This is a genomic window from Clostridium sp. BSD2780061688st1 H5 (assembly GCF_005845155.1).
Lineage (GTDB): Bacteria > Bacillota > Clostridia > Lachnospirales > Lachnospiraceae > Claveliimonas > Claveliimonas intestinigallinarum.
On record NZ_SPGT01000011.1, the window covers coordinates 1 to 57,671 of the forward strand.

At 56.0% G+C, this 57,671-nt stretch carries 47 protein-coding genes (1 of these 47 running past the window's edge); 10 read left to right on the forward strand and 37 right to left on the reverse strand.

Translation table 11 applies throughout. The features are described 5' to 3' along the window. The first annotated feature begins 283 nt into the window (after positions 1-283). The gene (locus FGQ86_RS08455; RefSeq protein ID WP_033125105.1) at positions 284-796 is read left to right on the forward strand and encodes a ferritin; all 513 of its coding nucleotides are present in this window, start codon (positions 284-286) and stop codon (positions 794-796) included. A gap of 146 nt (positions 797-942) precedes the next feature. On the opposite strand, the gene FGQ86_RS08460 is transcribed toward FGQ86_RS08455, so the two are convergent. From FGQ86_RS08460 to FGQ86_RS08495, 8 genes are all read right to left on the reverse strand, one after another. Then, entirely contained in the window at positions 943-3,597 is a 2,655-nt protein-coding gene (locus FGQ86_RS08460; RefSeq protein WP_033125104.1) for a heavy metal translocating P-type ATPase, read from the reverse strand. Between the two features lie 129 nt (positions 3,598-3,726). Next, complete coding sequence (gene ytvI, locus FGQ86_RS08465; RefSeq protein WP_081957976.1) at positions 3,727-4,923, reverse strand: sporulation integral membrane protein YtvI; 1,197 nt, start codon at positions 4,921-4,923, stop codon at positions 3,727-3,729. Positions 4,924-4,945: 22 nt separating this feature from the next. Then, positions 4,946-5,548, reverse strand: coding sequence for a ribosome biogenesis GTP-binding protein YihA/YsxC (yihA, locus tag FGQ86_RS08470; RefSeq protein ID WP_033125103.1), 603 nt, complete (start codon positions 5,546-5,548; stop codon positions 4,946-4,948). 16 nt (positions 5,549-5,564) lie between these two features. Further along, positions 5,565-7,907: an endopeptidase La gene (gene lon, locus FGQ86_RS08475; RefSeq protein ID WP_033125102.1), complete on the reverse strand. Its 2,343-nt coding sequence runs from the start codon at positions 7,905-7,907 to the stop codon at positions 5,565-5,567. An 85-nt stretch (positions 7,908-7,992) separates the two neighbouring features. Next, positions 7,993-9,252, reverse strand: a complete 1,260-nt coding sequence (gene clpX / locus FGQ86_RS08480; protein WP_033125101.1) for an ATP-dependent Clp protease ATP-binding subunit ClpX — start codon at positions 9,250-9,252, stop codon at positions 7,993-7,995. Between the two features lie 126 nt (positions 9,253-9,378). After that, the gene (clpP, locus tag FGQ86_RS08485; protein WP_033125100.1) at positions 9,379-9,963 is read right to left on the reverse strand and encodes an ATP-dependent Clp endopeptidase proteolytic subunit ClpP; all 585 of its coding nucleotides are present in this window, start codon (positions 9,961-9,963) and stop codon (positions 9,379-9,381) included. Between the two features lie 36 nt (positions 9,964-9,999). Next, positions 10,000-11,286, reverse strand: coding sequence for a trigger factor (tig, locus tag FGQ86_RS08490; RefSeq protein ID WP_033125099.1), 1,287 nt, complete (start codon positions 11,284-11,286; stop codon positions 10,000-10,002). 133 nt (positions 11,287-11,419) lie between these two features. Continuing rightward, positions 11,420-11,971: a DJ-1 family glyoxalase III gene (locus FGQ86_RS08495; RefSeq protein ID WP_033125098.1), complete on the reverse strand. Its 552-nt coding sequence runs from the start codon at positions 11,969-11,971 to the stop codon at positions 11,420-11,422. A gap of 153 nt (positions 11,972-12,124) precedes the next feature. Here FGQ86_RS08495 and FGQ86_RS08500 point away from each other — a divergent pair, with 153 nt between their 5' ends. Together FGQ86_RS08500 and FGQ86_RS08505 are read left to right on the forward strand one after the other, a co-directional pair. Beyond that, complete coding sequence (locus FGQ86_RS08500) at positions 12,125-12,568, forward strand: CYTH domain-containing protein (RefSeq protein WP_033125097.1); 444 nt, start codon at positions 12,125-12,127, stop codon at positions 12,566-12,568. Between the two features lie 118 nt (positions 12,569-12,686). Then, positions 12,687-13,106, forward strand: a complete 420-nt coding sequence (locus FGQ86_RS08505) for a helix-turn-helix transcriptional regulator (protein WP_052083942.1) — start codon at positions 12,687-12,689, stop codon at positions 13,104-13,106. 12 nt (positions 13,107-13,118) lie between these two features. Here the strand turns inward: FGQ86_RS08505 and FGQ86_RS08510 are convergent, their stop codons facing one another. The 11 genes from FGQ86_RS08510 to FGQ86_RS08560 form a co-directional block, all read right to left on the reverse strand. Continuing rightward, positions 13,119-14,333, reverse strand: coding sequence for an aspartate kinase (locus FGQ86_RS08510; protein WP_033125116.1), 1,215 nt, complete (start codon positions 14,331-14,333; stop codon positions 13,119-13,121). A 19-nt stretch (positions 14,334-14,352) separates the two neighbouring features. Further along, positions 14,353-15,567: a cofactor-independent phosphoglycerate mutase gene (locus tag FGQ86_RS08515; RefSeq protein WP_033125096.1), complete on the reverse strand. Its 1,215-nt coding sequence runs from the start codon at positions 15,565-15,567 to the stop codon at positions 14,353-14,355. 13 nt (positions 15,568-15,580) lie between these two features. Next, entirely contained in the window at positions 15,581-16,801 is a 1,221-nt protein-coding gene (locus tag FGQ86_RS08520; RefSeq protein ID WP_033125095.1) for a homoserine dehydrogenase, read from the reverse strand. 12 nt (positions 16,802-16,813) lie between these two features. Then, positions 16,814-17,918, reverse strand: a protein-coding gene (prfB, locus tag FGQ86_RS08525) for a peptide chain release factor 2 (protein WP_138303505.1) whose coding sequence is annotated in 2 segments (ribosomal slippage) — positions 16,814-17,842 and positions 17,844-17,918 — 1,104 coding nt in all. Because the reading frame shifts where the segments join, the coding sequence is not laid out codon by codon here. A 40-nt stretch (positions 17,919-17,958) separates the two neighbouring features. Beyond that, positions 17,959-20,535 carry a preprotein translocase subunit SecA gene (secA, locus tag FGQ86_RS08530; RefSeq protein ID WP_033125093.1) on the reverse strand — a complete coding sequence of 859 codons (2,577 nt, stop codon included), beginning with the start codon at positions 20,533-20,535 and terminating at the stop codon, positions 17,959-17,961. Positions 20,536-20,652: 117 nt separating this feature from the next. Next, the gene (hisA, locus tag FGQ86_RS08535) at positions 20,653-21,441 is read right to left on the reverse strand and encodes a phosphoribosylformimino-5-aminoimidazole carboxamide ribotide isomerase (protein ID WP_033125092.1); all 789 of its coding nucleotides are present in this window, start codon (positions 21,439-21,441) and stop codon (positions 20,653-20,655) included. A gap of 99 nt (positions 21,442-21,540) precedes the next feature. Next, positions 21,541-21,783 (reverse strand): hypothetical protein, encoded by a 243-nt coding sequence (locus tag FGQ86_RS08540; protein WP_052083940.1) that lies wholly within the window; start codon positions 21,781-21,783, stop codon positions 21,541-21,543. An 89-nt stretch (positions 21,784-21,872) separates the two neighbouring features. Next, positions 21,873-23,825: a fructose-bisphosphatase class III gene (locus FGQ86_RS08545; protein ID WP_033125091.1), complete on the reverse strand. Its 1,953-nt coding sequence runs from the start codon at positions 23,823-23,825 to the stop codon at positions 21,873-21,875. Between the two features lie 37 nt (positions 23,826-23,862). Further along, a complete protein-coding gene (dapB, locus tag FGQ86_RS08550; protein ID WP_138303507.1) occupies positions 23,863-24,621 on the reverse strand; it encodes a 4-hydroxy-tetrahydrodipicolinate reductase in 759 nt (252 codons plus the stop codon). A 125-nt stretch (positions 24,622-24,746) separates the two neighbouring features. Then, positions 24,747-25,637 (reverse strand): 4-hydroxy-tetrahydrodipicolinate synthase, encoded by an 891-nt coding sequence (dapA, locus tag FGQ86_RS08555; protein WP_033125089.1) that lies wholly within the window; start codon positions 25,635-25,637, stop codon positions 24,747-24,749. A 74-nt stretch (positions 25,638-25,711) separates the two neighbouring features. Next, positions 25,712-26,341 carry a single-stranded DNA-binding protein gene (locus FGQ86_RS08560; RefSeq protein WP_033125088.1) on the reverse strand — a complete coding sequence of 210 codons (630 nt, stop codon included), beginning with the start codon at positions 26,339-26,341 and terminating at the stop codon, positions 25,712-25,714. A gap of 176 nt (positions 26,342-26,517) precedes the next feature. Here FGQ86_RS08560 and typA point away from each other — a divergent pair, with 176 nt between their 5' ends. The 4 genes from typA (at position 26,518) to raiA (ending at position 30,542) form a co-directional block, all read left to right on the forward strand. Beyond that, a complete protein-coding gene (gene typA / locus FGQ86_RS08565) occupies positions 26,518-28,344 on the forward strand; it encodes a translational GTPase TypA (protein ID WP_138303510.1) in 1,827 nt (608 codons plus the stop codon). 24 nt (positions 28,345-28,368) lie between these two features. After that, entirely contained in the window at positions 28,369-29,268 is a 900-nt protein-coding gene (locus tag FGQ86_RS08570) for a phosphatase PAP2 family protein (protein ID WP_138303512.1), read from the forward strand. A gap of 18 nt (positions 29,269-29,286) precedes the next feature. Continuing rightward, positions 29,287-29,901 (forward strand): hypothetical protein, encoded by a 615-nt coding sequence (locus FGQ86_RS08575; protein WP_033125085.1) that lies wholly within the window; start codon positions 29,287-29,289, stop codon positions 29,899-29,901. Between the two features lie 104 nt (positions 29,902-30,005). Beyond that, entirely contained in the window at positions 30,006-30,542 is a 537-nt protein-coding gene (gene raiA, locus FGQ86_RS08580; protein ID WP_033125084.1) for a ribosome-associated translation inhibitor RaiA, read from the forward strand. A 37-nt stretch (positions 30,543-30,579) separates the two neighbouring features. On the opposite strand, the gene FGQ86_RS08585 is transcribed toward raiA, so the two are convergent. Beyond that, positions 30,580-31,227 (reverse strand): YigZ family protein, encoded by a 648-nt coding sequence (locus FGQ86_RS08585; protein ID WP_330635922.1) that lies wholly within the window; start codon positions 31,225-31,227, stop codon positions 30,580-30,582. Between the two features lie 150 nt (positions 31,228-31,377). Between FGQ86_RS08585 and FGQ86_RS08590 the strand changes: the two genes are divergently transcribed. Beyond that, the gene (locus FGQ86_RS08590; RefSeq protein ID WP_033125082.1) at positions 31,378-33,957 is read left to right on the forward strand and encodes a PBP1A family penicillin-binding protein; all 2,580 of its coding nucleotides are present in this window, start codon (positions 31,378-31,380) and stop codon (positions 33,955-33,957) included. Between the two features lie 108 nt (positions 33,958-34,065). On the opposite strand, the gene FGQ86_RS08595 is transcribed toward FGQ86_RS08590, so the two are convergent. The 4 genes from FGQ86_RS08595 to ftsH all read right to left on the reverse strand — a co-directional run bounded on the left by FGQ86_RS08595 (position 34,066) and on the right by ftsH (position 39,928). Continuing rightward, entirely contained in the window at positions 34,066-34,995 is a 930-nt protein-coding gene (locus tag FGQ86_RS08595; RefSeq protein ID WP_033125081.1) for an ROK family glucokinase, read from the reverse strand. Positions 34,996-35,020: 25 nt separating this feature from the next. Continuing rightward, the gene (gene hprK / locus FGQ86_RS08600; RefSeq protein ID WP_033125080.1) at positions 35,021-35,944 is read right to left on the reverse strand and encodes an HPr(Ser) kinase/phosphatase; all 924 of its coding nucleotides are present in this window, start codon (positions 35,942-35,944) and stop codon (positions 35,021-35,023) included. Between the two features lie 47 nt (positions 35,945-35,991). After that, on the reverse strand, positions 35,992-37,842 hold the full coding sequence (uvrC, locus tag FGQ86_RS08605) for an excinuclease ABC subunit UvrC (protein ID WP_138303515.1): 1,851 nt from the start codon (positions 37,840-37,842) through the stop codon (positions 35,992-35,994). A 103-nt stretch (positions 37,843-37,945) separates the two neighbouring features. Next, positions 37,946-39,928 (reverse strand): ATP-dependent zinc metalloprotease FtsH, encoded by a 1,983-nt coding sequence (gene ftsH, locus FGQ86_RS08610; protein WP_033125079.1) that lies wholly within the window; start codon positions 39,926-39,928, stop codon positions 37,946-37,948. 173 nt (positions 39,929-40,101) lie between these two features. Here ftsH and FGQ86_RS08615 point away from each other — a divergent pair, with 173 nt between their 5' ends. Next, complete coding sequence (locus FGQ86_RS08615; protein ID WP_033125078.1) at positions 40,102-41,595, forward strand: DUF1846 domain-containing protein; 1,494 nt, start codon at positions 40,102-40,104, stop codon at positions 41,593-41,595. Between the two features lie 56 nt (positions 41,596-41,651). After that, a complete protein-coding gene (locus tag FGQ86_RS08620; RefSeq protein WP_033125077.1) occupies positions 41,652-43,268 on the forward strand; it encodes a CTP synthase in 1,617 nt (538 codons plus the stop codon). A 167-nt stretch (positions 43,269-43,435) separates the two neighbouring features. On the opposite strand, the gene hemW is transcribed toward FGQ86_RS08620, so the two are convergent. From hemW to FGQ86_RS08685, 13 genes are all read right to left on the reverse strand, one after another. Then, positions 43,436-44,572 (reverse strand): radical SAM family heme chaperone HemW, encoded by a 1,137-nt coding sequence (gene hemW, locus FGQ86_RS08625; protein ID WP_033125076.1) that lies wholly within the window; start codon positions 44,570-44,572, stop codon positions 43,436-43,438. Between the two features lie 12 nt (positions 44,573-44,584). Continuing rightward, positions 44,585-46,417, reverse strand: coding sequence for a translation elongation factor 4 (lepA, locus tag FGQ86_RS08630; protein WP_033125075.1), 1,833 nt, complete (start codon positions 46,415-46,417; stop codon positions 44,585-44,587). Between the two features lie 67 nt (positions 46,418-46,484). Further along, the gene (gene holA, locus FGQ86_RS08635; RefSeq protein ID WP_138303518.1) at positions 46,485-47,468 is read right to left on the reverse strand and encodes a DNA polymerase III subunit delta; all 984 of its coding nucleotides are present in this window, start codon (positions 47,466-47,468) and stop codon (positions 46,485-46,487) included. Between the two features lie 64 nt (positions 47,469-47,532). Then, positions 47,533-49,827, reverse strand: a complete 2,295-nt coding sequence (locus tag FGQ86_RS08640) for a DNA internalization-related competence protein ComEC/Rec2 (protein ID WP_138303521.1) — start codon at positions 49,825-49,827, stop codon at positions 47,533-47,535. Between the two features lie 2 nt (positions 49,828-49,829). After that, positions 49,830-50,783 (reverse strand): GerMN domain-containing protein, encoded by a 954-nt coding sequence (locus tag FGQ86_RS08645; protein ID WP_052083932.1) that lies wholly within the window; start codon positions 50,781-50,783, stop codon positions 49,830-49,832. A 37-nt stretch (positions 50,784-50,820) separates the two neighbouring features. Next, the gene (locus FGQ86_RS08650; RefSeq protein WP_347562497.1) at positions 50,821-52,221 is read right to left on the reverse strand and encodes an ATP-binding protein; all 1,401 of its coding nucleotides are present in this window, start codon (positions 52,219-52,221) and stop codon (positions 50,821-50,823) included. 22 nt (positions 52,222-52,243) lie between these two features. Continuing rightward, positions 52,244-52,933 carry a response regulator transcription factor gene (locus FGQ86_RS08655; RefSeq protein WP_138303523.1) on the reverse strand — a complete coding sequence of 230 codons (690 nt, stop codon included), beginning with the start codon at positions 52,931-52,933 and terminating at the stop codon, positions 52,244-52,246. 36 nt (positions 52,934-52,969) lie between these two features. After that, a complete protein-coding gene (locus FGQ86_RS08660; RefSeq protein WP_138303525.1) occupies positions 52,970-53,626 on the reverse strand; it encodes a helix-hairpin-helix domain-containing protein in 657 nt (218 codons plus the stop codon). A gap of 67 nt (positions 53,627-53,693) precedes the next feature. Further along, positions 53,694-54,125: a DMT family transporter gene (locus tag FGQ86_RS08665; protein WP_033125071.1), complete on the reverse strand. Its 432-nt coding sequence runs from the start codon at positions 54,123-54,125 to the stop codon at positions 53,694-53,696. Positions 54,126-54,234: 109 nt separating this feature from the next. Further along, positions 54,235-55,413 carry an aspartate aminotransferase family protein gene (locus tag FGQ86_RS08670; RefSeq protein WP_033125070.1) on the reverse strand — a complete coding sequence of 393 codons (1,179 nt, stop codon included), beginning with the start codon at positions 55,411-55,413 and terminating at the stop codon, positions 54,235-54,237. After that, a complete protein-coding gene (gene argB, locus FGQ86_RS08675; RefSeq protein ID WP_138303527.1) occupies positions 55,403-56,302 on the reverse strand; it encodes an acetylglutamate kinase in 900 nt (299 codons plus the stop codon). The genes FGQ86_RS08670 and argB overlap by 11 nt, the downstream gene beginning before the upstream one ends. A gap of 5 nt (positions 56,303-56,307) precedes the next feature. After that, a complete protein-coding gene (gene argJ, locus FGQ86_RS08680; RefSeq protein WP_033125068.1) occupies positions 56,308-57,531 on the reverse strand; it encodes a bifunctional glutamate N-acetyltransferase/amino-acid acetyltransferase ArgJ in 1,224 nt (407 codons plus the stop codon). 34 nt (positions 57,532-57,565) lie between these two features. Next, positions 57,566-57,671, reverse strand: the 3' end of a protein-coding gene (locus FGQ86_RS08685; RefSeq protein WP_033125067.1) for a GNAT family N-acetyltransferase. It continues 344 nt past the right edge of the window; 106 of the gene's 450 nt are visible here — the last part of the coding sequence; its start codon lies off the right edge, out of view; its stop codon occupies positions 57,566-57,568.

The window sequence follows — 57,671 nt, forward strand, 5'->3', positions numbered from 1 at the left end:
CCTATTTGTTGTACCCTTTTTTATCTGTTTTCATTGAAATCTTTTTTTATCACCTCTTGACATATCACCAAATTGCTATACCCTCTGTCTTATATTTTATCCTGTACTTTTTGTTCTGTCTGCTATCCATGTCATCATACCATATTTCTCCATTTTTTTCACTCTGTATCAGAGCCATGTATATCCGGTCTTGAGTTTTCCGCCTGACAGAGCTATACTTATAGGCGGAAAATACAGCAGCCTCCCCTACGGGAGATGCGGACACAAAAGGAGATGCTTTTATATGTTAAATGAAAAAGTAGCAAAGCTGTTAAATGAACAGGTAAACAAGGAATTCTACTCCGCCTACCTGTACCTGAGTTTTTCTAATTTCTATAAAGATCTGGGACTGGACGGATTTGCCAACTGGTATAATGTGCAGGCTCAGGAGGAGAGAGACCACGCCATGCTCTTCATCCAGTATATGCAGAACAATGACGTACCCGTCACTCTGGAAGCCATCGACAAGCCGGAGGCCGAGCTGAAGGAGAAAATGGACGCTCTCAAGGCGGGATATGCCCATGAGCAGTATGTGACCGGCCTCATCCACAACATCTATGAGGCTGCCTACGAGGTGAAAGACTTCCGCACTATGCAGTTCCTGGACTGGTTCGTCAAGGAGCAGGGTGAGGAGGAGACAAATGCAAGCGACCTGATCAAAAAGATGGAGCTCTTCGGGGACGATGCCAAGAGTCTCTATATGCTGGATCAGGAGCTGGGCGGACGGACCTATGCGGCTCCCTCACTGGTACTGTAGTAAGCCCTGCGTCAGGAACCGCAGCCTGTGCGGCACCTGCATACATGCAAGACAAGTCCATATAGGATGACAGACGGCGCAGCCTTTCCTCCCGGAAGGGTCTGCGCCGTCTGATTGTCTATCGTATGCTGGCTTATATGCTTCCTCTACTGTGCTGTGCAGCTCACCGGCTCATATCCGGCTTCCTTCACCGCGTCCATCAGCACCTGGTCAGCCACGTCCTCTGTCATGGAGACAGTGGCTGTCTTTTTCTCCAGATCCACCTGGGCGCTGTCCACGCCTGCCACTCCCGCCAGAGCCTTCTCCACGTGCATCTTGCAGTGCTCACACATCATACCTTCTACTACCAGTGTCTTTTTCATCGTTACCATTCCTTTCTCGTCACTTTGCTCATTTTTACTGTCCAAACCGGAGTCCTCCGGAATGTTCGCTGTCATATGGTCTGTCTTCTCTCCGTCTTCTGCCCTTGCCTTCGGTCCGTCTGTCCGGCCTGTCCGGGCCGGCTTGAAGAACCGCAGCCGCAGTGCGTTGGTCACTACGCACACGGAGGAGAGGCTCATGGCCGCGGAGCCGATCATGGGGCTTAAGCGCAGTCCGAAGGCCGGGAACAGAGCTCCCGCCGCCACAGGGATGCCGAGGATATTGTAGAAGAACGCCCAGAACAGGTTCATATGGATATTCCTTATGACCGCTCTGCTCAGCTTGATGGCTGTCACCACGTCCTGGAGGGAGTCCTTCATCAGCACCACATCCGCCGACTCGATGGCAATGTCCGTACCCGCTCCGATGGCGATGCCGATATCCGCCCTTGTGAGAGCCGGGGCGTCGTTGATGCCGTCCCCCACCATAGCTACCTTATGTCCCTTCTCCTGCCAGGAGCGGACGCAGGCCTCCTTCTCTGTGGGGAGCACGTCGGACACGGCCTCGGCGATGTCCAGCTCCTTCCGGATAGCCTCCGCCGTCACCTTGTTGTCCCCTGTCAGCATGACCACCGTAAGGCCCATCTCTTTGAACCTCCGGATGGCCTCCCGGCTGGTCTCCCGGACTGTGTCGGCCACTGCGATGATGCCGGCCGCCTGCCCGTCACGTGCAAAGAGAAGGGGCGTCTTGCCCTGGGAGGCGTACCGCTCCATCCGCTCCTGCACGGAAGCCTCTTCTTCCGGGGATGCCACTGCCTTCTCCTCTTTCATGAAGGCCAGGTTGCCGGCCAGCCATGCCTTTCCGGAGATAAGGGCTGACACGCCCCGCCCTGTCCGGGCCTGGAAATCCTCTGCCTTTGTCTGGGATACGCCGTCTCCTCTCGCCTTCTCCACCACTGCCTGGGCCAGGGGATGCTCGCTCCCCGCCTCCAGGGCAGCTGCCTGGGCCAGGAATTCCTCCCGGCTCATGGATGGATCCAGGACTTCTATGTCCGTCACCTCCGGGTGTCCGGACGTGATGGTGCCGGTCTTATCCAGGATAACCGTGTCGATGGAGTGGAGATTTTCCAGGCTCTCCGCCGACTTGATAAGGATGCCGTACTCCGCCGCCTTTCCGGTTCCCACCATGATAGCCACCGGAGTGGCAAGGCCAAGGGCACAGGGACAGGAAATGACGAGCACCGCGATGGCGTTTGAGAGGGCAAACTCAAAGTCCTGCCCCGCCGCGATCCACACAATGGCTGTCAGGATGGCAATGCAGATGACCACCGGCACGAAGACGCCGCTGACCTTATCCGCCAGCCTGGCGATGGGCGCCTTTGAGTTGCCAGCCTCGTCCACAAGGCGGATGATCTGGGAGAGAGTAGTGTCCTCTCCCACCTTGGACGCACGGAACCGAAAGGTCCCGTTTTTGTTGATCGTGGCCGAGATGACTGTATCCCCGGGCAGCTTCTCCACCGGGATGCTCTCCCCGGTGATGGCCGCCTGGTCCACGTACCCGGCGCCCTCTGTCACGACACCGTCCACAGGGATGCTGCCGCCGGGCTTAATGACCACGATGTCTCCGGCTGCCACCTGCTCCGCAGGCACAGTCACCTCCTGGCCATTCTTTATAATAATCGCTGTCTTGGGCGCTAAGTCCACCAGCTTCCCGAGGGCGTCGGAGGTCTTTGACTTGGATCTTGCCTCCAGGTATTTTCCCACTGTCACAAGGGTCAGGATCGTAGCGGAGGACTCAAAATACAGGGCGTGGGCGTACTCGTGGACCAGAGCCATATCCTGGTGTCCAAAGCCCCAGGCCATGCGGTACATGGCAAAGAGGCCGTATATCAGGGAAGCCCCTGAGCCGATGGCCACAAGGGAGTCCATGTTGGGAGCCCGCTTTATGAGCGCCTTCAGCCCCACCTTGTAGAATTTCCGGTTCAGCACAAGGATAGGCACAGTCAGGATGAGCTGTGTCAGGGCCGAGATCATGGCGTTCTCCATGCCGGTCAGGATGCCGGGCACGGGAAGTCCTATCATGGGGCCCATGGCCACGTACATCAGAGGAACCAGCAGGATGACGGAGGATATCAGCCGCACCTTCATGCTGCGGCGCTCCTCCTGGGCTCTGCTCTGGCGTGTCTCCCATTCGCTGCGGAAGCCTCCGCCCTTCTCGTCAGGGACAGCATCCGCAGGGGAGGCTCCGTAGCCAATCCCCTCGACAGCATGGACGATAGCCCCGCTGTCCAGCTTCGTCTCATCATAGTCCACTGTCATTTGATTCGCCAGGAGGCTCACGTTCACGTCCTCCACGCCCTCTAATTTCTGCACGCACCGGGTCACATTTGCCTGGCAGGCTGCACAGGTCATGCCGGTTACGTTATATTTTTCTTTTTTCATTACCAGGGTCACCTACTTTCTTCAAATGCTGCCTTTATACCCCCTATTGGTATTTTCAGTGTTATTATATACCCCGGTACGGTGTATTGCAATACCTTTTTCAGCTTTTTTCGAAAAGCATTCTCATTTTTATTTTCCTTCCACATTCTCGGATCCCTCGTTCGTCCCGCTGTCTGCCGGCTCCTGGCACCTCAGGCTCAGGATCCCGTCTGCCAGGATCTTCACATCGTCCAGGATATAGTCAAAGGCTCCCGCCTTGTAAAGATTGACCACAAGAAGGCCGATGGGCACCGCCAGGATCATCCACAGGATGCCGCCGGCCCGATATCCAGCGTATAGCAGCACCAGGGTAAAGAGGGGATTCATACCCATGCTGTCCCCCACCAGCTTGGGCTGGATCAGCTGCCGCACGATCTGAGTCACAGCGTAGAGCACAGCCAGAGCCACCACCCTGCGGTAGTCACCTGTCAGGAGCTCATAGAGAGCCCAGGGAAGAAGTGCGGTGCCTGTCCCGAAGAAGGGCAGGAAATCCAGGAAGGCGATACCGATGGCCAGCAGGATGGAAAAATGTACGCCCATGATCCCAAATCCCACCAGCAGGATCGCAAACACTACTGCCATGATCTTGAGCTGCGCCTTGAAATACCCGCCCACCGCATATTTCAGGTTGTCCGTCACCATAGTCATCCGCTCCACAATGGGATCCGGGAAAATCTTTTTCGCCCAGACGATAATGCTCTCTCTGTCAGCAATAAAGAAATAGGCGGAGATGATAGTGACAATGAAGGAGATCAGGATGGAGGGGATACGCTTGGCAAAGTTGCCCGCCGCCTCCACAGTGGGTTCACTTATGGTGCTGATGATGCCGCTCATGGTCTCATCCAGGTTAGCAGCCACCGCATCCAGTCCCTCCTGCACATTGTCCGGAAGCAGCTGGGAGAGCTGGGAGGTCCTCTCCCCGATCTGACGGAAGCCTCTCTCAAGATCCCTGTACATGGACGGGAAATCCTGGATGAGGGAGCTGATTTCTCCCCATATCCTGCTGATGGCAAAATAGATCAGGCCGATACAGGCCGCCAGCACCACGATGATGATAATGGCGGAGCCCAGCTTCTTGACGATCTTCAGTCTTTTCTCCAGCCATACTACAAGGGGGCTGGCGATAAAAGACAAAAACCATCCGATCACAAAGGGCATGAAATAGAACAGCGCCCTCACGCCCACATAGATAAACAAAATTGTCCCGATCAGGCTGAAGGCCAGGCTAACGATCACCTTCCAGTAGGGCCTGTTGTCCTTCACGGCGTCCCCTTCATTTGTCCCCATTTTTCTCCACCTCTCTTAGCATTTATTCTTCTTTTCCCCTGTCCAGGAATTCTGTCTCCACGAGCTCCCAGATCTCGTCTCTCCCCTGTTTCGTCACCGATGAGAATGGGATGATCCTTGTACCGGGCACCAGCTTCAGCCCCTGCCGGAGCATTTTCACATGCTTGTCCACCTGGCTTCTCTTCAGCTTGTCCAGCTTGGTGGCGATGATGATAGGGTTATAGCCCTGGCTCACCACCCAGTCGTACATCATCTTGTCGTTGGCCGACGGCTCGTGGCGGATGTCGATAAGGAGAAACACTGCCCGCAGCTGCTTTGAGCCGTGGAGGTATCTCTCGATCATCTTCCCCCATTTTTCCTTCTCCTGCTGGGACACCTTCGCGTAGCCGTATCCCGGCAGGTCTACCAGATACATCTCATCGTTGATGTTGTAAAAATTGATAGTCTGAGTCTTTCCCGGCGTGGCCGATATCCTGGCGTAGGACTTCCGGTTCATGAGGGCGTTGATGAGGGAGGATTTACCCACATTGGACTTCCCCGCAAACGCGATCTCCGGCTTGTCGTTTTCCGGCAGTCTGCTTGTGATGCCGCACACGGTTTCCAGATTAATATTTTTTATGATCATAGCTTTATTCCTCTGTTTACTCTTCTTTTACAAACGCTTCCTCAAGCACCTGCTCCATGTGGGACACAGGGATGATCTTCAGCCCCTTTGTGATTTCTGCGGAGAGCTCTGCCACGTCTTTTTCGTTCTCCTTGGGCACAAGAACCGTCTTCATACCTGCGCTTCCGGCCGCCAGCAGCTTTTCCTTCAGTCCGCCGATGGGCAGGACTCTTCCCCGCAGGGTGATCTCCCCTGTCATAGCCACATCCGCCCGGACCTTCCGTCCTGTAACTGCGGAGAGCATGGCCGTGGCCATGGTGATGCCGGCGGAGGGGCCGTCCTTAGGAACCGCGCCCTCAGGAATGTGGATGTGGATGTCATGGTTCTCAAAGAAATCCTCCGCAATGCCATACCGGCTCCCCACAGAACGGATGTAGCTGATGCCGGTGCGGGCGGACTCCTTCATCACGTCCCCCAGCTGGCCTGTCAGGATCAGCTCACCCTTCCCGGGCATCACGTTGACCTCGATCTGCAGGGTGTCGCCGCCCACACTGGTCCAGGCGAGTCCCCGCACGATGCCCACCTCATCCGTCAGGTTGGCCTTCTGGTATGTATATTTCTCGTTGCCCAGATATTTGTGCAGATTGCTCTCGGTTACACGGACCTTTTCCTTCTTCCCCTCCAGGATCTCTCTGGCCGCCTTCCGGCAGATGTTTCCGATCTCCCTCTCAAGCTGGCGCACGCCCGCTTCCTTTGTGTAGTTCCGGGCCATCCTCCAGACAGCCCCGCGGCTGATAGAGAGCTGCTCCGGCTTCAGGCCATGGCGCTCAAGCTGCTTGGGGATCAGGTGCTCCATGGCGATGTGGAGCTTCTCGTTCTCCGTGTAGCTGGACACCTCGATGACCTCCATCCGGTCCAAAAGGGGCCTGGGGATGGTCTGCAGGGTGTTGGCGGTGGTCACAAAGAGGACCTCGGAAAGATCCAGTGGCACCTCCAGGTAGTGGTCCCGGAAGCGGTAGTTCTGCTCGCTGTCCAGCACCTCCAGAAGGGCGGAAAAGGTGTCCCCCTTGTAGTCGTTGCTCACCTTGTCAATCTCGTCCAGCAGCATGAGGGGATTTTTCACCCCGGCGCTGCGGATGCCCGCCGCGATGCGCCCCGGCATGGCTCCCACGTAGGTCTTCCTGTGGCCTCTGATCTCCGCCTCGTCCCGCACGCCTCCCAGGGAGATGCGCACGTAGGGCTTCTTCAGCGCCCGGGCCAGGGATCTGGCGATGGAGGTTTTCCCCGTTCCCGGAGGTCCCACCAGGCAGAGGATGGGGCTCTCTCCCTTTCTCGTCAGGGCCCGCACAGCCAGGAACTCCAGCACTCTCTCCTTCACCTGCTCCAGTCCGTAGTGGTCCTCCTCCAGCACCTGCCTGGCGTAGGCTATGTCCCTGTGGTCCTCCACAGCCTTGTCCCAGGGCATCTCCAGCATGGTCTCGATGTAGGTCCGGATCACGCCGTTCTCCGCCGGGCTGTTCAGGGTGCTCTTGAAACGTCCTATCTCCTTTTGCAGCTTCTCCTTCACCTCGTCGGAGGCCTGCAGTCTGTCCGCCGCGGCCTGGAACTCCTCGGCGTCGGAGATGGTGTTCTCCTCCCCCAGCTCCTCCCGGATCAGCTTTAGCTGCTCCCGCAGGATGTACTCCCGCTGGTTCTGGTCCACCCTCTCCCGGACCTTGGTCTGGATCTCCTCCTTGATGTTCATGATCTGCATCTCGTTCACCAGCTTGAAGGCCAGCAGCTGGTAGCGCTTCAGAAGATCCGTCTCCTCCAGGAGCTCCTGCAGGTCCTTTTGCTCCAGGGGCACGTTGGCAGCGATCCAGTTCACCACCTTGGCCAGCTCCGTGTACTCCTGCACCTGCTTCAGCATATCCTTGGGATACTTGGGCAAACGGCCTGCGTACTCCGCGTAGATCTCCTTCAGGCCCCTCGTCATAGCCTCCTGGCTCACCTGGTCCGACGCAGCCTCCAGCGGCTCCTCCCCGCTGTCCGGCAGGGGACTCACCTCGGCACGCATGTAGGGCGTCTCAAACTCCACTCGCCGGATGACCGCCCTCTCCTCCCCGGAGATCAGAACCCGAAGAAGGTTCCTGGGCAGCTTGATGACCTGCCGGATGGAAGCGATCGTCCCCACCTCGTACAGGTCCGCCGCCGTCGGCTCCTCCACTTCTATATCTCTCTGGGCCGTCAGGAAAATCTTCTGGCCTTCCTCCTGCATGGCCTCCTCGATGGCCTCAATGGAGCGCTCCCTGCTGACGTCAAAATGGGTCACCATCTCAGGCATCACCGTCATCCCCCGCAGGGCCACCATGGGGAGGCTCATTATTTCTCTATCCGTCATTTCGTCTTCTCCTGTCCTGTATATTTTCACAGCGCATTGCAAAAAGCGGGCGCAATCACTCTGCACCCGCCCCGTTCACGCACTTTTAAGCACTTTCAATTCTCAGATCATCATGTCCGCAGATCGGCTTGCCTGTGCCGTTCACCACGGATTTCGTGATGCGGCATGTCTTCAGCGTCTCGTCAGATGGGGCATGATACATGGTATCCATCATAATATTTTCCATAATGGCCCGGAGCCCTCTGGCACCGGTCTTCCTCTTCAGCGATGTGTCCGCAATAGCCTCTAGGGCATCCTGGTCAAAGGTCAGCTCCACGCCGTCCAGCTCCAGCATCTTCTGGTACTGCTTGACAATAGCGCTCTTTGGCTCCGTCAGGATGCGGATCAGGGCATCCCGGTCCAGCATCTCCAGCGATACCGTCACCGGAAGACGTCCCACCAGCTCAGGGATCAGCCCGAACTTCACCAGATCCTGGGGAAGCACCTGCTTTAAGAGCCGGTCAATGTCGTCCTCATGTCCTGCAGCAATCTCCGCATTAAAGCCAATGGACTTCTGATCGATCCTCTTCTCAATGATCTTCTCCAGTCCCTCAAAGGCTCCGCCGCAGATAAACAGGATATTGGTGGTGTCTATCTGGATCAGCTCCTGGTGGGGATGCTTTCTCCCTCCCTGGGGAGGCACATTTGCCACAGTGCCCTCAATGATCTTCAGGAGCGCCTGCTGCACACCCTCGCCGGACACATCCCTGGTGATAGAGGGATTTTCTGACTTCCTTGTGATCTTGTCAATCTCGTCAATATAGATGATGCCGTACTCGGCTCTCTCGATATCTCCGTCAGCGGCCTGGATGATCTTCAGCAGGATGTTCTCCACATCCTCGCCCACATAGCCCGCCTCTGTCAGGGCTGTGGCGTCCGCGATGGCAAAGGGCACGTTGAGGATCTTGGCCAGCGTCTGGGCCAGCAGCGTCTTACCACAGCCTGTGGGCCCCAGCATGAGGATGTTGCTCTTCTTCAGCTCCACCCCCAGATCCTTCTGGGCCATGATCCGTTTATAGTGATTATATACTGCAACAGACAATACCTTCTTCGCCTCCTCCTGGCCGATGACATAGTCGTCCAGGAAGGCTTTGATCTCCTCCGGCTTCAGCAGATTGATATCGTCAAAGGGATTGATATTTCTGGTATTTTCATATTCAAATTCTTCTTCCATGATCTCGGCGCACACGTCAATGCACTCATCGCAGATGTACACGCCTCCCGGTCCTGCAATCAGCTTTCGAACCTGTGACTGGGGCTTGTTGCAGAACGAGCATCTGATCTGGTCGTCATTTCTTCCTGCCATACTCTCACCTCATCTTATCAATTTTCAAGTGACCAGAGGATACTCCCGAAATCGCTCCGGTCCTTGAACACAAACGAAGGACCGGCATACCAGGAGGTTATTCTCCCGGTACGCCCGCCCCCGGTCTTATTTACGGCTTGATATAATTTCATCCACTAATCCGTATGCCTTGGCCTCTTCAGCCGACATAAAATTATCGCGGTCCGTATCGGCACAGATGACCTCCAGCGGCTGCCCTGTGTTCTGTGCAAGGATCCTGTTCAGGGTATCCTTTGTCTTCTGGATATGCTGGGCTGCTATCTGGATTTCCGTCGCCTGTCCCTGTGCTCCGCCGGAGGGCTGATGGATCATGATCTCTGAATGTGGCAGGGCAAACCTCTTGCCCTTTGCTCCCCCGGCAAGGAGGAAGGATCCCATGCTTGCCGCCATACCGATACAGTATGTGCACACATCACATTTAATATACTGCATGGTATCGTAAATTGCCATTCCCGCTGTGACAGATCCGCCCGGGCTGTTGATGTAGAGATGGATATCCTTCTCCGGATCCTCAGCCTCCAGGAACATAAGCTGTGCCACAACAACGCTTGCGGACACATCTGTCACTTCCTCTCCAAGGAAAATGATCCTGTCCTTTAAAAGTCTGGAATAAATGTCGTAGGAGCGCTCTCCACGGCTGGTCTGTTCAATGACATAAGGTACTAAACTCATGCAAATTCCTCCTGTCTATATGCCACGGCTGTCCACTTACTCTGTAACGGCGTTCTCCACCAGGAAGGTTACTGCCTCTTGTACAGCCATGTCCTCTTTCATCTGTTTTTTCTCTTCCTCGCCCATGTACTCTTTCAGCTTGTCAGCCTCCATCTTGTACATCTCGGCCATCTTGTTAATCTCCTCGTCCAGCTTCTCATCGCTGATCTCAATGTTCTCAGCCTTTGCGATAGCCTCCAGGACAAGGCGTGTCTGGATGCGGTTCACAGCCTGGGGCTTCAGATCCTCAAGCATCTTGTCTGTTGTCTGTCCTGTGAACTGGCAGTACTGCTCCATAGTCAGGCCCTGCTGCTGCATCCTTCTGGCAAAGTCATCCAGCATCTGTCTTGCCTGGGTGTCGATCATGGCGTCCGGGATCTCCATTGTGGCATTGGCGATAGCCTGCTCCACTGCCTGGTTCTCCTGCTTTGTCTTGCCCTCAGACTCCTTCTGCTCCTTGATCTTTGCCTTGATGTCTGCCTTGTATTCATCTAATGTGTCAAACTCGGAAACCTCTGCCGCGAACTCGTCGTCGATCTCCGGCAGCTCCTTCGCCTTGATCTCATGGATGGTGCACTTGAACACAGCCTCTTTCCCCTTCAGATCCTCTGCGTGGTAATCCTCCGGGAAGGTAACCTTTACTTCCTTCTCCTCGCCGGAATTCACGCCGATAAGCTGCTCCTCAAATCCCGGGATAAAGGAACCGGAACCAATGGTCAGCGGATAGTTCTCTCCCTTTCCTCCCTCGAAGGCCTCGCCGTCAACGAATCCCTCAAAGTCCAGGATCACCTCGTCTCCATCCTGTACCGGACGGTCCTCAACTGTGATAGTTCTCGCGTTCTTCTCAGCCTCCTCCTGAAGCTTTGCGTCGATCTCCTTCTGTGTCACGCGGTTGGAGACCTTGTCAACCTTCAGTCCCTTGTACTCACCAAGTGTCACTTCCGGTTTCACAGCAACCTCTGCTGTAAAGATAAACGGCTTGCCCTTCTCGATCTGAACGATGTCAATCTTCGGCTGGGAGGCAATCTCCAGCTCGCACTCGTCGTAGGCATCGGAATATGCCTTCGGGATCAGCGCGTTTGCAGCGTCATCGTAAAAGATCTCAGCTCCGTACATTTTCTCGATCATCTGGCGCGGTACCTTTCCCTTGCGGAAGCCCGGGATGCTGATCTTGGATTTCTGTCTGTTGTATGCGGTCTGAAGCGCTTTCTCAAGTTCTTCAGCAGAAACCTCGATGGTCAGCTTTGCCATGTTTTTCTCTAATTTCTCTACCTGTAAACTCATGAAAATATTCCTCCTGTTTCTAACCTGCCGTGGGCCCTCACAAAGCGCCTCTTCCCAGAAAAGTATGCAAGGCAGGCAATTCTGCATACACTCATTTAAAGAGTATAACACAAACGTGTAAAAATAGCCAGCTTTATTTCAGATAAATAATGGACTCCGCCACCTCGTCCGCCTTCAGCTTGTCGGACAGAACCTCCACCAGCTTCAGTCCGAAGTCAATGGCTGTTCCCATTCCCCGGCTCGTGATGATATTGCCGTCCTGGACTACAGGCGCCTTCACCAGCACGGCGCCGGAGAGCTTCTCCTCAAAGGATGGGTAGCAGATGGCCCGCTTTCCTTTTAAAAGGCCCATATTCCCCAGAATACTGGGTGCCGCGCAGATGGCGCCCACATACTTTCCGCCCTCGCAGAAGGCCCTCACTACCTGCTTCACGCCCGGGTGAGCCTCCAGGTTCGTGGTGCCCGGCATGCCTCCGGGAAGGACCAGCATGTCAAATTCGTCAAAATTCACCTCATCGAACAGATCCTCCGTCTGCACATTGATGCCGTGAGAGCCCGCCACCATGTAGTCGTCCGATATGGAGACAGTGTCCACATATATCCTCGCGCGCCTAAGCAGGTCCACTGCCGTGAGCGCCTCAATCTCTTCAAAACCATCTGCAAGTAACACTGCTGCTTTTTTCATTGCAATTCCTCCTCTTTTTTCCATATTGTTATAGTAGCAGACTGCCTCTCAAAAAGCAATTCATTTACATTTTTCGTTTTTTACGCTATCTTATATAAGTATAAGAGCGGAGCGCCCACCGGGCGCCGCCAAGGAAAGGAGATCGTATTGATTATGGAAATCGAGCGCAAATATCTGATCCCGGAGATCCCCTCCGGCCTGGACATACAGAAAACCCGCGTCATCGAACAGGGGTATCTCTGCACCGCCCCTGTGGTCCGCATCCGCAGGGACAATGACGACTATATACTCACCTACAAATCCAAGGGCCTGATGGAGCGGGAGGAGTACAACCTTCCCCTGACACGTGAGGCTTACGAGCATCTGAAGGCAAAGATCGACGGCCGTCTCATCGAGAAGGTCCGCCATGTGATCCCCCTGGAGGAGGGCCTCTTTATCGAGCTGGATGTCTTCAAAGGAGACCTGGCGCCTCTTGTGCTGGCGGAGGTGGAGTTTCCCACCCGGGAGATGGCAGAGGACTTCTGCCCGCCGGACTGGTTCGGGGAAGATGTGACCTTCTCCGCCCTCTATCACAACAGCACCTTAAGTCAGATCTGATTTTCCGCAACAATCTGTTGCTTTTATTGTCGTTTCAGCTACGTTTCGTTGCATAAGGATCCACGGATCTGGTTAATTGCTATACTATGTGTTACAAAAAAACGACGGAGGTACAGCAATGGCCAGCATCCAGTATCTTGCCAACAATCTAAAATTTCTGCGGACCATGACCGGCAGGACCCAGGATGACCTGGCTGTTCTTCTGAACATATCCAGGCAGGCCTACTCCAACTACGAGGCCGCGAAGCGGACACCCGGCCTGGATACTCTTCTGCGCCTCTCCGCCCTCTACCACGTCTCTGTGGATGTACTCCTGGGCGTGGATCTGTCCGCCTTTCCAACCAGGTATGCCGGGAACGCCATAGTCATGGAGGAGCAGCCGCCCTACGGCGAAAAGGGGAGCGGATACGAAGAGGATATGTGCCTGTTCTGTCTGACAAAAGAAGAAGCGGAATTTATCACTAAACTCCGCGTTCTCCCACCCTCGGAAAGAGAGAAATTCTTCAGTCTTTCCCGTATTTTCTTTAAAAATCCCTGATCCGCCCCTGCTCTACTCTACAAGGGCGAGGGCGAAGCCCTCGTGCACTGCGTTCATGGCCTCGTCAATATCCTTCTCGTCGATCAGCACTGTGATGCGGATCTCTGATGTGGAGATCATGTTGATGTTGATACGTGAATTGTAGAGAGACTCAAACATCTTGGCAGCCACACCCGGATTGCTCATCATGCCGGCTCCCACAACAGAGATCTTTGCCACCTTTGCATTGTATGTAATCTCCTGGATCGTCAGAGCCTCCTTGTGCTCTTCCAGGATTTCCAGCGCCCGTTTCAGCTCATCTTCGGCCACTGTAAAGGAGATGTCCTTTGTCCCCTCTCTTCCTACAGACTGGAGGATGATATCCACGTTGATATTGTTTGCGGCGAGCGTGTTGAAGATCCTGAAGGCGATGCCCGGTTTATCCTCCACACCGATGACAGAGATCCTGGCTGTATTTTTGTCGGCTGCAACGCCTGTAATTAACATTTTTTCCATCTTTACTTTCTCCTTGATAATCGTTCCTTCGCTGCGGTTCAGGCTGGATCTGACCACCAGCTCAACCCCGTATTTTTTGGCCATCTCCACAGACCGGTTGTGCAGTACCTTCGCTCCCAGCGTGGCCAGCTCCAGCATCTCATCGTAGGTGATGGCGTCCAGCTTTCTGGCAGTCTTCACAACCCGCGGATCCGCCGTGTAGACTCCGTCCACATCTGTGTAGATCTCGCATTTGTCCGCATGGAGGACAGCCGCCAGGGCCACCGCTGTGGTGTCAGAGCCACCTCTTCCCAGAGTGGTGATATCCTCGTACTTGTTCACTCCCTGGAACCCGGTGACAATAACGATCTTCCGGGAGTCCAGCTCGTGGCGGATTCTCTTAGTGTCAATGGACTTAAATCTGGCATTGCCGTAGCGGGAGGTGGAGTTCATCTTCACCTGAAAGGCGTTCAGGGAGACCGCCGGCACGTGCATGGCGTCCATAGCCATGGCCATCAGCGCAACTGATACCTGCTCTCCCGTTGTCATGAGCATATCCAGCTCTCTCTTTTTCGGCTCAGGATTGATGGATCTTGCGAGGGAGATCAGGTCATCCGTGGTATCTCCCATGGCAGATAGCACCACCACCACGTCGTGTCCCTCCCTGTAATCCTCAATGCAGCGCTGGGCCACATTGTAGATCCTGTCCTTGTCAGCGACGGAAGTCCCGCCGAATTTCTTTACAATCAGCATCTTCTCTTCTCTCTTTCCTTTATCTTTCATCCAGCTCCAGCAGATGGTCTATGAGCCGGAACCCTTCCGGCCAGGCAAGACCGCTGCGCCTGGCAGCGCTCTCCCCGTATGTATGGACGCTGCCCTCAAAGGGCCTGCGGCTGTCGTAGATCATGTAGGGAACCGGATCCTTTGTGTGGGTCCGCACCTGGATGGGTGTGGGATGGTCCGGCAGCACCATGATCCGGTAATCCTCACCTGCCGCGTCCAGTCCGCCGGTGATGCGCCCTATGACTCTGGCGTCCAGATACTCGATAGCTTTGATCTTATCTGATGCGCTGCCCTGGTGGCCCATCTCATCCGGCGCCTCCACATGAACGTAGGCAAAATCGTATCCGTCCTCCAGAAGGGCCTTTACCGCCGCGTCCGCCTTTCCCTCGTAGTTGGTGTCAAGACCGCCGTTGGCTCCCTCCACGAGGACGCGGTCCATGTCAGCTCCCACGGCCAGGCCCTTCAGAAGGTCCACAGCTGAGATCATGACGCCCCGCTTTCCCGTCCTCTCCTCAAAGGAGGTGAGGGCAGGTCGGGTTCCGGCGCCCCAGAACCAGGCGGAGTTCGCCGGGTGCAGTCCCCTTTTCTTCCGCTCTATATTCAGAGGGTGAGCGGACAGGATCTCATAGCTCTTCTCCATCATCTCCCGCAGCACCGGATCCTGGGGCAGATAGTCTCCCACCCGCTTTGTCAGTATATCGTGAGGGGGCGTCAGCTCTGTCACCTTCCCGTGGCTCCACACGAGGAGATGGCGGTAGCTCGTTCCCCTGTAAAAAGCATAGCCCTCCCTGGCCAGTCCCTGCTTCAGGGCCTCCAGAAGGACGCCCGCATCCTCCGTGGAGATCTCGCTTGAGCTGTGATCCACCATATGTCTGTCTTCGTAGGAGTCCTCCTCCTCGGACAGGGTCACCAGGTTGCAGCGGAAGGACACGTCGTCGTCCGCCATATCCACGCCGATGCTGAGAGCCTCCAGCGGGGAGCGGCCTGTGTAGTAGATCTTCGGGTCATACCCCATGACGGACAGATTGGCCGTGTCGCTTCCCGGCGCCATATCCTCCGGCACCATGGAGGCCGTCCCGATCTCCGCCTCCCTGGCAAGCCGGTCCATGGCAGGGGTGGAGGCCGCCTCCAGGGTCGTCCTCCCGCCCAGCTCCTCCAGGGGCCAGCCGGCCATTCCGTCTCCAAGAACAACTATATATTTCATCGCGCCTTCCTTTCTATTCCTCCACCCGGATCATGCCAAGGATCTGCCCGCCAAACCGCTCTGCCTTTTCCTCGTAGCTTCCCTCCGGCATCTTCTCCGTCACAAAGCCGAACTCGCCGGACAGGCCCTCCGCCTGGACGAACTGAACCATGCCGAAGACCGCTGCCACCTGCTCCTGCAGCTCCTCTCTGTCTCCCTTCACCCGGACAAAGAACCGGCGTTCCACGTCTCTGCGGTCCTCCAGGGTCAGCTTCTCGCTGCTCCACATCACGCCCAGGTTGCGGTCCAGATTGCGGGCCTCCTCCACAATATCGCCCACCACAGCGCTGGCTGTAGGCAGCTTGCCGGCACCGCTTCCGTAGAACATGGCGTCCCCCAGCATGTTGCCGTGGACAAAGATGGAGTTGAACACGCCGTTGACGGAAAAGAGGGGATGCTCCGCCCGCAGCAGACAGGGAGCCACCATGGCGTTCAGCTTCCCGCCGTCCCTCTTGCAGGTGGCCAAAAGCTTGATAGTCATACCCATGGCCTTGGCGTACTTCATATCCTCCGCCGTGATCTTTGTGATGCCCTCGCAGTAGATATCCTCAAAATCCACCTGCTTTCCGGAGATGATGGAGGAGAGGATGGCGATCTTGCGGCAGGCGTCATAGCCCTCCACATCCGCCTCCGGATTGCGCTCGGCAAACCCGTTATCCTGAGCCTCTTCCAGCACCTCGTCATAGTCAGCACCCTCGTAGAACATCTTTGTCATCATATAGTTGGTAGTCCCGTTGAGGATACCTGTGATCTCCTCGATCACATCCCCGGTGAGGGATGAGTGGAGGGGACGCAGGATGGGAATACCGCCGCCCACGCTGGCCTCGAAGAGGAAGTTCACATTCTTCTCCTTTGCCGTCCTCAGAAGATCTGCGCCGTGCTTTGCCACCAGGGCCTTGTTGGAGGTGGCCACGCTCTTCCCTGCCTCCAGGGAGCGCTTCACAAATGTATATGCGGGCTCAATGCCGCCCATGACCTCCACCACGATCTTCACTTCGTCGTCATTCACAATATCCTCAAAGTCGTGGGTGATGAGCTCCTGCACCGGGTCATCCGGGAAATCCCGCAGATCCAGCACATATTTAATGCGCAGCTCCTCTCCCAGCCTCTCGTCTATGACCTTCTGGTTAGTCCGGAGCACTTCCACCACACCGGATCCCACTGTTCCATAACCAAGTACTGCTATCTTTACCATAATTCCTCCCTTTTACTGCTGTGCCTTTAAGTATGCGTTCATAAACGGATCCAGATCCCCGTCCAGTACGGCGGAGACGTTGGCGCTCTCCTCCCCTGTCCGTCGGTCCTTCACCAGTGTGTAGGGCTGCATGACGTAGGACCGGATCTGATTGCCAAATCCAATCTCCTTCACCTCGCCCCGGATATCAGATACCTTCTCCGCCTGCTCCTGCTCCTTCAGCAGCTTCAGCTTGGCCTTCAGCATCTGCATAGCCTTCTCCTTATTGTGGTGCTGGGACCTCTCATTCTGGCACTGCACCACAATCCCTGTGGGCAGGTGGGTAATGCGGATGGCCGACGATGTCTTATTGACGTGCTGCCCGCCCGCCCCGCTGGCCCGGTAGGTATCGATCTTCAGCTCATCATCGGGGATTTCGATGTCCCCCACATTGTCCTCCATGTCCGGTATGACATCGCAGGAGGCAAAAGAGGTCTGTCTCTTTCCCGCCGCGTTGAAGGGGGAAATGCGCACAAGGCGGTGGACTCCCTTCTCGGACTTCAGATACCCGTAGGCGTTCATGCCGTTCACCTCAAAGGTGACGTTCTTGATGCCCGCGATGTCTCCGTCCAGATAGTCCAGTACCTGGATGCTGTACCCCTTTTTCTCCGCCCACCGGGTATACATCCGGTAGAGCATGCCGGTCCAGTCGCAGGACTCCGTGCCTCCCTCTCCCGCGTGAAGGGTGACAATGGCATTACACCCATCATACTCGCCCGACAGCAGCGTCTGTATGCGGAGAGCCTCAAAGCTCTCCGTGAACTGCTGCAGCTCCGACGCGATCTCCGGGAGGACAGACTCGTCGTTTTCCTCCTCCGCCATCTCGATGAGAACCTCTATATCCTCGTAAGCCCTCTTCAGTCCTTCCACCGTGTCCAGCAGGTCCTTCAGGTCCTTAAGCTCCTTCATCACGTGCTGGGACTTCTCCGTGTCATCCCAAAAGCCGGGCTCCTCGATCTTTCGCTCCAGCTCCTCTACCCTTTTCTCCTTGCCAGGGACGTCAAAGTGAATCCCTCATTCCGGCAAGAGGCTCCTCGTAGGCACTCAGTTCACTTTTATACTGATCCAGTACGACCACTTATCCTTCACCTCTTTCATTATGTTCTATTTCCTGCTGCCTATGCACTCTGCTTGCGCCCGCAGCACTGTTTGTATTTCTTTCCGCTTCCGCAGGGGCATGGATCGTTTGGATAGATCTTCTTCTCCGCCCTCTTCTTGGGAGCTCTCACAGATGTATCGTCCTTGTTGGTTCCGGTCACCTTGGCAACCTGCTCTCTCTCCACCTTCTGCTCGATCTTGATGTGGAACAGGGTGCGGATGGTATCGGCGGTGATGGCCTTCGTCATCTCGTCGAACATCTCGTAGCCAAGCATCTTGTACTCCACCTTCGGGTCACGCTGGCCGTAGGCCTGCAGTCCGATACCCTGGCGAAGCTGATCCATATCGTCGATATGGTCCATCCACTTGGCATCGATCACCTTCAGGAGAACAACCCGCTCCACCTCTCTTAAATGCTCCGGCTCCGGGAACTCCGACTCCTTCATCTCGTAGGCCTTGACAGCCTTCTCCTTCAGGAAGTGCTTCAGCTTCTTCTGGTCCATCTTCTTCACATCGTCGGGGGTGACGGCCTCGATCATGGGGATGGTGTTCTTCAGCGTCACGTTCAGCTCTGTCAGGTTCCACTCCTCCGGATCAAGATCCGCGGAGATCTCTGTGTCAACCAGGTTCTCCACATACTCGTTGATCATATGGTAGATGGAGTCGCGCATGCTCTCCCCGTCCAGGACCTTGCGCCTCTCCTCGTAGATGATCTCCCTCTGCTCGTTCATAACCTGGTCATACTCCAGCAGGTTCTTACGGATACCGAAGTTGTTGCTCTCGATCTTCTCCTGGGCCTTCTCGATGGCGCTGGAGAGCATCTTGTGCTCGATCTGCTCTCCGTCCTCCACACCCAGTGCGTTGAACACGTTCATCAGGCGCTCGGAGCCGAACAGGCGCATCAGGTCGTCCTCCAGGGAGATGTAGAATCTGGACTCACCCGGGTCTCCCTGACGTCCGGAACGTCCCCGGAGCTGATTGTCGATACGGCGGGACTCATGCCGCTCTGTGCCGATGATCTTCAGTCCACCGGCCGCTCTGGCCTCGTCATCCAGCTTGATATCCGTACCACGGCCGGCCATGTTGGTGGCGATGGTGACAGCCCCGTGCTGTCCCGCCTGGGCCACGATCTCTGCCTCCAGCTCATGGTACTTGGCATTCAGCACATTGTGCTTGATGCCCCGCTTCTTCAGCATGCTGCTCAGATGCTCGGACACCTCGATGGTAATGGTTCCCACAAGGACCGGCTGGCCCTTCGCGTGGGCCCGCTCCACCTCATCGCAGACAGCCCGGAATTTTTCCCTCTGTGTCTTGTAGACGGCGTCCTCCATATCCACACGGATCACCGGCATGTTGGTGGGGATTTCCACAACGTCCATACCGTAGATCTCGCGGAACTCCTTCTCCTCGGTCAGGGCGGTACCGGTCATACCGCTCTTCTTCGCGTATTTATTAAACAGGTTCTGGAAGGTGATGGTGGCCAGGGTCTTGCTCTCCCTCTTCACCTTCACGTGCTCCTTGGCCTCAATGGCCTGGTGGAGGCCGTCAGAGTAACGGCGTCCGGGCATGATACGGCCCGTGAACTCATCCACGATGAGCACCTCGTCGTCCTTCACCACGTAGTCCTGATCGCGGAACATGAGATAGTGGGCCCGCAGGGCCAGGATGATATTGTGCTGGATCTCCAGGTTCTCCGGGTCTGCCAGGTTCTCGATGTGGAAGAATTTCTCCACCTTCTTGACGCCCTCCTCCGTCAGGTTGACGTTCTTCTCCTTCTCATTGACGATAAAGTCTCCCGTCTCCTCGATCTCCTCTCCCATGAGGGCGTTGATCTTGGAGAACTCTCCGCTGGCCTCACCCTTTTCCAGCTGGCGGGCCAGAATGTCGCAGGCCTCGTAGAGCTTTGTGGACTTGCCGCTCTGGCCGGAGATGATCAGCGGAGTACGGGCCTCGTCGATGAGCACGGAGTCCACCTCGTCGATGATGGCGAACTTCAGTCCTCTCTGCACCAGCTGCTCCTTGTAGATCACCATATTGTCACGGAGGTAGTCAAATCCCAGCTCGTTGTTTGTCACGTAAGTGATGTCGCAGGCGTAGGCGGCTCTCCTCTCATCATTGTCCATGCCGTTGAGGACAACGCCCACAGTCAGTCCCAGGAACTCATGCACCTGTCCCATCCACTCCGCGTCACGCTTTGCCAGATAGTCGTTGACTGTAACGATATGGACGCCCTCGCCTGTCAGTCCGTTCAGGTAGGCGGGCAGGGTGGAAACGAGAGTCTTTCCTTCACCTGTCTTCATCTCCGCAATACGCCCCTGATGGAGGATGATACCGCCGATGAGCTGTACCCTGTAGTGACGCATGCCCAGCACGCGGGCAGCCGCCTCCCTCACAACAGCAAAAGCCTCCGGAAGTATATCATCCAGAGTCTCGCCTTTTGAGAGACGCTCCTTGAATTCCCGCGTCTTATCCTTCAGTTCACTGTCAGAGAGCTGCTTCATCTCCGGCTCCAGGGCCTCGATGTGATCCACGATGGGATAGATGCGCTTCAGCTCATTCTGGCTGTGTGTACCGAATATTTTTTCTATTAAACCCATGGTATTACTCCTTATCCAAAAAAATTACTCTATTCCACATTCTAACACTATCATCCGGCCAATTCAACATGTTTATAAAGTGTTCATAATGTTCACAGACCTGTCATATTTTCGCTTTTACCTGGCTTGGTCTGCCTCACTGTAATTTTTTACTTCCTCGTAAGGGATGGATCCACCGTAGAGATCCAGGCCGCTGCCGATGGTGAAATCCAGTTTCCCGCCGCTCAGCTGCCGGAAACGCTCCAGCTCCTCCAGGCTGCTGATGCCGCCTGCATATGTAATCGGGATGCCCTGGACAGCGGAGAGCATCTCCACCAGAGCGTCCTCCACGCCGGAAGCCTTCCCCTCCACGTCCACGCCGTGGACGAGAAATTCATCGCAGTACTCCTTCATCCAGTAGAGGATCTCCTCGCTGAGCTGCACCTTGGTAAATTTCTGCCAGCGGTCCGTCACAATATAGTACTTTCCGTCCTTCTTTCTGCAGCTTACATCCAGGACCACATGCCCGGCTCCCGCCGCGTCCGCCAGCTTTTCCAGATTGCCCCACTGTACCTCGCCATCCTTGAACACATAGGAGGTGACGATGACATGGCTGGCTCCCGCTTCTATATAAGAAGCGGCGTTGTCCGCGGTGACGCCGCCGCCGATCTGGAGCCCTCCCGGCCAGGCTGAAAGAGCCGCGGCCGCCTGCTGCCTGTCCGCCTCATAATACGGCGAGGAGGGCGGATTGAGCAGGATCACATGTCCCCCCTTAAGGTTGTCCCTGCGGAACAGCTCCGCATAGAAGGCCGCGGATCTTTCGGAGACAAAATTCTCCTCCGCCCGATCCCTCTCGTCCCGCAGGCTTCCGCCTACGATCTGCTTCACTTTGCCATTATGTATGTCGATGCACGGTCTGAATTTCATAGTCTTCCTCCTGCCTACGCTTTGCTCCTTTAATCTGCTGAATTATAATACCACAGGCGGAGAAAAAAATCCACCTGTGGCTTCTTTCGCTCATTGTCTTTAATTCTTGATATCCTCCATGCCGTCCCGGACTTCATCGGCCATATCATCCGCCTCATCCCGAACCTCATCTCCCGCCTCGTCCAGAACGCCCTCGTCTCTCGTCCCGTCTGTGGCGTCGTTCATCGTATCGTCCTCCTGCTTCACCGCCCCATTGTCGCTGCTGTCACTGCCGCAGGCTGTCAGAGAGGCGAAGGACATCATGCATAAAAATAAAAGAATACCTTTTTTTAACTGTTTCATAGCATTTCTCCCTTTCATTGTTTTCTTTAGATACTATCCGCAGTTAAAGCTGTTTTATGCACATCCCCGCAGGGGAAATTTTTCCTTTTTTAAAGCTTTTCCGGGATCAGGCCGCTCCGGTAGGCGCCAAGGAGCTCGTTCAGATCCTGAATCTGCTCCCTCAGCCTGCGGCCGATGTCCGTGTCTCCCACTGTCTTGCGGGCCAGAGTCCTCTTCACCACAATGCTGTCCGAGTGGATGTCGCTCTCCTTCTCTATGGCCGCCTCCGTGGACTCAAAGGGCTCGTGGGCCGCCAGGATCAGGCCGTAGGAGTTGTAGATGAGGGTGTAGCCGGCAATTCCCGTCTCCTTCTGGTAGGCTCTGGAAAAGCCTCCGTCGATGACAAGCACCTTGCCCCCGCACTTGATAGGGCTCTCCCCTGCCTTGGACTTCACCGGCACATGGCCGTTGATGATGTGGGTTCCCTCCTCCGGCAGCCCGAACTCCCGCAGGATCCGGTTCACCACGGCCTCGTCCTCCAGCAGCTCGTAGTAGGGATTTTTCTTCTCTCTGTGGGTCTCCTTCTCGGCCAGGAAATACCGCTCAAAGGTGGCCATCTTGTCCTTGCCAAAGAGAGGGGAATTCTCGTGGAGCCAGATATACCACATCATATCCTTTCCCCGCTCCCTCTCCTTTTTGTCCAGAGCAAAAAACCCCTTTCTCACATAGCTCTCCAGCACCTCGTAGAGGGCCTTCCCCTTGTAGGCCCGGCCGTAAATGCGCACCGATTTCAGAGTGCCGTCCTGATTCAGGGGCACGCACCCGTGGTAGAGCAGGTTCTGGTTGTAGACCTTGTACAGCCCGCCCTTGTTCAGCAGAAAACGCATGTGGGCCTGCAGCTTCTCGCAGTTCAGGAAAGCCTTCTCCAGCCGGTCCATGATGTCCGCCTCCTCCTGGGAGAAGGCATAGGGGTGAGCCGGGTCCACTGTGGGGAAATTCTTATCCAGCAGCTCATAGGTGCGGCCCTCTATCTCGATGGTGCCGGCCTCAAAGTCAATCTGATGCAGAAGGTTTCTCTTCTCCAGCTTAAAGCCCGGATTTTTCCGGATGATCTGGCCCTCCGCCTTGAACTGGATGATGGAGATGGCCTTGTGCATCTTCCTCTCCATCTCCTGCTCACGGGCCGTAGCACCTCCTCTCCCCTTCAGGGCAAAGCAGGCGCAGGGATCATCCCCGTAGGTGTCCATGGCAAAGGATGCCAGGGGGAGCAGGTTGATGCCGTAGCCGTCCTCCAGTATGTCCAGATTTCCATACCTGGCGCAGATCCGGATCACGTTGGCGATGCAGCCCCTCTGTCCCGCTGCGGCTCCCATCCATAGCACATCATGATTGCCCCACTGGATGTCCACCGAGTGGTGCTGCATCAGCCGGTCCATGATGATGTGGGGACCCGGGCCCCTGTCGTAAATGTCCCCCACAATGTGCAGATGGTCCACTGTCAGCCTCTGTATGACGCCGCTCAGCGCCACGATGAACTCCTCTGCCCTCTCCGTCTCAATGATGCTGCTTATGATGGCGTTATAGTAGAACTCCTTGTCCCGCAGGTCCGGCTTCTCTGTGATCAGCTCCTCGATCACGTAGGCAAAATCCTCCGGCAGGGCCTTGCGCACCTTGGACCGGGTGTATTTGCTCATGGCGCACTTGCACACTTCAATGAGCCGGTAAAGGGTGATCCTGTACCAGTCCTCCATGTTCGCCTCCTCACGCCGGATCCGGTCCATCTTCTCCCTGGGATAGTAGATCAGAGTGGCCAGGGACTGCTTGTCCCGGGCGCTTAAGGTGTTGCCGAACACGTCTCCTATCTTGCGCCGGATGGAGCCGGATCCGTTTTTCAGGACGTGGGCAAAGGCCTCGTACTCCCCGTGGATATCTGTCAGAAAATGCTCCGTGGCCTTGGGCAGGTTCAGGATGGCCTGCAGGTTGATGATCTCCGTGGACGCCTTGGCGATGGAGGGGTAGAGGTCTGAGAGTCTCTCCAGATATTTCAGCTTCAGTTCTTCCATATTTTATTTCCTCCGTGAGAGAGTGGGGCTTCCCCTGCTACAGCTGTATCACGTCCGACATGTCATAGCGGCCGGGTCCCTTTCCCGCCAGGAACTTGGCGGCAGCCACAGCTCCCTTGGCAAAGAGGGCCTTGGAGTAGGCTGTGTGCTTAAACTCGATGACCTCGTCCTCCCCGGCAAAGATCACCTCGTGCTCGCCCACGATGGTGCCTCCCCGTACAGCCGATATGCCGATCTCATGGCTGTCTCTCTTCTTTCTCTGGCCGCTCCTGTCATAGACGTACTCGTAGTCCTCCTCCAGAGCGCCGTTCAGGGCGTCCGCAAGGGCGATGGCGGTGCCGCTGGGGGCGTCCACCTTCTGGTTGTGGTGCCTCTCCACGATCTCCATGTCAAAGCCCTCCGGGGCCAGCACCTTCGCCGCATCCTGCAGAAGCTTCATGAGCAGATTCACTCCCAGGGACATGTTGGCTGACTTGAGGACCGCCGTCCTCTTTGCCGCATCCTCCACTTTTTTCAGCTGCTCCTCAGACAGGCCGGTAGTGCACAGGACAACCGGCATCTGCTTCTCCTGACACCAGTCCAGCAGGTGATCCACAGCCGCCGCGTTGGAGAAGTCGATGACCACATCCACCTCCGCGTCGCAGTCGCTGATATCCCCGAATACCGGATAGTCGTTCAGAGCCTGGGCTCTTGCGTCCACTCCGGCCACGATCTTAAGTTCCGGGTCAGAGGCCGCCATTCTGGTGATGACCTGTCCCATTTTTCCGTTGCATCCGTGCATGATCACTTTTACCATATTGTTTTCCTCCCTTGTGTATGTGTTCAAGTCGTAGATAGATTCAGAAGCCGGCAGGACAGAAAAGGCAGAAAGGCCCCTGCTCTTCCCTGCAGGGGACAGCCTTTCTGCCTCTGTCCGCCTTTTTATGCAAGTTTGATACCAAAATCTCTCATGGCCTGAGCCAGGCTCTTCTCGTGCTCCGGCGTCAGCTCTGTCAGAGGCATGCGCAGTCCGCCGCACTCCATTCCCATCAGGTTCACAGCCTTCTTCACCGGGATGGGGTTCACCTCGCAGAACAGCTGCTCAATGAGGGGGATGGCCTTCACCTGCAGCTCGCAGGCCCCCTTCACATCGCCCGCAAAAAACTTCGCGCAGATGTCGTGGGTCTCCCTCGGAGCCACGTTTGACAGAACCGAGATCACACCCTTTCCGCCCAGGGAGAGGAGAGGCACGATCTGGTCGTCATTTCCTGAGTAGAGATCGAGATTGCCGTCTGTCAGGCTCATGATCTTCGCCACCTGGCTGATATTGCCGGAGGCCTCCTTCACGCCCACAATGTTGGGAACCTCCTTCACCAGGGTAGCCACTGTCTCCGGGGCGATGTTCAGCCCTGTCCGGCTGGCCACACTGTACATGATGATGGGTGCCTTGGCCTCGGCGGCCACGGCCTTGTAGTGGGCGATCAGTCCGTTCTGAGTAGCCTTGTTGTAGTAGGGGGTCACGATGAGCAGTCCATCCACGCCGTCCTCCACGGCCTCCTTTGACATATCGATAGTCGTATATGTAGCATTGGAGCCTGTGCCCGCGATTACGGGAAGGCGGTGCTTCGTCCGCTCCACCGCGAATTTGATACACTCCATATGTTCCTCTTCTGATAAAGTGGATGACTCTCCCGTAGTCCCGCAGATGATCAGACTGTCCGTCCCGTTCTCGCAATGATAGTCGATCAGCTCATCCAGTTTATCAAAATTCACGCTTCCGTCTTCATGAAACGGAGTAACCAGCGCTACTCCTGCGCCTGTAAAAATAGCCATAGTTTTCCTCCTGCCCTTAAAAAATTTATCTTTAAAAAGTGTATCATTATTCATTTCCAATGTCAATGGAACCCTCAGTCGTCCATGCACTCCAGCTTGCTCACAGACACCTCGTAGGCCGTGCGCTTCTCCGACTCGGTCTCTGACAGCCGCTTCACATACTCCCTGCTCTGGATCCTCCCCAGCACCTGCACGTGCTCGCCCACCTCAAAGGAGGCGGCAAACCTGGCGTTCCTTCCCCAGCAGATGCAGGGAATGTAGTCAGACTTCCCGTAGGGCCTGTTTACGGCCAGCAGGAGATCCGCGATCTCTCTGCCCAGGGGCGTCTTCCGGTAGACAGGCAGCTTGCAGATGTAGCCGTCCAGCAGGATGGTGTTCGTCTTTGCCCCGTCCGGCTCCTCGTCGATGAAGGATATCTCCCGCACAAAGACAGAGAGGATCAGCCGGTTCTTCTGCTCCTCGTGCCGATTGTAGGACCGGAACTGTCCGCTGGCCATGATAAACTCCCCTGTGTAGTCCTGGGTCACGTCCAGGAGGCGCTCCGAGATCATGAGCGGGATCCTGTCCTTGGAGCTGCTAAGGCGCCTCACCAGCACATCCACCATATAAAAGCCTTCCCCGAACACCGTGTGGCTGAAGGTGAAGCCGGACGCGATCTGTCCCATAATAGTTACCTGGTTGTTTTCAATGATCTTATCTGACATGGTCTTAATATCTCCCTTCCTCTTGATCGTATTTTGATGCTTTTAGAGTCAATACCTAATCTATGCGGGAATTGCATATATTAGAACTATATTCCTTGTTTTTTTTCCGAAATATGATACACTATTAAAGTTACAGAAAAAAAGTTTAAAATAAGAAGAGAAAAGGAAGATTTCATATGAAGACAAAACGCGAAGATGTGCGTAATATTGCGATCATCGCCCATGTTGACCATGGCAAGACAACACTTGTGGATGAACTTTTAAAGCAGAGCGGCGTGTTCCGCGAGAATCAGGAGGTGGCCGAGAGGGTCATGGACTCCAACGATATCGAGCGGGAACGTGGAATTACCATTCTCTCCAAAAATACAGCCGTCTTCTATAAGGGGACAAAGATCAATATCGTAGACACGCCGGGACACGCCGACTTCGGCGGCGAGGTGGAGCGCGTGCTGAAGATGGTAAACGGGGTCATCCTTGTTGTGGACGCCTTTGAGGGAGCCATGCCCCAGACAAAGTTCGTCCTGCGCAAGGCCCTGGAGCTGGATCTGCCTGTCATCGTCTGCATCAACAAAATCGATCGGCCGGAGGCCCGGCCGGCGGAGGTCATCGATGAAGTACTGGAGCTCTTCATCGACCTGGATGCCTCCGAGGAGCAGCTGGACTGTCCCTTCATCTACGCCTCAGCCAAGGACGGATACGCCATGCTGGACATGGACGACAAGCCGGAAAACATGATCCCGCTTTTCGAGACTATCCTGGACTATATTCCCGCCCCGGAGGGAGACCCGGACGCTCACACCCAGGTGCTCATCAGCACCATCGACTACAACGAGTATGTGGGCCGGATCGGCATCGGCAAGGTGGACAACGGTACCATCCGCACCAACCAGGATGTGGTCGTGGTCAACCACCACGACCCGGAGCGCCAGGAGAAGGTGCGCATCAGCAGGCTCTATGAGTTTGACGGACTGAACCGGGTGGAGGTCAAAGAGGCCACCATCGGTTCCATCGTGGCCATCTCCGGCATCGCGGACCTGTCCATCGGTGACACCATCTGCTCGCCCGAGAACCCCCAGGCCATCCCCTTCCAGAAGATCTCCGAGCCCACCATTGCCATGCAGTTCAAGGTCAACGACAGCCCCTTTGCCGGCAGGGAGGGCAAATACGTGACATCCCGGCACCTCCGCGACCGCCTCTTCCGGGAGCTGAACACAGATGTCAGCCTCCGGGTGGAGGAGACCGAGGACATGGATACCTTTAAGGTGTCCGGCCGGGGTGAGCTCCATCTGTCCGTCCTCATTGAGAACATGCGCCGGGAGGGCTACGAGTTCGCTGTCAGCAAGGCGGAGGTTCTCTACAAGAAGGATGAGAGCGGAAAACTCCTGGAGCCCATGGAGATGGCCTACATCGACGTGCCGGATGAATTTACGGGCGTAGTCATCGAAAAGCTGGGCCAGAGAAAAGGGGAGCTGCGCAGCATGGGTCCCATCGGCGGCAATTACACCCGGATGGAGTTCTCCATCCCCTCCCGCGGACTTATCGGCTACAGAGGAGACTTCCTGACGGACACAAAGGGAAACGGCATCATGAACACCGCCTTTGACGGATACGCCCCTTACAAGGGAGACATCCAGTACCGGAAGCAGGGCTCCCTCATCGCCTACGAGACCGGAGAGTCTGTCACCTACGGCCTCTACAGCGCCCAGGAGAGGGGTACCCTCTTTATCGGGCCCGGCGAGAAGGTGTACGCCGGAATGGTCATCGGCGAAAACGGCAAGACGGATGACATCGAGGTCAATGTCTGCAAGACTAAGCACCTCACCAACACCCGCTCCTCCAGCGCGGACGAGGCGCTCCGCCTGACGCCGCCGCGGATCCTCAGCCTGGAGCAGGCCCTGGACTTCATCGACACGGACGAGCTTCTGGAGGTAACTCCCGAGTCGCTGCGCATCCGCAAGAAGATCCTGGATCCCAAGCTCCGCAAGAGGAGCAATAATAAATAATCTTTCTGATCACAAGGAGCATTTATGGTTTTTTTATGGTTTCTGGAGTCGCTGCGCACCCCAGCCGCAGACCGGATCATGCAGTTTATCACACAGCTTGGGGAGGAGACAGCGGTCATACTGGTGCTCTGTCTCCTCTACTGGTGCGTCAGCAAAGGGCTGGCCCTCCAGATCGGCTTTTCCTACTTTCTGGCAGGGCTTGCCGTGCAGACTCTGAAGATCACTTTCCGGGTGCCCCGCCCCTGGGTGCTGGATCCTGCCTTCTCCCCCGTGGAGAGCGCAGTGCCTGCGGCCACAGGCTACTCCTTTCCAAGCGGCCACACCCAGAGCGCTGCCTGCCTGTACGGATCCCTGGGCCTCCAGACCTCCAGAAAGGGGCTGCGATGGCTCTGCTTTGCCGTCGTCCTGCTGGTGGGCTTCTCCCGCATGTACCTGGGATGCCACACGCCCTGGGACGTGCTGGGCTCCCTGGCCGTATCCGCCCTTTTTATATGGCTGACCCGGCGGTTCCTGCCCCGGCTGACAGCCGACCCGGTTTCCATGCGTGTCTTCTTCGCGCTGCTCCTTCTGGTCTGTCTGGGGATCACGGTCTTAGCCCTCCTCCTTCGCCAATACGGCCTCCTGCCCCAGGTGTACGCCGTGGACTGCTTCAAGGCTGTGGGCGCCGGACTGGGCTTTGCCGTGGGATGGTATCTGGAGGCCACCAGGCTCCGGTTTCAGACCGCCGCTCCCTGTCTCTGGATGCAGGCTGTCAAATTCGCGGCCGGTATTTTCGGGATTTTTGTCCTGAACAGCACCATTCCCCTCATCACGGGCGAATGTGTGATTGCAAAAATCATAAAATACTTTATACTGGTATTATGGATCATGGTAATCTATCCCGCCCTCTTCAGCCGGGTAGTGCCGCCCTGTCCGAAAAACTAATACCCAAAGGAGGATTTTATGAAAAAGTATTTCGCCGCTTTTCTCTCCCGTCTGGCCATGTTCATGGAATTTTTTATCTCCATCATGCTGGCCGTCGGCATCATTCTTCTGTGCTTACGGCTTGCCAGCTCCCTGATCTACATACCGGACCTGGACAGGTACCCGAACTACGAAGATCTCCTTGAGGCCTGCTTTGAGCTCATCATCGGCGTGGAGCTGATACGGATGATGTACTACCACACGCCGGACACCGTGTTCGAGGTGCTCCTCTTTGCCATTGCCAGGCAGATCATCATCGACCACTCTTCCGCTTTTTCCAGCCTGATCGGCGTGTGCGCCATCGCTGTCCTGTTCGCCACGAGGAAATATCTCTTCTTCGGCTTTGACCTGGCAGAGAAAAATATGTTCCGGGGCTCGTCCCGGGTGCGGGTAGTCAATAAGATCATGGGGTGTCAGATCCCCCACGAGACGGACGCCGAGACACTGGAGGCTGTCCTGCGGGCAAAATGCAGGGCAGAGGATATTGAACCCAGAGAGGGGGCCTGCGTCTATTTTGAAGATACCGGCCTGCGGGTGGCCAAAATGCGTGACGGAAAAATTTCAAGAATTGAAGTAATACATGCTATACATTGACAGAAAAACATGTTATACTCCTTATATCAGATAGAAATGAATTGTCCTACATTTTTGTCAGACATTATTTCTCCTGAAATCATATCGTAAAGGAGTTGGACAGCATGAAATTTATCATTAGTGGAAAGAACATCGAGATCACGCCCGGCTTAAAAGACACCATTACACGCAAGCTCGGTAAACTGGAGAGGTACTTCACCCCTGACACCGAGATCATCGTCACACTGAGCGTGGAAAAGGAACGCCAGAAGATTGAGGTGACCATTCCTGTAAAGGGAAATATTATCCGCTCCGAACAGGTCAGCAGCGACATGTATGTATCCATTGATCTTGTGGAGGAAGTCATTGAGAGACAGCTTCGCAAATATAAAACAAAGCTCATCGCGAGACATCAGGACGGCAGCAATTTCAAGCAGGAATTCTTCGACGAGGAGGACGCTCCCGAGAGCGACGAGGAAATTAAGATCGTCCGCACAAAGCGCTTCGGCATCAAGCCTATGTATCCGGAGGATGCCTGCATCCAGATGGAGCTTCTGGGGCACGATTTCTTCGTATTCTGCAACGCGGAGACCGATGAGGTGAATGTCGTATATAAGAGAAAGAACGGAACCTTCGGCCTGATCGAGCCGGAATTCCAGTAAAAATACAGTCTTCCAAAATACAGGTCCTGGAATGAAATCATTCCAGGACCTGTATTTTTCCGTCTATGTCGCCGTAGAAGCACTTTCCCGCCTCCTCCAGCACCGCTTTCCCGTTTGTCCCGTCTGTCAGCTCCTCCTCCAGGGCAGGCCAAAGCGCCTCCGGCACCAGGGCGGTCAGCTCCACCTTCTCTGTGTAGGAGCTGTCCAGCACCGGTATGCCCCTCTCTCCCAGAATGTACTGTATCTTTCCCAGGCCGGTGTAATCTGTGGTGATCTTCAGTTTAACTCCCTGTATCCTGGTTATAATCAAAGAGGAGGCCAGTCCTTCCTTCGCCGCACCCTGGTAGGCTCTCACAAGTCCCCCTGTGCCCAGGAGGATACCGCCGAAATACCGGGTTACCACCACCGCCGTGTCATGGATGTTCTCCCCCAGGAGCACATCCAGCATGGGCCTGCCCGCCGTGCCGCCCGGCTCCCCGTCATCGCTGTACCGCTGTATGTCCTGGTGATCCCCGATGACGTAGGCGTAGCAGTTGTGCCTGGCGTCCCAGTACTTCTTCCTGACCGTTTCGATAAACTCCGCGGCCTCCTCCTCGCTCTTTACCGGGCGGACTGTGGCGATAAATCTGGACCTTTTCTCCGTGATCTCCCCTTCTCCGCCCCGGAATACCATTCTGTGATCCACTTTGCGTTCCTCCTCTGTTCTTTGCGCTGTCATCTACTACTATAACGGATTTCTTAAGTTTTTCCTACCTAAATATGAAGTTTTCATTTTTTTCTTTATTTCAATATGTATATTTGCTATAATGTCTAAAGTATGAAGGAGGCTGAATACATGAATTATGGAAAGAAAAAGGCTTCTAAAAAACAAAAGCAGATAACGTCGAAATCAACCATGCAGGGTAAGCGGGTCACTGTCCGGCTGTTGAAGGCTTTTATCCTGTGTGTTCTTGCTATATGTATCATCGGGATGATCGGCGGTCTGATTTTTGTGAAGAGGATCCTTGACAATTCACCGGAGGTCACACCTGACGATGTGCGTCCGAAAGGGTACACGACCATCGTCTACGCTGACGACGGGGCCACTGAGCTGGAGCGGTTCGTGGAGGCCGGCTCCAACCGCGAATACAAATCCATCGACCAGATCCCCGTGGATCTGCAGCACGCTTTCGTCGCCATTGAGGACGAGCGCTTCTATGAGCACAACGGTATTGACCCGCAGGGTATCCTGCGAGCCGCTGTCACGGGAATTACTTCAGGCGGCGACTTCTCACAGGGAGCCAGCACGCTGACCCAGCAGCTCATAAAGAACAACGTCTTTCCCGACTTTGTAAATGAGGAAACCTTTTACGACCGTCTGGAGAGAAAGATCCAGGAGCAGTTCCTGGCTCTGGACATCGAAAAACAGATGTCAAAGGACGAAATCATGGAGGCATATCTGAACACCATCAACCTGGGGCAGAACACCCTGGGCGTGCAGTCCGCCTCCAAGCGCTATTTCAACAAGGATGTATCCGAGCTGACGCTGTCCGAGTGCGCGGTTCTCGCCAGCATCACCCAGAACCCGTCCCTCTACAATCCCATCACCAACCCAGACGCCAACGCGAAACGGCGCACCGAGGTTCTGAACAAGATGCTGGATCAGGGATATATCGACCAGGCGGCCTACGATGAGGCGGCAGCCGACGACGTGTACGCCAGAATTCAGGCTGTCAACGCGGCCATCGGAGAGGATTCACCTTATTCCTATTTTATAGACGCCCTCTCCGAGCAGGTCATCGACGATCTCATGTCCCGCCTCGGGTACACGGAAAGCCAGGCATACAACGCCCTCTACAGCGGCGGCCTGACTATCATCTCCACACAGAACACTGCCATGCAGCAGATCTGCGATGAGGAGATGAACAATGACGCCAACTTCCCATGGCTGAAGGAGTACGGTCTCTCCTACGCGCTGACCGTCACCCGGGCGGACGGCACCATAGAGAACTACGGCTCTGAGAGCGTGGAGGCGTACAGGGAAAACACCTATGGCATTGAAAACGCCCTCATCTTTTCCTCCGAGGACGCTGCCAGAGCTATGGTGGAGGAGTGGAAGGCCACGATTGCCCAGGAGGGCGACACCTATGACGAGCGCATCACCATCACGCCTCAGCCCCAGGCTTCTGTCACCATCATCGACCAGGCCACCGGCCAGATCAAGGCCATGGTAGGCGGAAGGGGCGCCAAGGAGACAAGCCAGAGCCTGAACAGGGCCTACAGAGGCTCCACAAGGCAGCCGGGTTCCTGCTTCAAGATCCTGGCCACCTACGCCCCCGCCCTGGACACGAACCAGATCACGCTGGCCAGCGTCTTTGACGACCAGCCCTGGCATTACTCAAACGGCACGGAATTCAAGAACGTGGGCAACAAGTACTACGGCAACGTCACCGTCCGGGAGGCCATCGCCCAGTCCATGAACTCTGTGGCCGTGCAGACCATACAGCAGATCGGTCCCCAGCTGGGATATGAGTACGCAAAGAACAACTTTTCCATGAGCTCACTTGTGGAGAGTGATATGTACGAGCCCATCGCTCTGGGAGGTCTGACAAATGGTGTATACAACTATGAGCTGTGCGCGGCCTTTGCGTCCATCGCCAACGGCGGCGTATACAACACGCCAACCCTATACTCAAAGATCCTGGATCACGACGGCAATGTGCTGATCGAGAACCCCACGGAGTCTCATCAGTCCGTCAAGGACAGCACAGCCGCTCTCCTCACAAGCGCCATGCAGAGCGTTGTGGAGGAGGGAAGCGGATCAGCCGCTGCCCTGGACAACATGCCGGTAGCCGGCAAGACGGGAACAGCGGACAGTGACAAGGATATCTGGTTCTGCGGCTTCACCCCCTATTACACCTGTGCGGTGTGGGGCGGCTACGATGACCCGAAATCCATGACCAACATTGACACTACCTTCCGTTTCCGGATCTGGAAGTCCATTATGAGCCGCATCCACGCGGGTCTGGAGACAAAGCAGTTTGAGATGCCCACATCGGTGGAGCAGAAGACCATCTGCACAGTGACCGGGCAGCTCGCGAGGCCTGGATGCCCCTCAAGGACAGAGTTCTTTGCGTCAGACAATTCACCTACAGAGACCTGTCCGGGACACGGTTCTACGGGATCCACCGACGACACAGGAACTGACACCACCACTGATGGCAGCACTTCCGACACTAGCGGAGGCAGCACCACCACGACCACACCGGGCAGCGGCGGAGATACTACCCCCACTCCCGATCCGGGCGCCGGAGGCGGCGGAGGTGGCGGCGAAACCACCAATCCTGATCCGGGCACCGGAGGCGGAGGTGGCGGCGAAACCACCAATCCTGATCCGGGCACCGGAGGCGGAGGTGGCGGCGAAACCACCGGATAGAAATCAAAATAAAAGCAGGTGCGAATGAGCAGCAGCTCATTCACACCTGCTTTTATTTATACCTCTTTTTTCTACATCTCTGCCTATATCCACCCGGCTCTGTCCGTGTCAGATGATCAGCCTTGCCGCTCCGCAGATACCGGCGTCATTGCCCAGTGTGGCCAGCACGATCTTTGTATCCTTGTTGGCAAAGAAAGCCTTCTCCTGGAAGGGCTTCTCGATGAAAGGCAGAAGGGCAGGTCCCGCATTGGAAACGCCGCCGCCGATGACGATCATCTCGGGATCCACGATCACTGCCATGTTGGCGAGGGCATGTCCCAGATAAGCTCCAAACTCCTCCGCAATCTCAATCGCCACTCTGTCGTCCTTCTTCACCGCGTCAAAGACTGACTTTGCGCTGAGGTTTTTCCCCTCCAGCAGCGTCTTCCCGTGTAGCTTTGCAAGGCGCAGCTTTGCAAGACGGGCGATTCCTGTGGCGGACGCGTACTGCTCCAGACATCCGGTCTTCCCGCAGCCGCACTTTTCTGTCTCGCTGTAGTTCACACAGATATGTCCGATCTCGCCGCCGGCTCCGTTTGCCCCTGCAATGACATGTCCCTGGCAGATCACGCCGCCGCCCACGCCAGTGCCCAGCGTCACCATAATCATGTTGCTGCAGCCCTTTCCGGCTCCCAGCCACATCTCGCCCAGGGCCGCCACATTGGCATCGTTTCCGATTTCAGCCCGGATTCCCGGCAGAAGCTCCTCCATCTCCTTTTTAACATTTTTATAGCCCCATCCGATATTGGCGCTGTTCTTTACAATTCCTTCACTAACCGGAGCCGGCACGCCGACTCCCACGCCCGCTGTCTCCTCCGCGGAAATTCCTTTTTCCTCCATCTTAGCGCGGACAGAGGCCGCGATATCCGGCAGGACCTGCTTTCCCTCATTCTCTGTGTGAGTCTTGATCTCCCATTTCTCGTACAGCTCTCCCTCCGTGGAAAACAGTCCCATCTTCACGGTTGTTCCGCCAATATCTACTCCAAAACAATACTTCATCTTCTGACTCCCTATTCCTTATTTTCTATTTCTTTGCCAGGTTCCTCTGCACCCTTTTGTACAGCTCCTCCGCCGCGTTATAGCCCATCTTCTTCTGTCTGTAGTTGATGGCCGCCGTCTCCACGATGATGGAGAGGTTACGCCCGGGACGGATGGGAAGCTGATGGCAGACAACCTTGTTGCCGAGGAACTCTGTGTACTGCTCCTCCATACCAAGCCTGTCGTATTTCTTCTCCCTGTCCCAGTCCTCCAGGGTGATGACCAGCTCGATATTCTGGGTCTCCCTGACGCTCTGCACGCCGTAGAGCATTTTGACATCCACAATACCGATACCGCGCAGCTCGATAAAATGCTTTGTCACGTCGGGCGCGGTTCCCACCAGGGTGTCGTCACTGACCTTGCGGATCTCCACCACGTCGTCGCTGACAAGACGGTGTCCCCTTCTCACCAGCTCCAGAGCCGCCTCGCTCTTGCCGATGCCACTCTCGCCCATGATCATCACGCCCACGCCGTACACATCTACCAGTACGCCGTGGATGGAAATGCAGGGCGCCAGCTGCACATTCAGCCAGCGGATCAGCTCTGCGGTAAAGGCGGAGGTCTTCATCTCCGTGGAGAAGATGGGCACATCCAGCTCCTGCGCCTTCTCCAGCAGCTCCTGATCCGGCTTCAGGGCACGACAGAAGATAATGCAGGGGATCTTGTAGGCGAGCAGCGTCTCGTAGACCTTGATCTTTGTGGCCTCATCCATCTGCTCTAAAAACGTATATTCCACATATCCGATAATCTGCACTCTCTCCGCGTCGAAATGGTCAAAGAAGCCTGTAAGCTGCAGAGCCGGCCTGTTGATATCCGGCACCTCCACATATTTGTCAGCCAGCCCCACGTCGGGAGTCAGATTTTTCAGGTTCATCTTCTCGACGATCTTCTGAATTTCTATTTTTGACATGTCTTATCTCCTTTTCTGTTTTTAAATACTATGACAAGTATAACACATCAGTGAAAAAACTTATACACCTCCTGCGCTGATTTTTCATTCATGCTGGGCAGTTTTTTCAGGTCCTCCACATCCGCCTGCCGTATCTCATCCAGGCTGGCAAAATGCTTCATCAGATCCTTTCTCCTGGCCGGCCCCACCCCGGGGATATCGTCCAGGACAGAATGAACCTGCTCCTTGCTGCGCAGCTTTCTGTGAAACTCTATGGCAAACCGGTGGGCCTCGTCCTGTATCCTGGTGATCAGCTTAAAGCCCTCTGAATTCCGGTCAATGGGAAGCTCTTTATTATTATAGTAGAGTCCTCTGGTACGATGGCTGTCGTCCTTCACCATACCGCACACAGGTATGTTCAGGTGGAGCTCATCCAGCACCTGGAGGGCGATCCCTACCTGTCCCTTTCCTCCGTCCATGAGGATCAGGTCCGGAAAGGCGGTAAAGCTTCCCGTCTCCTTCCCCTCTTCCCGCTCCTCCAGGCCGTGGCGGAACCTTCTTGTCAGCACCTCTTTCATGCTGGCGTAGTCGTCCGGCCCCTGGACGCTCTTAATGCGGAATTTGCGGTAATCGTTTCTCTTTGGCTTTCCCTTCTCGTAGACCACCATAGAACCGACAGAGGCAAACCCGCTGATATTGGAGATGTCATAGGCCTCCATCCGGTTCAGGTGCTCCAGGCCAAGAAGGCGGGCAATCTCCTTCACCGCGCCGATGGTGCGGCCCTCCTCCCGCTTCAGCCTCTCCCTGTCCTTACTGAGCACCAGGGCAGCATTCTTTTCCGCCAGCTCCACCAGCTTCTCCTTTGTCCCTTTTTTGGGCACACGGATATGCACCCTGTGGCCTCGCTTCTGGCTCAGCCATTCCTCCAGGACCTCCCCGTCCTCGATCTCAGTCTGGGTCATCAGCTCCGCCGGTATATAGGGTGTACCGGCGTAGAACTGCTTGATAAAGCTGGAGATGATCTCCCCTGTGGTCTCGTCCCCGCTCAGCTTCAGATAAAAATGGTCTCTCCCGATCAGCCTGCCGCCCCGGATAAAGAAGACCTGCACCACCGCGTCCTCTTTGTCCGTGGCTGCCGCCAGGATATCCCTGTCGTTGCCGGCTGTGTCGGTAATCTTCTGCTTCTGGGCGATCTTCTTCACGCTTCCCAGAAGCTCCCTGTACTCGATGGCCTTCTCGAACTCCAGGTCCTCGGAGGCCTTCATCATCTTCTCCTCCAGCTCCTTCAAAATAACCTCATAATTTCCTCCCAAAAAGCGGAGCACCTCGTCTATGGATTTCCTGTAGGTCTCCTGGGACACGTACCCCTGACAGGGGGCGTCGCACTGGTGGATATGATAGTTCAGGCAGGGCCTCTCCTTCCCCGTATCTCTGGGAAGGCGGCGGTTGCAGCTCCTCACCTTGTACAGCTTGCGGATCAGCTCGATGGTGTCCTTGACAGCCCCCGCGCTCGTGTAGGGGCCAAAGTATTTCGCCTTGTCCTTCACCATGCGCCTGGCCATCATGATCCGGGGAAAGGGCTCATCCACCGACACCTTGATAAAGGGATAGGCCTTGTCGTCCATGAGCATGGTGTTGTATTTGGGCCTGTGCTCCTTGATCAGATTACACTCCAGGACAAGGGCCTCCAGCTCCGAATCTGTCACAATGTACTCAAAGCGGGTGATGTGGGTCACCATCTGCTCAATCTTCACGCTCTTGCCTCGGCTGCTCTGGAAATACTGCCGCACCCGATTCTTCAGGCTGATAGCCTTCCCCACATAGATGATCTCATCCTTCTCATCGTGCATCAGATACACGCCGGGCTTCCCCGGCAATTTTTTCAGTTCTTCCTGTATATCAAAATTACTGTTTTCCATATTCCTGCTTTCCATGGTTAACATTATACTGTCCCGCATGAAAAAGGACAAGGGAAAATCTTCCCCTGTCCTAAACTCAAGCCTTAGTTATCTCACAATCCGCTTATACTGTGCTGTTGTTCTCAGTTTCGCTCTCATCTGTTGCCGTCTCTTCAGTGTTGCCCTCCACCGGCTTCATGGAGATGCGGGCCTCCTTCGGCTCCTCGCCGTCCTGCCTGTCCTCAGTCTCGGGAAGTCCCTCTACCTCCCGGAAGATCTTCATAAACTCTTTTCCGGTGATGGTCTCCTTCTCAATCAGGAAGGCAGCGATCCTGTCCAGCGCCTCCCTGTGCTCGCTCAGCAGCCTCTTGGCCTCCTCATAGGCCCCCTTGAGCATCTTCATCACTTCCTGGTCGATCTCAGAGGCTGTCTCCTGGCCGCAGTTCAGGACCGGTCTTCCATCCAGATAGCGGTTCTGGATCGACTCAAGGCCGATCAGGCCAAATCTCTCGCTCATGCCGTACTGGGTGATCATGGCCCTGGCAATGCTTGTGGCCTTCTCGATATCGTTGGAGGCTCCGGTTGTGACTGTGTCAAAGACGATCTCCTCGGCGGCACGGCCTGCCAGCATACCTACCAGCATGGCCTCCAGCTCCTTCTTCGTGTTCAGGAACTTCTCCTCCTCAGGCGTCTGCATCACATAGCCGAGGGCTCCCATGGTCCTGGGGACGATGGTGATCTTCTGCACCGGCTCCGCGTGCTTCTCGAGAGCGCTCACAAGGGCGTGCCCCACCTCGTGGTAGGATACGATCCTTCTCTCCTCCTGGCTCATGATACGGTCCTTCTTCTCCTTGCCCACAAGGACTGTCTCCACCGCCTCAAAGAGGTCGCTCTGAGAGACAGCGTTTCTGCCGTGCTTCACCGCATTGATAGCGGCCTCGTTGATCATGTTGGCCAGGTCTGAGCCCACAGCGCCGGATGTGGCCAGGGCAATGGCCTCCAGATCCACGGTCTCATCCATGCGCACGTCCTTGGCGTGAACCTTCAGCACGTCGATACGGCCCTTCAGATCCGGCCGCTCCACGATGATCCGCCTGTCGAACCGTCCCGGGCGCAGAAGCGCCGGATCCAGGATCTCCGGACGGTTGGTGGCTGCCAGAAGAAGCAGTCCCTTATTTGTGTCAAATCCATCCATCTCCGCCAGGAGCTGGTTCAGTGTCTGCTCCCTCTCGTCGTTGCCGCCAAGCTGGGTGTCGCGGCTCTTTCCGATGGCGTCGATCTCATCGATGAAAATGATACAGGGCGCCATCTGCTGGGCCTGCTTGAAAAGGTCGCGGACTCTGGAAGCGCCCACGCCCACATACATCTCCACAAAGGCCGATCCTGACAGGGAGAAGAAGGGCACCTTCGCCTCCCCCGCTACCGCCTTGGCAAGCAGCGTCTTTCCGGTTCCCGGAGGTCCCACAAGGAGGGCGCCCTTGGGAAGCTTGGCCCCCACGCCGGTATACTTTCCCGGATTGTGCAGGAAATCCACTACCTCCTGGAGTGACTCCTTGGCCTCGTCCTGGCCCGCCACATCCTTGAAGGTGACGCCTGTCTGCTTCTCCACATACATCTTGGCGTTACTCTTTCCAATACCCATCATGCCGCCGCCCTTGGACATCTTCTTTGTAAACCACACGCAGAGGCCCACAATGCAGGCAATGGGAAGGAAGGTAAAAATGATACTCAGCAGCATGGAGGATGTGGTGTCAGGTATCTCCTGGTTCACCTCCACTCCCGCATCCAGCAGGCGGTCCACAAGCTGGTCATCGTTGACGATACCCGTGTAGTATTCCTTCTGCACAGTGTCGTCCTTTCCCTGCTTGGCTGTTATATCGATCTGGTTGGCTCCTATATCAACCTTTTCTACGTCTCCGTCCTCTACCATCTTGATAAACTTGTTGTAGGATATCTCCTCAGCGCTCTCCATTCCCTGGAACTGGAAGAGGAGCAGCACGAGGATCGTTGTGATCAGCGTTACGATCAAAACGAACGAGGCTCCCTGCCGGTTGTTCCGGTTCGGATCCTGGTTGTTATTTCTGTTCTGATTGTTCTGGTTGTCCATATTTCTCCTCCTGTACGTATGTACCATCTTATTATAAGTATCCCCTGTTTTAAAATCAATAAAAACATTATGAAAAGATTGTAAACTCGGGCTTTCCTGTAGTATACTTGTGAAGGAAATGTGTATTTTTCTTTACATATATTACAGGGAAAATAAATGAAAGGAACTGACAAATGAAAATTGGATTTGACAACGAAAAATATCTTCACATGCAATCCTCCCACATCCGTGAGAGGATTGACAAATTCGGCGGGAAGCTCTATCTGGAGTTCGGCGGAAAGCTCTTCGACGACTACCACGCCTCCAGAGTGCTGCCCGGCTTTGCACCTGACAGCAAGCTTCGGCTGCTGAAGCAGCTGGCAGACCAGGCGGAGATCGTCATTGTCATCAGCGCGGGGGACATCGAGAAGAACAAGGTGCGGGGAGATCTGGGGATCACCTACGATTCAGACGTTATCCGCCTGCGGGACGAGTTCATCCGGGCCGGACTCTATGTGGGGAGCGTTGTCATCACCCAGTACAGCGGGCAGAGCAGCGCGGATCTTTTCAAGGCCCGGCTGGAGCGCCTGGGCATCCGCGTGTACCTCCACTACATCATTCCCGGCTATCCGGGAAATGTGCCTCTTATCGTCAGCGACGAGGGCTACGGAAAAAATGATTATATTGAGACATCCAGACCTCTTGTAGTCATCACCGCTCCGGGGCCGGGAAGCGGAAAGATGGCCACCTGCCTCTCTCAGCTCTACCACGAGCACAATCGGGGCGTCCAGGCGGGGTACGCGAAATTCGAGACCTTCCCCATCTGGAACATTCCTCTGAAGCACCCGGTGAACCTGGCCTACGAGGCAGCCACAGCGGATCTCAACGACGTGAACATGATCGACCCCTTCCACCTGGAGGCCTACGGCGAGACAACGGTCAACTACAACAGGGACATTGAGATTTTCCCGGTCCTGCGCACTACCTTTGAGCGCATTTACGGGGAGAGCCCCTACAAGTCCCCCACAGACATGGGCGTAAACATGGCCGGCAACTGTATCTGCGACGATGAGGTATGCCGCCAGGCCTCCCTCCAGGAGATCATCCGCCGGTACTACGACACCATGGACCGGTTTATCGCCGGCGCCTGCTCCGAGGAGGAGGTGTTCAAGATCGAGATGCTCATGAACCAGGCAGGGATCACCGCCCACGACCGTCCTGTTGTGGACGCGGCCCTGAACCGGGCGGAGCAGACCGGGGCTCCGGCCGCCGCCCTGGAGCTACCGGACGGAAGGATCGTCACCGGAAAGACAAGCGACCTGCTGGGCGCCTCCGCAGCTCTTCTTCTGAACGCGCTCAAGGAGCTGGCAGGCATTGACCACGCATGCCACGTGATCTCCCCGGAGGCCATTGAGCCCATCCAGAAGCTGAAGGTCAACTACCTGGGAAGCCACAATCCCCGGCTTCACACGGACGAGGTGCTCATCGCCCTCTCCGTCAGCGCGGCCACGGACAGAAACGCCCAGCTGGCTCTGGAGCAGCTGCCGAAGCTGAAGGGCTGTCAGCTTCACACCTCTGTCATGGTCAGCCAGGTGGACATCAATATCTTTAAGAAATTGTTTATACAGGCAACTTTCGAGCCAAAATATGAAAAAAAGACTGTTTTTCAGGAAGAAAAAGGTATATAATATGTTTTTTAAAAGAAATGAACCACGAAACATCTGACAGACAAAAGGAGGAAACTATGGCAGTAAAATATGTATTTGTGACAGGCGGCGTAGTATCGGGACTTGGCAAGGGCATCACAGCCGCATCCCTTGGCCGGCTCCTGAAGGCGAGAGGGTATACGGTGACCATGCAGAAGTTTGATCCCTATATCAACATCGACCCGGGAACCATGAACCCGGTACAGCACGGAGAGGTCTTTGTCACAGACGACGGGGCGGAGACGGACCTGGATCTGGGCCACTATGAGCGCTTTATCGACGAGAGCCTCACAAAGAATTCCAATGTGACCACAGGCAAGATCTACTGGTCTGTCCTGCAGAAGGAAAGGCGGGGCGATTTCGGCGGAGGCACCGTACAGGTGATCCCCCACATCACGAACGAGATCAAGAGCCGCTTCTACCGCAATCCTGTCGCAAAGGATACAGAGATTGCCATTATCGAGGTGGGCGGCACGGTAGGCGACATTGAGAGCCAGCCCTTCCTGGAGGCCATCCGGCAGTTCCAGCACGAGAAGGGACGGGAAAATGTCATCCTCATCCACGTCACCCTCATCCCCTACCTGCGGGCATCCCAGGAGATGAAGACAAAGCCCACCCAGGCCAGCGTCAAGGATCTGCAGGGCATGGGCATCCAGCCTGACATCATCGTGTGCCGCTCCGAGCATCCTCTGGACCAGGGCATCAAGGACAAGATCGCCCTCTTCTGCAATGTGCCGGCTGACCATGTGCTCCAGAACCTGGATGTGGAGTATCTGTATGAGGCTCCCCTTGCCATGGAAAAAGAGCACCTGGCAGAGGTTGTCTGCGAGTCACTTCACCTGGAGTGCCCTGAGCCGGATCTGAAGGACTGGACAGAGATGGTGGACTACTTAAAGAGCCCCAACACAGAGGTCACAGTGGCTCTTGTCGGAAAATATATCCAGCTCCACGACGCCTACATCAGCGTAGTGGAGGCGCTGAAGCACGGAGGCATCTTCTCCCGGGCCACCGTCAACATCAAGTGGGTGGACTCGGAGACTGTCACGCCTGACAACGTGGGCGAGCTTCTGGGCGATGTGAGCGGTATTCTCGTACCCGGCGGCTTTGGCAGCCGGGGCATTGACGGCAAGATCCAGGCCATCCGCTATGCCAGAGAGAACAACATCCCCTTCCTGGGCCTGTGCCTTGGCATGCAGCTTGCCATTGTGGAATTTGCCAGGGATGTGGTTGGCTTCCACGACGCACACAGCGCGGAGCTGGACCCGGACACCACGCACCCGGTCATCCACATCATGCCGGACCAGATCGGCATCGAGGACATCGGCGGCACCCTGCGTCTCGGCTCCTACCCCTGTGTGCTTGATAAGAGCTCCAAGGCCTACGCCCTCTACGGCAAGGAGGAGATCCACGAGCGTCACCGCCACCGCTATGAGGTGAACAACGACTACAGGGATGACCTCACCTCTCACGGCATGATGCTCTCCGGCCTGTCACCGGACGGACGCATCATCGAGATGATCGAGATCCCCTCCCACCCGTGGTTTATAGCCACCCAGGCTCACCCCGAGCTGAAATCAAGACCCAACAGGCCCCACCCGCTGTTCAAGGGATTTGTGGAGGCAGCGCTGAAATATCAGGGTGAGCACGAAAAATAGAACAAAAGAAAGACTGGAAATATATAGGGAAAAGCGAAAAAGTTCAGGAGCTTCCGCAAGGGCTCCTGAACTTTTTCTTTGTGGCGTCATCATAATGCTCTGCGCCGTTACAACCTCTGTTGCAACGATTTCCGCCGCTGTCTGCTCCCCCTTCCCACTTTTGCCTCCTACTCCTCATCCAACAGGAACTCGCTCATCACATAGTTGCTGACATCAATCCCTCTCTTCGTAAGCCGCACCTTGTCCCCGGCTGATTTTAGCAGTCCCTGGCCCTGCAGGCGCTCTATGACCGCTCCGTAGACCTGATCCATGTCCTCCTGAAACTGCTCCTGAAAGCGTCGGCGGGAGACCCCCTCCATCTTCCGCAGTCCCAGGAACATGAACTCCTCCATGGCATCCTTCCTGGTGAGGGTTTCCGGCTCCTCCCCTTCCGTCCAGCGCCTTCCGCCCATGAGGGAGGCAGCTCCCGGTCCGATGCCCAGATACTCCCGGCGATCCCAGTAGCCCAGATTGTGGCGGCACTCGTACCCGGGGCGGGCGTAATTGGAGATCTCATAGCGATGGAGGCCGTACTCCGACAGGATTTCCTCTGTCCGCTCATACATCCGCCTCTCTGCGTCCTCGTCCGGCAGCTCCTCTGCGTGCCTGCCACCTCCATACCTCTCATAGAAGGGCGTCCCCTCCTCTATGATGAGACTGTAGGCGGAAATATGGGCAGGTGGCGGGGTCAGTCCTGCCACAGCCCGCAGGGTCTTCTCCCAGCTCTCCTCTGTCTGAAAGGGGATGGCGGACATGAGATCCACATTGATATTGGAAAATCCCGTCTCCACCGCAGCCTGGTAGGTGTCCCTGAAGTCTCTCCATGTGTGGATCCGCCCCAGAGCCTCCAGCTCCCGGTCGTCCGCCGACTGCAGCCCGATGCTCAGCCGGTTGATGCCGGCCTGCCGCCAGGCCCTCAGCTTCTCCCGGGAAAGTCCCATTTCTTCTGCCCCGGACCCGGCCACGGTTCCCGGGTTGCACTCCAGGGTGATCTCCGCATCCCCGTCCACAGAAAAGGCCCCCCGGATGGCCGCAAAAATCTGCAGGATCTGCTCTCCTGTCAGGATGGACGGCGTTCCCCCGCCAAGGAAAATGCTGACAACATGATAAGCCTTCGCGATGTCCCGGTAAGACCGGAGCTTTTCGCAAAGGCTGTCCACATACTCCTGCCGCTCCCGCCGGCCTGCGGGGGCGGACAAGAAGTCACAGTATTTACATTTTCTGACGCAGAAGGGAATGTGGATATATAATTCCAGTTCTTTCATCTGCTTCTCCTCTTATTTTTCATCCAGCTTCAGCACGCTCATGAAGGCCTTCTGTGGGATCTCCACATTGCCCACCTGGCGCATCCGCTTCTTTCCTTCCTTCTGCTTTTCCAGCAGCTTTCTCTTCCGGCTGATATCGCCGCCGTAGCACTTGGCAAGCACGTCCTTGCGCAGCGCCTTGACCGTCTCTCTGGCGATGATCTTGCTTCCGATGGCAGCCTGGATAGGGATCTCAAAGAGCTGGCGGGGGATCTCCTCCTTCAGCTTCTCGCACATCTTCCTGCCCCTCTCGTAGGCAGTCCCGGCGTGGACGATAAAGGACAGGGCATCCACCTCCTCCTTGTTGATCAGGATGTCCAGCTTCACCAGCTCAGATCTCTGGTAGCCCAGCATCTCATAGTCAAAGGAGGCGTAGCCCCTTGACCGGGATTTGAGAGCGTCAAAGAAGTCGTAAATGATCTCGTTCAGGGGCAGGTGATACCGGAGAACCGCCCTCGTCTCCTCAATGTACTCCATGCCCTGGTACTCGCCCCGCCTCTCCTGGCAGAGCTCCATGATGGAGCCGATGTACTCGGAGGTCACCATGATCTCCGCTTTTACCATAGGCTCCTCCATGTATTCGATCTCCGAGGGATCCGGCAGGTTGGAGGGATTGGTCAGCTCGATGACCTCCCCGTTTGTCTTGTGCACCTTGTAGATAACACCCGGCGCCGTGGTCACCAGATCCAGGTTGTACTCTCTCTCCAGTCTCTCCTGGATGATCTCCAGATGGAGCAGTCCCAGGAAGCCGCAGCGAAATCCAAAGCCCAGGGCCACAGAGGTCTCCGGCTCGAACTGCAGGGACGCGTCGTTGAGCTGCAGCTTTTCCAGGGCGTCTCTCAGATCCGGATACTTGGCCCCGTCTGCGGGATACATGCCGCAGTACACCATGGGCTGCACCTTCTTGTAGCCCGGAAGGGGCTCGCTGCAGGGATGGTTCGCGTCTGTCACCGTATCTCCCACCCGGGTGTCCTTTACATTTTTCAGGCTGGCTGTAAAGTAGCCCACCATGCCGGCCTCCAGCTCATTGCAGGGGATGAACTGCCCTGCTCCGAAGTAGCCCACCTCCACCACATCAGCGGTAGTGCCTGTGGCCATCATGTGGATGGACATTCCCTTGCGGATTGTCCCCTCCATGATCCGGCAGAAGACAATGACACCCTTGTAGGAGTCGTACAGGGAGTCAAAGATCAGGGCCTTGAGGGGCGCCTTCGGATCCCCTGTGGGGGCAGGTATCTTCTGGATGATCTGCTCCAGCACCTGATCCACGTTCAGGCCTGTCTTGGCGGAGATGAGGGGCGCGTCCTGGGCCTCGATCCCGATCACATCCTCGATCTCCTCGATGACTCTCTCCGGCTCCGCGCTTGGCAGATCCACCTTGTTGATGACCGGCATCACATCCAGGTCGTGATCCAGCGCCAGATACACATTGGCCAGCGTCTGGGCCTCCACACCCTGTGCCGCGTCCACCACCAGGATCGCGCCGTCGCAGGCCGCCAGGCTCCGGGACACTTCATAGTTAAAGTCCACATGTCCCGGCGTGTCGATAAGGTTGAAAATATATTCGTGGCCGTCCTTTGCCTTGTAGACGGTCCGGACGGCCTGGGACTTGATGGTGATGCCCCTCTCCCGCTCCAGATCCATATTATCCAGCACCTGGGACTGCATCTCACGGCTTGTGAGAAGGCCGGTCATCTCGATGATGCGGTCCGCCAGGGTTGATTTCCCATGGTCAATATGGGCAATGATACAAAAATTCCGAATTCTGCTCTGCTCTATTTCTCCCACTTCTATCGTTCCTTCCATAGTAAGTAATATTCCATTTCAGCTCCCATATCATAGCATGACTGCCCCGCTTTGCGCAAGCGCACTGTCATGCCTGAGCGCTGTATTTTACAATAAAGATCTCCACGCACATGGTGTTGTCCAGCCGCCCCGTCTTGGCCGCCTCCTCCATATCCGCGGCGTCCTCCAGTATACTGCGTATCTGCCGCCCGGAAAATCCTTTGCTCTGATCCATACATTTTCCAGCCACGTAGGGGTGTAGCCCCGCGCTCTGGGCAATCTGCTGCCTTCCGAGGCCCTTCTTCATCAGGTCCTTCACCTCCAGCAGGATGCGGAACTGCCTTGTCAGGAGGGCCAGGATCCGAAGAGGCGGCTCCTTCAGCGCCACCAGGTCATAGTAGTAGTCCAGTGCCTTTTTCTGCTGCTTTTTGGCCACAGCGTCCACCATGTCAAAGATCCGGTTTGTGATTTGGGTCGTGCAGATGTCCTCCACGTCCTGTATGGTGATCTCATCCTTAAAAGCCGTGTAGGAGAACAGCTTCTCCAGCTCCTTTTCCAGATTTTCCATATCTGTCCCAGCCTTTGAGATCAGATACCGCACCGTAGACTCCTGGATCCTTTTGTTCTCTCTTTTCACAGCCGAGGCGATCCACAGAAGGAGGGTCTTCTCGTCCTGCATGCCCATCTCCACGATGCGCCCTTTGTCCTTGACCGCCTTGTACAGCTTTCCCCGCTTGTCCACCTCTGTCTCGACAAAGAGAAAGATCACCGTGTCTGGCATGGTCTTAATATAGTCCGCCAGCTCCGGGGATGCGGTCTTGAAAAATCCCGAGTTCTCCACCACAATGAGCCGGTGATCCGCAAAAAAGGGCATGGTCTCCGCCAGGTCTATAATCTCCGGGACACTGGTATTTTTCCCCTCATAGTAGGAATAGTTCATAGTGTCCCCCTCAGGGATGATGGCCTTTGTGAGCCGCTGCTTGTATTGTTTCTTCAGGTAGGCCTCCTCCCCGTAGAGGAGATATACGTTTTTAAATTGTCCGGTCTTTATATCTTCATTTAAATTCTTCATGTTGACTATTATAAGCGATTTGTGCCGGTCTTGACAAGGGAAGATAACATCCGGGGCAGCGAAATCAGATCAGGAACCCGCGGATACTCATTTTCCTGCCGTCTGTCCGGATGGTCACAGCTCCGCTGCGTGCCGTCTGGTATACCAGGCAGCCAGCCTGCGAAAGCCTCTCCATCGTCTCCTTATGGGGATGTCCGTACCGGTTGTCCCGGCCGGCTGAAATAAGGGCCACATCAGGGGATGCCTGCCTTAGAAGCTCCTCTGATGTGGAATTTTTCGAGCCGTGATGGGCCACCTTCAACACATCGTATGTCTTTTCCAGCCTCTGTGCCAGCACCTCCTCGCCCTCCCCCTCCACGTCACCTGTAAGGAGCATGTCAAAGGCACCGCAGGATACGTCCAGCACAAGGGAGGCCCCGTTTCCCGGCATCAGCTCATCTCCTCTCCCGGGCTGGAGGCAGGTCACTGTGAGGCTGCCCCAGGACAGAGCACCTCCCCTGTCCATGAACGCAAGGGGAACGCCCCGCTTTTCAGCCTCCTTTGCCAGAGCCTGCAGCTTCTCATCCCACACTTCGGGAACAGGCAGCACAAGGCAGCACACCTTCACTCCCATCTCCTGCCTTCCCAGCAGCTCTTCCACCCCATTCATGTGGTCGCCGTCCCCGTGGGTCACGAATACATAGTCCAGCTTTCCCACACCTTTCGCCTTTAAAAACGGCTCGATCCGGTATCTGCCGGCCTGGTCCGTATCGCTGCTGCCCCCGTCCACAAGAATGCTGGTTCCGTCGTCCGCCCGGATAAAAATGCTGTCCCCCTGGCCCACATCCAGCACAGTGATCTCCGTCTGGCCCAGACTGCCCAGCCGGGAGGCAGGCCCGGCAAAGAGCAGGACTGCCAGCCCCGCCAGCACAGGGACGAAGGCTCTGCGCCTCTCCCGCGGGCAGTGCCGGTCCTCCTTCCTCTCCCTTCTTCTGGCCAAAGCCCAGAGAACCATGGTGATCCCCAGCGCCGCATAGTAGAACCAGACCGTATCCATCCCCGGCTGCCCTGTCACAAGGCGGCTCCCCGGGAGGGCAAGGGCAGCCCGGCAGCTGACCTCATAGACATCCAGTATCCTGCCGGATATCCAGAGGAGCGCCAGCCCTGCCGGCTCAACTGCCATGTACAGAAGGCTGCCCGCCATCCCCAGAAAAAGGAGGGCTGACATGAGGGGGATCACAAGCAGATTTAAGAGCACAGAGTAGACGGGAAACTCAAAATAGTGGTACAGTGTGACCGGAAAGAGGATCATCTGCACACCCAGGCTGGATTGCAGCGCCTGCACCAGACCTGTCTTTGCTTTCGCCAGCCTGCCCCTGCTCCCTGCCTGACGTCTCCTGTTCTCCTCCGCCTGCCGGTTCTTTCCTGGCAGCCGGATCAGCTCGCCGAGAAGCCACATCCCAAGGATCGCCCCGAAGGACATCTGAAATCCCCCGTCATAGAAGGACAGGGGCTGCCACAGGATGACCACCACAGCTGCCGCGGACAGGGCGGTGATCATGTCGTAGACCCTTCCTGTCATATCTGCTCCCACCCGTATGAGAAACATGACAAGGGAGCGCAGCACCGCCACGCCTGCGCCGATCATGAGGATGTACAGCAGCAGAAACCCAATGCCGAGAAGACCTCCCACCAGATAGGAGCCTGTGCGGCGCCTCAGAAACTGATAGGAGCCGATACCGATAAAGGACAGGTGTAGCCCTGATATGGACAGGATGTGGGCAATGCCGTTGACCTGGTAGAGCTCCTTTGTCTCCGGATCCATGCCCTGCCGGTCCCCCAGGATCATAGCCGCCAGGATGCCGCCGTCCTTCTCTCCCGCCGCCTCCAAAAGAGCGGCTTTCCACGCTCTGCGGAACCTTTCAAGAGCGTCCCGCAGACGCCAGAAGGTGCCATCTGTCACCTCCACGCTCTGTGCCCACAGGCCTGCGTGTATGTTCTGTCTCTGATAATAAAACTGCTGATCAAAATTTCCGGGATTTCGCGCCTCATCGAAGAAAAAGAGCTGTCCCCTGGCGCGCAGGATATTTCCTGTCCGAAGATCCGTCTTATCAGGATCGTATAAGATCACGCCGGCCTCCCCCACGGTTCGGCCGGACTTTGTGATAGAATTCTCTCTTAGATAAAATACATTGTAATCTGCCTTCTCTTCCCTTTTCCACACCTGCCCTTCTATAAGGACCGTGTCCCCCTCCTCAAAGGCCGCCCGGGCAGGGGGATCCCTAAGCTCCTCCAGGAAAACGTCTCCGCCCAGGTGGACGGCGAGAAAAGCGGCAAGCAGGAAGAGCGAGCAAAAAATAAACAATCGTCTTTCTTTCAATATTATTCCGTTTCCTCCACCAAATCCGGATTTCTCTCCAGGGGATGGCTCAGATCCACCGCATTTCTGAATTTGATATCAGACTCTCCATTCACAGAGATCTGCACAGACTGAACCTCCCCGTCTCCGTTCTCCACAAGGGAATTCACTATGGAGTAGACTGCCAGCTCCGGGGAGACCTGGTAATCCTGGGAGAGAAATCCCTCATCAAAATTCACATAGCAGATGCCATCCTTTACAGAAACTCCCAGGAGGATCGTGTCCGACGGCAGCGTGTCCTGGCACTCCTGGGTCCGGGGCCCCTTCAGGAGCTGCTCCAGGATCAGCTTCTGCAGGGATGTATTGCTGTTGTACCTCACATTTACCGTCTCCCGCGCCAGACTGTTCCCATCTGCGTCGGCAAAGTACAGAGTCAGATCTGTCTTCTCATAGGAATTCAGGGCAGAGCCTATATTTCGCACAAAGTCCTCCGCCCCCATGTAGCCTGTCTCTGTCCCGTCCGCCTCCCGGAGAGGCTGATCGCCTATGAAGAAGCGGACCCTGCTGATGCCCTCGATCTGCGTCAGGGACTGAACCACAGCGGCCCGCAGCAGTACCTCGCTCTTCTTGGAGAGACTGCTGTAGGAGTCGCTGAAGGTCAGGTCCAGCTTCCCGTTCCGGAGATCCTTTACCTCCACGGACACCTCCTCAGGGATCGCACTCACATACCCCTCCGGGGCCCCGGGCTCTTTCATCTCCTCAAGGGCCTCCCGAACCATATCCCGGGTTTCTCCTGCGGACGGCTCCCAGGCCACCGGCATAAGAGACACGCTTCCCTGCTCCACATAGAGCAGATACTCCTCTCCCTGCTTCGGGGCGCTCCTATCCCCACCGCATCCGGTGAGAAGTCCCAGGGCCAGAAGAAGGGCCGCAGACAGGGCTGCCGCTCTCTTCACTGGTCTGTACAGATTTTTCATATGCAGAAACCTCCTTCCAATCTCCCTGTCCAGGCGATCAGACAACATAGCTCAAGGGGATGCGCACTGTAAATGTGGTTCCCTCCCCCACCTGGCTGTACACCTTGACAGCGCCCCGGTGAAGAACCACCGCATTTCTGGCAATGGCAAGGCCAAGCCCGGTGCCGCCGATCTCCCTGGAGTGGGATTTATCCACCCGGTAGAACCGCTCGAAAATGTGCTCCTGTGCCTCCGCCGGTATGCCGATGCCCGAGTCAGCCACCTCGATGTAGAAGAATTTATGGTCTGCGTTCAAGGACACATGAACCCATCCGCCCTCCACATTGTACTTCACAGCGTTCTCCACAAGATTTGTAATAGCAAGGGAAAGCTTTACCTCGTCAATTTCTGCGTTTACAGGCCGAAAGCTTTCAAAGACCACCTCGATGTTGGCCGCCGCCGCGATGGGCTGAAGCCGCTTCAGGATCTTCTCCACCAGTTCGTTGATGTTGGTCTGCTTCACATCCAGAGTGGAAGCCGTCTTGTCCATCTTGACAAGGGACAGAAGGTCGTTGATGATCTTGTCCTCCCGCTCGATCTCCTCCGAAAGATCCGCCATAAACTCCCTGTACAGCTCCACAGGCGCGTCCTCCTGCACAAGCAGGGAGTCCGCCAGCACCTTCATGGAGGTGATGGGTGTCTTCAGCTCGTGAGACACGTTGGCCACAAACTCCTGCCTGGAATCGTCCAGTATCTTCAGACGGCCCAGCATCTTGTTAAAGGCCTCAGACAGAAGACTTGTCTCTGTGTATGCATTTTCGTGGAGATAGTTGGTGTCATAGCCCTCGCTGACCGCCTCGATGGAGGAGGTGATCCTGGCAAAGGGGCGGACCATGACAGAGCCCAGTATGACAGCGAGAGCTGCTACCAGGAGGGCTGTCACTCCCACAGCCACCCAGGCTGTGCCTCCCAGCACGCTCAGGCCGTCCAGGACAGAGTCAGCGGACACGCTGGCAAGCAGAACGCCGGACACCTGCTCGCTTCCCGGGACGAACACCGGAGAAGTCACCTCAATATACTGGTTGTCCCGGTCGTAGATCTTCGTTCCCTCCCCCTCAAAGCACTGCATCACATCCTCGGACACAATGATCTTCCCTGTATCCAGGTCGTATGTATCCTCCGTGATCTGATACTGACTGTTGATCAGCATGATGCGGCCATTGTAAATACCTGACATCTGCTCCAGCTCAGCCTCCAGCACCTCCGAGAGACCTGTATCCAGGTATCCCCCGGCGCCGATCTGATTGCACAGGATCGTGCACTGGTTCTGCAGCTGGGCGGTCCGCACATCGACCGCCCTGTTTTCATAGCTTTCCAGGATAACTGCTTTCAAGACAAGGCAGGGAATGATCCCCACTGCTATAAAAAGAAATATGATTCGAAACTTCAGACTTTTCAAAAAATGATTTCTGAAATATAATCTAACCCCTGAAATAGTAACCAACTCCCCACTTTGTGTACACGTATTTCGGATCGCTGGGCTGCGCCTCGATCTTCTCCCTGAGCCTTCGGATATGTACATCCACTGTGCGCACGTCGCCCGGGTACTCGTAGCCCCACACAAGGTTCAGCAGATTCTCCCGGCTGTACACCTTATTCGGATGGGTAGCCAGAAGCTCCAGAAGGTCGAACTCCTTGGCAGTCAGGTTAATCTCCCGATCACCGATCACCACTCTGCGGCTCTCGCAGTCAATCTTCATATCTCCCTTGACCACCAGCTTTCCGTCTTCCTTCTGATCCTTCTTCTTCCCTGTGCGGCGAATGATGGCCTTGATCCTGGCCTTCACCTCCAGGATGTTGAAGGGCTTGGTGATATAGTCGTCAGCCCCGTACTCCAGCCCCAGGATCTTGTCCATGTCCTCTCCCTTGGCGGTCAGCATGATGATAGGGACGTCCGAGTACTCCCGAATCTGTCTGCACACCTCAAAGCCGTCATGCTTGGGCAGCATGACGTCCAGGAGGATAATGTCGTATGTATTTTCGGCGGCCAGCTTTAAGGCCTCCTCCCCGTCGTAAGCGCAGTCCACTTCCATGTCGTCCTGCTCCAGACTGAACCGTATTCCCTTCACGATCAGTTTTTCATCGTCCACAACCAATACTTTCCAACCCATAATGTCTCCCTTAGCTTTTTTGTTCTTCTTCTGTCATCACACAGTGATCTCATCCTTCAGCTTCTCGTAGATGCCTTCCTTGATGCCGTCCACCTTCATAATATCCTCCGGCGCTTGGAAAGCTCCCTCTTCCTCCCGGTAGGTGATAATGGCCTCCGCCCGGGTCTGTCCGATCCCCGTGAGGGTCATCAGCTCCTCCAGATCAGCGGTGTTCAGGTTCACCTTTCCTCCGCCCTGCTCCCGGGAAGAAGACGCCGCCCCCCAGGAGTCGTCCTGAGGAAACGTGCCCGCCTCTGCCTCCTCCTTTGAGGGGACATAGATCTTCTGTCCGTCCTCCGCCTGCTGGGCCAGGTTCAGGCTCTCCGGGCTGGCCCCCTCCAGAGTGCCTCCGGCCCTCTCTATGGCCTGGTACACGCGGGCCCCCGCAGACAGCTCATAGACGCCCGGGGCGGCCACCTGGCCGCACACATAGACAAAGATGGCGTCAGTCTCCTGTTCCGGCTCCTGCCCCTTCTCCCGGGTCTCCTCACCTGTCTTCTCCGGGGAGTCCTCCTCGCCTGAAGAGGCCTCCTCCCCGTCTTCTTCCAGAGAGATCTCCTCTATGCCGGAGGTCTCTTCCTTCTTTTCACATCCGTTTAAACAGCCGGTCAGGATCACAAGAATCCAGAGAACCGCTGTCAGTCTTCTACGCATAATTTACTCCTTTACAGCCGTATCCCAGCTGCGGACACCCCTCTTATGCTTAGATAAAGCCATTGTACTATTTCCACTGAAAAATTGCAACTCCAATCAGAGCCAGGGCCATGCCTCCCACCTTCCGCCATTCCAGGGGCTCCTTCTCCACACCAAAAAGCCCTGCCAGCTCGATGAGATAGGCCACGATGAGCTGGGCGATGACGATGAGAAGAGCCGCCTTTGCAGGCCCCAGCTGCTCCATGCTGCGGATGACAGTCCAGGTGATCCCCGCCCCGATGACGCCTCCCAGGAGCATATATTTCGGTTCCACCCGGGCGATGGCCCCAAAGCTGTCCCTCCCCGCAAAGAACCAGACCCCCAGACAGACCGCCAGGGCAGAGAACTGCACCCAGGCATTGCTCACATACTCCCCCGTGGTCTTGGTGACCTGGGTGTTAAATACGCCCTGCACACTCATGAGGGCGCCCGACAATAGTGCAATAAAAAAGCCGGCCATAGAAAATCACTTCCTTCCTCTTGATCAGAAGTTAGTATTTCCCACAGCCAGCCTGTATATTCCGCCGAAATCTGTATTTATCCGGTCATTTTCTTTTGCGGATCTTCTCCTAGAGCGCCTTCTCCAGCTTTTCGATCATCTCGTCCACATGCTCCTCCGTGATCACAAGGGGCGGAACCATGCGGAGCACATTTCCCCCGGCGGTGATGACAAGAAGCCCCTCCTTCTGCGCCTTCACCACGACCTCGCCCACCGGCACGTTCAGGACAAGGCCCTGCATCAGGCCCTTTCCTCTGCGCAGCTTCACGGACTCTTTGCGCTCTGCCAGGGCGTCCAGCTGCTTCTCCAGGTAGGCTCCCACCTGCTTCACGTGATCGCAGAGCTTTTCCTTTTCAAAAATGTCCAGCACTGCGCTGACCGCCGCGCACACAAAGGGATTTCCCCCGTAGGTGGTGCCGTGGTCTCCCGGAGCCAGGGACTTCTCCGCCACCTTCTCTGTCATGGCAAAGGCACCCACCGGGACGCCGCCGCCGATGGCCTTGGCCATAGCCATGATGTCCGGCTTCACGCCATAGTCCTGCCAGGCGAACATGGTGCCTGTGCGCCCCATACCGCACTGGATCTCATCCAGGATGAGGAGCACATTGTTCTCATCGCAGAGCTTCCTCACGCCCTGCAGGAATTCCGGGTCAATGGGATAGATGCCTCCCTCGCCCTGGAGTGTCTCCATGATCACCGCGCAGGTGTGCCCGTTCATCTGCTCCTTCACGCTGTCCAGGTCATTGTACCGGGCAAATCGCACGCCCCCTATAAGGGGCTCAAAGGGAGTCCGGTATGCCTCGTTGCCTGTCACAGCCACAGCCCCCATGGTGCGCCCGTGGAAGGAGTGCTCCATGGCGATAAACTCATACCGGCCGGAGCCCTCTGTGTAGGCGTATTTTCTGGCCGCCTTCAGGGCTCCCTCTATGGCCTCGGTGCCGCTGTTTGTAAAGAAAACCCGGTCCATCTGAGCCGCCTTTGTCAGCTTTTGGGCCGCCTCAGCCGCCGGTTTGCTGTAGTACAGGTTGGAGGTGTGGAGCAGGGTGTCCACCTGGTTCTTCAGAGCCTCTGTGTACTCCTTGTGGCCGTAGCCAAGTCCGCACACAGCGATGCCTGCGGCAAAGTCCAGGTATTTTTTCCCCTCCGTGTCATACAGGTACACGCCCTCGCCCCTCTCCAGGACGATGGGATACCGGTTGTAGGTGTGCAGGAGCGACTGCTCCGCCTCGTCGATCCATTTATTTGTCATTGTAAAATCTGCTCCCTTCATCGTCTAAGATGGCGGTTCCGATTCCTCTGTTGGTGAAAATCTCCAGCAGGAGGCAGTGGGGGATCCTGCCGTCCAGGATATGCACTCTGGAAACGCCGTTTTCAATTGCGTCGATACAGTTGTTCAGCTTGGGAAGCATGCCGCCTCCGATGTAGCCCTCCTCCATCAGCTTTCTGGCCTCAGACACCTTCAGCTCCGAGATCAGTGTCTCCGGGTCCTTGGGATCCTTGTAGACACCTTCAATGTCTGTCAGGAAGGCCAGCTTCTCCGCATGCATGGCCCTGGCGATGGCGCAGGCCGCGTCGTCCGCGTTGATGTTGTAGGTGTTGTTCCTGTCGTCCAGTCCCACAGGGCACACGATGGGGAGGAAATCCTTCTCCAGCAGATCCCATAGGATGTCCGCGTTCACTTCCCTCACATCTCCCACAAAGCCGATGTCCTGGCCGTCGGAGAGCTTCTTTGTCACCCGCAGGAGGCCTCCATCCTTTCCGCTGATGCCGATGGCCCGCACGCCCAGGCCCTCCACGAACTGGACCAGCTCTTTATTTACCTTTCCAAGAACCATCTCCGCCAGCTCCATGGTGGCCGCGTCGGTCACCCGCAGACCGTTGACAAAATGGGGCTCCATGCCCACCTTGCCCACCCAGCGGCTGATCTCCTTTCCGCCGCCGTGGACGATGATGGGCTTAAAGCCCACCAGCTTCAGCAGGGTCACGTCCTGAATCACTCTCTCCTTGAGGGTCTCGTCCACCATGGCGCTGCCGCCGTATTTCACAACAATGACTTTCCGGTTAAACCGCTGGATGTAGGGGAGGGCCTCGATGAGCACCTCCGCCTTGTCCAGATATTTCTGCATATTGTTATCCATTTTTTTTAACTCCTGTAATCCGCGTTGATTTCAATGTATCCGTGTGTCAGGTCGCAGCCCCAGGCGGAGGCGCTCTCCTGTCCCAGCTTCACGTCCGCGATGGCTGTCACCTCCGGCTGGGAGAGGATTTTCGTTGCCTCCTCCTCGCTGTAGTCCACAGCCGTGCCGTTCTCTATGATCTGGATTTTGCCTGCCTGGCTCTCAAAGAAGAGATCCACCTTCTCCGGATCAAACTGGGCGCCGGAGTAGCCCATGGCGCAGAGGATCCTTCCCCAGTTGGCGTCGTGGCCCGCGATGGCTGTCTTGGTCAGATTGGAGCAGACGATGGATTTGGCCAGCACCTTGGCCTGCTCCTTGCTCTCGGCTCCGATGACCTTGGCCTCGAAGAGGGCTGTGGCACCTTCTCCATCCCCGGCGATCTTCTTTGCCAGGTACTCGTTGATCACGTGGAGAGCTGCCTTGAACTCCTGGTATTCCGGCGTACCGCAGGTAATCTCCTCGTTTTCCGCCATCCCGTTGGCCAGCAGGAGCACCGTGTCGTTGGTGGAGGTATCCCCGTCCACGGAGATCATATTGTATGTATCCGGCACATCCTCACTGAGAGCGCTCTGGAGAGCCTCCTTTGTGATGACTGCGTCTGTTGTGATAAAGGAGAGCATAGTGCACATGTTGGGATGGATCATTCCGGAGCCCTTTGCCATGCCGCCGATGGTGACGGTCTTATCCTTCACCTGGATAGTGACAGCAATCTCCTTCTCCTTTGTGTCTGTAGTCATGATGGCCCTGGCTGCCTCCGTGCCGGCCTCCAGGGTGGACGCCTTTTTCGGGGCCAGAGCCTCAATGCCGGCCTTCAGCTTTTCAATGGGCATCTGCTTTCCGATCACGCCGGTGGAGCCGATGAGCACTCCGGCCGGGTCAATGCCCAGCACCTCTCCGGCCTTGTCCGCCGTGTCCTTGCAATAGCCGAAGCCCTCCGCTCCTGTGCAGGCATTAGCAATTCCTGAGTTTACAATGATAGCCTGTGATTTCTTTTCACTCTTCACAACCTGCTGATCCCATTTCACCGGAGCCGCTTTCACCACATTTGTGGTAAAGGTTCCCGCTGTCACGCAGGGCACCTGGCTGTAGACCAGTGCCATATCCGTGCGGTCCTTGTACTTCAGCCCTGCAGCCGCGCAGGCTGCCTCAAATCCTTTTGCCGCGGTCACGCCGCCTTCTATTCTCTCCATGTTATCCACCTTCCTCTGAAAATATTTTTCTTTATTACTGTTCATTGAACGCCGTGATGTTGGCGTCATTCAGCACGAAATCGTAGTAGTTCAGATCTTCTCTCTCTGTCCAGCCGATGGTGTTCCAGAAGGCATTTCCG

What these genes read in the sequence shown, in the direction of transcription:
- FGQ86_RS08455 (WP_033125105.1), top strand. Translation starts at nt 284, where the DNA reads ATGTTAAATGAAAAAGTAGCAAAGCTGTTAAATGAACAGGTAAACAAG.
- FGQ86_RS08460 (WP_033125104.1), bottom strand. Translation starts at nt 3,597, where the DNA reads ATGAAAAAAGAAAAATATAACGTAACCGGCATGACCTGTGCAGCCTGC.
- ytvI (WP_081957976.1), bottom strand. Translation starts at nt 4,923, where the DNA reads ATGGGGACAAATGAAGGGGACGCCGTGAAGGACAACAGGCCCTACTGG.
- yihA (WP_033125103.1), bottom strand. Translation starts at nt 5,548, where the DNA reads ATGATCATAAAAAATATTAATCTGGAAACCGTGTGCGGCATCACAAGC.
- lon (WP_033125102.1), bottom strand. Translation starts at nt 7,907, where the DNA reads ATGACGGATAGAGAAATAATGAGCCTCCCCATGGTGGCCCTGCGGGGG.
- clpX (WP_033125101.1), bottom strand. Translation starts at nt 9,252, where the DNA reads ATGGCAGGAAGAAATGACGACCAGATCAGATGCTCGTTCTGCAACAAG.
- clpP (WP_033125100.1), bottom strand. Translation starts at nt 9,963, where the DNA reads ATGAGTTTAGTACCTTATGTCATTGAACAGACCAGCCGTGGAGAGCGC.
- tig (WP_033125099.1), bottom strand. Translation starts at nt 11,286, where the DNA reads ATGAGTTTACAGGTAGAGAAATTAGAGAAAAACATGGCAAAGCTGACC.
- FGQ86_RS08495 (WP_033125098.1), bottom strand. Translation starts at nt 11,971, where the DNA reads ATGAAAAAAGCAGCAGTGTTACTTGCAGATGGTTTTGAAGAGATTGAG.
- FGQ86_RS08500 (WP_033125097.1), top strand. Translation starts at nt 12,125, where the DNA reads ATGGAAATCGAGCGCAAATATCTGATCCCGGAGATCCCCTCCGGCCTG.
- FGQ86_RS08505 (WP_052083942.1), top strand. Translation starts at nt 12,687, where the DNA reads ATGGCCAGCATCCAGTATCTTGCCAACAATCTAAAATTTCTGCGGACC.
- FGQ86_RS08510 (WP_033125116.1), bottom strand. Translation starts at nt 14,333, where the DNA reads ATGCTGATTGTAAAGAAATTCGGCGGGACTTCCGTCGCTGACAAGGAC.
- FGQ86_RS08515 (WP_033125096.1), bottom strand. Translation starts at nt 15,567, where the DNA reads ATGAAATATATAGTTGTTCTTGGAGACGGAATGGCCGGCTGGCCCCTG.
- FGQ86_RS08520 (WP_033125095.1), bottom strand. Translation starts at nt 16,801, where the DNA reads ATGGTAAAGATAGCAGTACTTGGTTATGGAACAGTGGGATCCGGTGTG.
- secA (WP_033125093.1), bottom strand. Translation starts at nt 20,535, where the DNA reads ATGGGTTTAATAGAAAAAATATTCGGTACACACAGCCAGAATGAGCTG.
- hisA (WP_033125092.1), bottom strand. Translation starts at nt 21,441, where the DNA reads ATGAAATTCAGACCGTGCATCGACATACATAATGGCAAAGTGAAGCAG.
- FGQ86_RS08540 (WP_052083940.1), bottom strand. Translation starts at nt 21,783, where the DNA reads ATGAAACAGTTAAAAAAAGGTATTCTTTTATTTTTATGCATGATGTCC.
- FGQ86_RS08545 (WP_033125091.1), bottom strand. Translation starts at nt 23,825, where the DNA reads ATGGAAGAACTGAAGCTGAAATATCTGGAGAGACTCTCAGACCTCTAC.
- dapB (WP_138303507.1), bottom strand. Translation starts at nt 24,621, where the DNA reads ATGGTAAAAGTGATCATGCACGGATGCAACGGAAAAATGGGACAGGTC.
- dapA (WP_033125089.1), bottom strand. Translation starts at nt 25,637, where the DNA reads ATGGCTATTTTTACAGGCGCAGGAGTAGCGCTGGTTACTCCGTTTCAT.
- FGQ86_RS08560 (WP_033125088.1), bottom strand. Translation starts at nt 26,341, where the DNA reads ATGTCAGATAAGATCATTGAAAACAACCAGGTAACTATTATGGGACAG.
- typA (WP_138303510.1), top strand. Translation starts at nt 26,518, where the DNA reads ATGAAGACAAAACGCGAAGATGTGCGTAATATTGCGATCATCGCCCAT.
- FGQ86_RS08570 (WP_138303512.1), top strand. Translation starts at nt 28,369, where the DNA reads ATGGTTTTTTTATGGTTTCTGGAGTCGCTGCGCACCCCAGCCGCAGAC.
- FGQ86_RS08575 (WP_033125085.1), top strand. Translation starts at nt 29,287, where the DNA reads ATGAAAAAGTATTTCGCCGCTTTTCTCTCCCGTCTGGCCATGTTCATG.
- raiA (WP_033125084.1), top strand. Translation starts at nt 30,006, where the DNA reads ATGAAATTTATCATTAGTGGAAAGAACATCGAGATCACGCCCGGCTTA.
- FGQ86_RS08590 (WP_033125082.1), top strand. Translation starts at nt 31,378, where the DNA reads ATGAATTATGGAAAGAAAAAGGCTTCTAAAAAACAAAAGCAGATAACG.
- FGQ86_RS08595 (WP_033125081.1), bottom strand. Translation starts at nt 34,995, where the DNA reads ATGAAGTATTGTTTTGGAGTAGATATTGGCGGAACAACCGTGAAGATG.
- hprK (WP_033125080.1), bottom strand. Translation starts at nt 35,944, where the DNA reads ATGTCAAAAATAGAAATTCAGAAGATCGTCGAGAAGATGAACCTGAAA.
- uvrC (WP_138303515.1), bottom strand. Translation starts at nt 37,842, where the DNA reads ATGGAAAACAGTAATTTTGATATACAGGAAGAACTGAAAAAATTGCCG.
- ftsH (WP_033125079.1), bottom strand. Translation starts at nt 39,928, where the DNA reads ATGGACAACCAGAACAATCAGAACAGAAATAACAACCAGGATCCGAAC.
- FGQ86_RS08615 (WP_033125078.1), top strand. Translation starts at nt 40,102, where the DNA reads ATGAAAATTGGATTTGACAACGAAAAATATCTTCACATGCAATCCTCC.
- FGQ86_RS08620 (WP_033125077.1), top strand. Translation starts at nt 41,652, where the DNA reads ATGGCAGTAAAATATGTATTTGTGACAGGCGGCGTAGTATCGGGACTT.
- hemW (WP_033125076.1), bottom strand. Translation starts at nt 44,572, where the DNA reads ATGAAAGAACTGGAATTATATATCCACATTCCCTTCTGCGTCAGAAAA.
- lepA (WP_033125075.1), bottom strand. Translation starts at nt 46,417, where the DNA reads ATGGAAGGAACGATAGAAGTGGGAGAAATAGAGCAGAGCAGAATTCGG.
- holA (WP_138303518.1), bottom strand. Translation starts at nt 47,468, where the DNA reads ATGAAGAATTTAAATGAAGATATAAAGACCGGACAATTTAAAAACGTA.
- FGQ86_RS08645 (WP_052083932.1), bottom strand. Translation starts at nt 50,783, where the DNA reads ATGAAAAATCTGTACAGACCAGTGAAGAGAGCGGCAGCCCTGTCTGCG.
- FGQ86_RS08655 (WP_138303523.1), bottom strand. Translation starts at nt 52,933, where the DNA reads ATGGGTTGGAAAGTATTGGTTGTGGACGATGAAAAACTGATCGTGAAG.
- FGQ86_RS08660 (WP_138303525.1), bottom strand. Translation starts at nt 53,626, where the DNA reads ATGCGTAGAAGACTGACAGCGGTTCTCTGGATTCTTGTGATCCTGACC.
- FGQ86_RS08665 (WP_033125071.1), bottom strand. Translation starts at nt 54,125, where the DNA reads ATGGCCGGCTTTTTTATTGCACTATTGTCGGGCGCCCTCATGAGTGTG.
- FGQ86_RS08670 (WP_033125070.1), bottom strand. Translation starts at nt 55,413, where the DNA reads ATGACAAATAAATGGATCGACGAGGCGGAGCAGTCGCTCCTGCACACC.
- argB (WP_138303527.1), bottom strand. Translation starts at nt 56,302, where the DNA reads ATGGATAACAATATGCAGAAATATCTGGACAAGGCGGAGGTGCTCATC.
- argJ (WP_033125068.1), bottom strand. Translation starts at nt 57,531, where the DNA reads ATGGAGAGAATAGAAGGCGGCGTGACCGCGGCAAAAGGATTTGAGGCA.